The 57,671-nt window shown below is 37.8% G+C and carries 50 protein-coding genes (1 of these 50 running past the window's edge); 18 read left to right on the plus strand and 32 right to left on the minus strand.

What is annotated here, in order from left to right; all coding sequences use genetic code 11:
• Positions 1-370: 370 nt before the first annotated feature.
• From tyrS to J3U50_RS06375, 3 genes are all read right to left on the minus strand, one after another.
• Positions 371-1,627 (minus strand): tyrosine--tRNA ligase, encoded by a 1,257-nt coding sequence (tyrS, locus tag J3U50_RS06365; protein ID WP_301945857.1) that lies wholly within the window; start codon positions 1,625-1,627, stop codon positions 371-373.
• Between the two features lie 303 nt (positions 1,628-1,930).
• Positions 1,931-2,695, minus strand: coding sequence for a DUF4811 domain-containing protein (locus J3U50_RS06370; protein WP_301945858.1), 765 nt, complete (start codon positions 2,693-2,695; stop codon positions 1,931-1,933).
• Positions 2,696-2,698: 3 nt separating this feature from the next.
• The gene (locus J3U50_RS06375; RefSeq protein WP_301945859.1) at positions 2,699-4,141 is read right to left on the minus strand and encodes an MDR family MFS transporter; all 1,443 of its coding nucleotides are present in this window, start codon (positions 4,139-4,141) and stop codon (positions 2,699-2,701) included.
• Positions 4,142-4,315: 174 nt separating this feature from the next.
• On the opposite strand from J3U50_RS06375, the gene J3U50_RS06380 reads away from it, so the two are divergent.
• From J3U50_RS06380 to J3U50_RS06395, 4 genes are all read left to right on the plus strand, one after another.
• Entirely contained in the window at positions 4,316-4,780 is a 465-nt protein-coding gene (locus tag J3U50_RS06380; RefSeq protein ID WP_301945860.1) for a MerR family transcriptional regulator, read from the plus strand.
• Between the two features lie 210 nt (positions 4,781-4,990).
• Positions 4,991-6,208: a glycosyltransferase gene (locus J3U50_RS06385; protein ID WP_301945861.1), complete on the plus strand. Its 1,218-nt coding sequence runs from the start codon at positions 4,991-4,993 to the stop codon at positions 6,206-6,208.
• A gap of 2 nt (positions 6,209-6,210) precedes the next feature.
• Positions 6,211-6,522, plus strand: coding sequence for a hypothetical protein (locus J3U50_RS06390; RefSeq protein WP_034532692.1), 312 nt, complete (start codon positions 6,211-6,213; stop codon positions 6,520-6,522).
• On the plus strand, positions 6,512-7,444 hold the full coding sequence (locus J3U50_RS06395) for a polysaccharide deacetylase family protein (protein WP_301945862.1): 933 nt from the start codon (positions 6,512-6,514) through the stop codon (positions 7,442-7,444). Before J3U50_RS06390 ends, J3U50_RS06395 begins: the two co-directional genes overlap by 11 nt.
• A 97-nt stretch (positions 7,445-7,541) precedes the next feature.
• Here the strand turns inward: J3U50_RS06395 and J3U50_RS06400 are convergent, their stop codons facing one another.
• Positions 7,542-8,234 (minus strand): 2,3-diphosphoglycerate-dependent phosphoglycerate mutase, encoded by a 693-nt coding sequence (locus J3U50_RS06400; protein WP_034532690.1) that lies wholly within the window; start codon positions 8,232-8,234, stop codon positions 7,542-7,544.
• 70 nt (positions 8,235-8,304) lie between these two features.
• Positions 8,305-9,351, minus strand: a complete 1,047-nt coding sequence (locus J3U50_RS06405) for an AI-2E family transporter (RefSeq protein ID WP_081034481.1) — start codon at positions 9,349-9,351, stop codon at positions 8,305-8,307.
• A gap of 148 nt (positions 9,352-9,499) precedes the next feature.
• On the opposite strand from J3U50_RS06405, the gene J3U50_RS06410 reads away from it, so the two are divergent.
• The 3 genes from J3U50_RS06410 (at position 9,500) to J3U50_RS06420 (ending at position 13,181) form a co-directional block, all read left to right on the plus strand.
• A complete protein-coding gene (locus tag J3U50_RS06410) occupies positions 9,500-10,678 on the plus strand; it encodes a cyclopropane-fatty-acyl-phospholipid synthase family protein (protein WP_301945863.1) in 1,179 nt (392 codons plus the stop codon).
• 207 nt (positions 10,679-10,885) lie between these two features.
• Complete coding sequence (locus tag J3U50_RS06415; RefSeq protein ID WP_301945978.1) at positions 10,886-11,977, plus strand: PTS transporter subunit IIC; 1,092 nt, start codon at positions 10,886-10,888, stop codon at positions 11,975-11,977.
• Positions 11,978-12,110: 133 nt separating this feature from the next.
• Positions 12,111-13,181 (plus strand): PTS transporter subunit IIC, encoded by a 1,071-nt coding sequence (locus J3U50_RS06420; protein WP_301945979.1) that lies wholly within the window; start codon positions 12,111-12,113, stop codon positions 13,179-13,181.
• A gap of 55 nt (positions 13,182-13,236) precedes the next feature.
• Here J3U50_RS06420 and J3U50_RS06425 read toward each other — a convergent pair whose 3' ends face one another.
• The 15 genes from J3U50_RS06425 to J3U50_RS06495 form a co-directional block, all read right to left on the minus strand.
• On the minus strand, positions 13,237-13,569 hold the full coding sequence (locus J3U50_RS06425) for an AzlD domain-containing protein (protein ID WP_034532687.1): 333 nt from the start codon (positions 13,567-13,569) through the stop codon (positions 13,237-13,239).
• 27 nt (positions 13,570-13,596) lie between these two features.
• A complete protein-coding gene (locus J3U50_RS06430; protein WP_301945980.1) occupies positions 13,597-14,340 on the minus strand; it encodes an AzlC family ABC transporter permease in 744 nt (247 codons plus the stop codon).
• A 288-nt stretch (positions 14,341-14,628) separates the two neighbouring features.
• Positions 14,629-16,020 (minus strand): D-alanyl-D-alanine carboxypeptidase family protein, encoded by a 1,392-nt coding sequence (locus J3U50_RS06435; RefSeq protein WP_301945864.1) that lies wholly within the window; start codon positions 16,018-16,020, stop codon positions 14,629-14,631.
• Positions 16,010-17,218 (minus strand): cell wall metabolism sensor histidine kinase WalK, encoded by a 1,209-nt coding sequence (locus tag J3U50_RS06440; protein WP_301945865.1) that lies wholly within the window; start codon positions 17,216-17,218, stop codon positions 16,010-16,012. Before J3U50_RS06440 ends, J3U50_RS06435 begins: the two co-directional genes overlap by 11 nt.
• Positions 17,208-17,897 (minus strand): response regulator transcription factor, encoded by a 690-nt coding sequence (locus tag J3U50_RS06445; RefSeq protein ID WP_034532684.1) that lies wholly within the window; start codon positions 17,895-17,897, stop codon positions 17,208-17,210. The genes J3U50_RS06440 and J3U50_RS06445 overlap by 11 nt, the downstream gene beginning before the upstream one ends.
• A 119-nt stretch (positions 17,898-18,016) precedes the next feature.
• Positions 18,017-19,153 (minus strand): IMP dehydrogenase, encoded by a 1,137-nt coding sequence (locus tag J3U50_RS06450; protein ID WP_301945866.1) that lies wholly within the window; start codon positions 19,151-19,153, stop codon positions 18,017-18,019.
• 91 nt (positions 19,154-19,244) lie between these two features.
• Entirely contained in the window at positions 19,245-19,973 is a 729-nt protein-coding gene (locus tag J3U50_RS06455; RefSeq protein WP_301945867.1) for a DUF1129 family protein, read from the minus strand.
• 18 nt (positions 19,974-19,991) lie between these two features.
• The gene (gene ychF / locus J3U50_RS06460; protein ID WP_034535011.1) at positions 19,992-21,092 is read right to left on the minus strand and encodes a redox-regulated ATPase YchF; all 1,101 of its coding nucleotides are present in this window, start codon (positions 21,090-21,092) and stop codon (positions 19,992-19,994) included.
• 27 nt (positions 21,093-21,119) lie between these two features.
• The gene (locus tag J3U50_RS06465; RefSeq protein ID WP_034532678.1) at positions 21,120-21,308 is read right to left on the minus strand and encodes a DUF951 domain-containing protein; all 189 of its coding nucleotides are present in this window, start codon (positions 21,306-21,308) and stop codon (positions 21,120-21,122) included.
• A gap of 14 nt (positions 21,309-21,322) precedes the next feature.
• Entirely contained in the window at positions 21,323-22,204 is an 882-nt protein-coding gene (locus J3U50_RS06470; protein WP_034532676.1) for a ParB/RepB/Spo0J family partition protein, read from the minus strand.
• Entirely contained in the window at positions 22,194-22,961 is a 768-nt protein-coding gene (locus J3U50_RS06475) for a ParA family protein (RefSeq protein WP_034535006.1), read from the minus strand. The genes J3U50_RS06470 and J3U50_RS06475 overlap by 11 nt, the downstream gene beginning before the upstream one ends.
• Positions 22,962-22,979: 18 nt before the next feature.
• Entirely contained in the window at positions 22,980-23,717 is a 738-nt protein-coding gene (rsmG, locus tag J3U50_RS06480) for a 16S rRNA (guanine(527)-N(7))-methyltransferase RsmG (RefSeq protein WP_301945868.1), read from the minus strand.
• A gap of 175 nt (positions 23,718-23,892) precedes the next feature.
• On the minus strand, positions 23,893-25,212 hold the full coding sequence (locus J3U50_RS06485) for an NCS2 family permease (protein ID WP_301945869.1): 1,320 nt from the start codon (positions 25,210-25,212) through the stop codon (positions 23,893-23,895).
• 43 nt (positions 25,213-25,255) lie between these two features.
• On the minus strand, positions 25,256-26,503 hold the full coding sequence (locus J3U50_RS06490) for a NupC/NupG family nucleoside CNT transporter (RefSeq protein ID WP_301945870.1): 1,248 nt from the start codon (positions 26,501-26,503) through the stop codon (positions 25,256-25,258).
• Between the two features lie 88 nt (positions 26,504-26,591).
• Complete coding sequence (locus tag J3U50_RS06495; protein WP_053791469.1) at positions 26,592-27,407, minus strand: hypothetical protein; 816 nt, start codon at positions 27,405-27,407, stop codon at positions 26,592-26,594.
• 223 nt (positions 27,408-27,630) lie between these two features.
• Here J3U50_RS06495 and J3U50_RS06500 point away from each other — a divergent pair, with 223 nt between their 5' ends.
• Together J3U50_RS06500 and J3U50_RS06505 are read left to right on the plus strand one after the other, a co-directional pair.
• On the plus strand, positions 27,631-28,230 hold the full coding sequence (locus J3U50_RS06500) for an SGNH/GDSL hydrolase family protein (RefSeq protein WP_054607891.1): 600 nt from the start codon (positions 27,631-27,633) through the stop codon (positions 28,228-28,230).
• Between the two features lie 87 nt (positions 28,231-28,317).
• Positions 28,318-29,040, plus strand: a complete 723-nt coding sequence (locus tag J3U50_RS06505; protein WP_054607890.1) for a hypothetical protein — start codon at positions 28,318-28,320, stop codon at positions 29,038-29,040.
• A gap of 3 nt (positions 29,041-29,043) precedes the next feature.
• On the opposite strand, the gene J3U50_RS06510 is transcribed toward J3U50_RS06505, so the two are convergent.
• The 4 genes from J3U50_RS06510 to J3U50_RS06525 all read right to left on the minus strand — a co-directional run bounded on the left by J3U50_RS06510 (position 29,044) and on the right by J3U50_RS06525 (position 35,041).
• Positions 29,044-30,846 carry a hypothetical protein gene (locus J3U50_RS06510; RefSeq protein ID WP_301945871.1) on the minus strand — a complete coding sequence of 601 codons (1,803 nt, stop codon included), beginning with the start codon at positions 30,844-30,846 and terminating at the stop codon, positions 29,044-29,046.
• A 63-nt stretch (positions 30,847-30,909) separates the two neighbouring features.
• A complete protein-coding gene (locus J3U50_RS06515) occupies positions 30,910-32,676 on the minus strand; it encodes a hypothetical protein (protein WP_301945872.1) in 1,767 nt (588 codons plus the stop codon).
• A 15-nt stretch (positions 32,677-32,691) separates the two neighbouring features.
• Positions 32,692-33,558, minus strand: a complete 867-nt coding sequence (locus tag J3U50_RS06520) for a DNA/RNA non-specific endonuclease (protein ID WP_237756970.1) — start codon at positions 33,556-33,558, stop codon at positions 32,692-32,694.
• A gap of 118 nt (positions 33,559-33,676) precedes the next feature.
• Entirely contained in the window at positions 33,677-35,041 is a 1,365-nt protein-coding gene (locus J3U50_RS06525) for a hypothetical protein (protein WP_301945873.1), read from the minus strand.
• Between the two features lie 173 nt (positions 35,042-35,214).
• Between J3U50_RS06525 and J3U50_RS06530 the strand changes: the two genes are divergently transcribed.
• The 3 genes from J3U50_RS06530 (at position 35,215) to J3U50_RS06540 (ending at position 36,902) form a co-directional block, all read left to right on the plus strand.
• The gene (locus tag J3U50_RS06530; protein WP_054607886.1) at positions 35,215-35,472 is read left to right on the plus strand and encodes a hypothetical protein; all 258 of its coding nucleotides are present in this window, start codon (positions 35,215-35,217) and stop codon (positions 35,470-35,472) included.
• A 73-nt stretch (positions 35,473-35,545) separates the two neighbouring features.
• A complete protein-coding gene (locus J3U50_RS06535) occupies positions 35,546-35,851 on the plus strand; it encodes a hypothetical protein (RefSeq protein WP_054607885.1) in 306 nt (101 codons plus the stop codon).
• A gap of 157 nt (positions 35,852-36,008) precedes the next feature.
• Entirely contained in the window at positions 36,009-36,902 is an 894-nt protein-coding gene (locus J3U50_RS06540; RefSeq protein ID WP_034531417.1) for a LysR family transcriptional regulator, read from the plus strand.
• Between the two features lie 36 nt (positions 36,903-36,938).
• On the opposite strand, the gene J3U50_RS06545 is transcribed toward J3U50_RS06540, so the two are convergent.
• The 3 genes from J3U50_RS06545 to J3U50_RS06555 form a co-directional block, all read right to left on the minus strand.
• Positions 36,939-37,184, minus strand: a complete 246-nt coding sequence (locus J3U50_RS06545; RefSeq protein ID WP_054607884.1) for a DUF2922 domain-containing protein — start codon at positions 37,182-37,184, stop codon at positions 36,939-36,941.
• A 21-nt stretch (positions 37,185-37,205) separates the two neighbouring features.
• Positions 37,206-37,406 carry a hypothetical protein gene (locus tag J3U50_RS06550; protein ID WP_054607883.1) on the minus strand — a complete coding sequence of 67 codons (201 nt, stop codon included), beginning with the start codon at positions 37,404-37,406 and terminating at the stop codon, positions 37,206-37,208.
• An 83-nt stretch (positions 37,407-37,489) separates the two neighbouring features.
• Positions 37,490-37,993 (minus strand): sigma-70 family RNA polymerase sigma factor, encoded by a 504-nt coding sequence (locus tag J3U50_RS06555; protein ID WP_301945874.1) that lies wholly within the window; start codon positions 37,991-37,993, stop codon positions 37,490-37,492.
• A 166-nt stretch (positions 37,994-38,159) separates the two neighbouring features.
• Here J3U50_RS06555 and J3U50_RS06560 point away from each other — a divergent pair, with 166 nt between their 5' ends.
• On the plus strand, positions 38,160-38,594 hold the full coding sequence (locus J3U50_RS06560) for a GNAT family N-acetyltransferase (RefSeq protein ID WP_301945875.1): 435 nt from the start codon (positions 38,160-38,162) through the stop codon (positions 38,592-38,594).
• Between the two features lie 38 nt (positions 38,595-38,632).
• Here J3U50_RS06560 and J3U50_RS06565 read toward each other — a convergent pair whose 3' ends face one another.
• Positions 38,633-39,196, minus strand: coding sequence for a hypothetical protein (locus J3U50_RS06565; RefSeq protein WP_301945876.1), 564 nt, complete (start codon positions 39,194-39,196; stop codon positions 38,633-38,635).
• Between the two features lie 148 nt (positions 39,197-39,344).
• On the opposite strand from J3U50_RS06565, the gene J3U50_RS06570 reads away from it, so the two are divergent.
• Positions 39,345-39,851 carry a hypothetical protein gene (locus J3U50_RS06570; protein WP_054607880.1) on the plus strand — a complete coding sequence of 169 codons (507 nt, stop codon included), beginning with the start codon at positions 39,345-39,347 and terminating at the stop codon, positions 39,849-39,851.
• Positions 39,852-39,887: 36 nt separating this feature from the next.
• Here the strand turns inward: J3U50_RS06570 and J3U50_RS06575 are convergent, their stop codons facing one another.
• Positions 39,888-41,774: a hypothetical protein gene (locus J3U50_RS06575; protein ID WP_301945877.1), complete on the minus strand. Its 1,887-nt coding sequence runs from the start codon at positions 41,772-41,774 to the stop codon at positions 39,888-39,890.
• Positions 41,775-41,936: 162 nt separating this feature from the next.
• On the opposite strand from J3U50_RS06575, the gene rlmD reads away from it, so the two are divergent.
• Positions 41,937-43,340, plus strand: coding sequence for a 23S rRNA (uracil(1939)-C(5))-methyltransferase RlmD (gene rlmD / locus J3U50_RS06580; protein ID WP_155451835.1), 1,404 nt, complete (start codon positions 41,937-41,939; stop codon positions 43,338-43,340).
• Positions 43,341-43,362: 22 nt separating this feature from the next.
• Positions 43,363-43,800 (plus strand): hypothetical protein, encoded by a 438-nt coding sequence (locus J3U50_RS06585; RefSeq protein ID WP_054607877.1) that lies wholly within the window; start codon positions 43,363-43,365, stop codon positions 43,798-43,800.
• A 56-nt stretch (positions 43,801-43,856) separates the two neighbouring features.
• Here the strand turns inward: J3U50_RS06585 and J3U50_RS06590 are convergent, their stop codons facing one another.
• Complete coding sequence (locus tag J3U50_RS06590; protein ID WP_301945878.1) at positions 43,857-44,087, minus strand: hypothetical protein; 231 nt, start codon at positions 44,085-44,087, stop codon at positions 43,857-43,859.
• A 155-nt stretch (positions 44,088-44,242) separates the two neighbouring features.
• On the opposite strand from J3U50_RS06590, the gene J3U50_RS06595 reads away from it, so the two are divergent.
• The gene (locus J3U50_RS06595; RefSeq protein ID WP_301945879.1) at positions 44,243-45,877 is read left to right on the plus strand and encodes a glycosyltransferase; all 1,635 of its coding nucleotides are present in this window, start codon (positions 44,243-44,245) and stop codon (positions 45,875-45,877) included.
• Positions 45,878-45,879: 2 nt separating this feature from the next.
• Positions 45,880-47,394 (plus strand): glycosyltransferase, encoded by a 1,515-nt coding sequence (locus J3U50_RS06600; RefSeq protein WP_301945880.1) that lies wholly within the window; start codon positions 45,880-45,882, stop codon positions 47,392-47,394.
• 44 nt (positions 47,395-47,438) lie between these two features.
• Here the strand turns inward: J3U50_RS06600 and J3U50_RS06605 are convergent, their stop codons facing one another.
• On the minus strand, positions 47,439-56,861 hold the full coding sequence (locus J3U50_RS06605) for a DUF5776 domain-containing protein (protein ID WP_301945881.1): 9,423 nt from the start codon (positions 56,859-56,861) through the stop codon (positions 47,439-47,441).
• Between the two features lie 249 nt (positions 56,862-57,110).
• On the minus strand, positions 57,111-57,671 hold the end of the coding sequence (locus J3U50_RS06610) for a DUF5776 domain-containing protein (RefSeq protein ID WP_301945882.1). It continues 16,407 nt past the right edge of the window; the window shows 561 of its 16,968 coding nt (coding positions 16,408-16,968); its start codon lies off the right edge, out of view — the gene reads right to left on this strand; its stop codon occupies positions 57,111-57,113.

Genomic DNA, 57,671 nt, shown 5'->3' on the forward strand with positions numbered 1-57,671 from the left:
CAAGTTGTAAGTTCCTTACACATCATCGATTATCAATCTTGTTCAGTTTTCAAAGATCTACCTTTTATTAACTTGCTGTCTCAATTGACAACTTATTAATCATATCATCTTACCAAAGCCGTGTCAACAACTTTTTTTAATGACGTTTGCGTCATATCAATAACGCAACTCATTTATAATATCAAATTAATGACATCGTGTCAACATGTTTTGAAAAATTAATCGTTGTTGATTTGTAATCATTTTTGATTACCTCTCTCAACAACAAATAATATTATGCCAGGTAAACCTTATAAAGTCAACACTTCTCAGCAAATAAATTAAAAAAAGTAGATTGAATTAATCAATCTACTTTTAAACGATCATATTACTATTTAATTCTAGCTAAGAAGTACTTCTTCTTACCTCTTCTAACAACGACGAACTTACCGTCAAATGAAGTACTTGGGTCGATTTCAAAATCAACATCGTCAACCTTTTCTCCATTGATACGGATAGCTCCGTTGCTTACATCTTCTCTAGCTTGTCTTCTTGATGGTTCGATTGAAGTATCGTCTGCTAACCATTCAACAATGTTCTTCTTGTCTGAACTAACTTCAACAGAAGGCATGTTCTTGAATCCGGTTTCTACTTCATCAGTAGTTAGGTCTTGAACGTTTCCTGAGAATAATGCTTCAGTAATGTTTTGTGCTTCTACCACAGCATCCTTACCATGAACGAATTCAGTTACTTCTTCAGCTAAACGACGTTGAGCAACTCTCTTCCATGGTTCGTTCTTCACTTGTTCTTCTAGTTCTTCGATTTCTTCCTTATTTAGGAAAGTGAAGTACTTCAAGTATTTGATTACATCCCTATCATCTGTGTTAATCCAGAATTGGTAGAATTCGTAAGGTGTAGTCTTTTCTGGATCTAACCATACAGCTCCACCCTCAGTCTTACCAAACTTGGTACCATCTGCCTTAAGCATTAATGGAATAGTTAAACCAAAGGCCTTAGCATCTGCACCTTGGGTCTTATGGATTAGTTCGATACCACCAGTGATGTTACCCCATTGATCAGCACCACCGATTTGTAGTTCAACACCATTGTTTTTGTATAGGTGTTCGAAGTCCATTGCTTGTAGAATTTGGTAAGTAAATTCAGTGTATGAGATACCAGTTTCTAGACGGCTTGAAACGATTTCCTTGTTTAACATAGTGTTAACGTTGAAACGTTTACCGTAAATACGAAGGAAGTCTAATAGTGATAGTTTTGAAGTCCAGTCGTAGTTGTTAACAATTTGGAACTTACCATCTTCACCAAACAAACTCTTCATTTGGTTAGTTAGGCATTCTTCATTGTGCTTAACTTGTTCCATACTTTGTAGCTTTCTTTCAGCCTTCTTACCTGATGGGTCACCGATTGAACCAGTAGCTCCACCAATTAGAATAACTGGCTTGTATCCAGCTAGTTGGAATCTCTTCAAAATCATGAATGGAATTAAGTGTCCAACGTGCATACTGTCACCAGTTGGGTCAATTCCTGCGTATAGACCAATTTTCTTTTCGTTTACTTCTTTCTTTAGGCCTTCAGCATCAGTTTGTTGATTAATGGCGCCACGCCATTGTAAATCATCGATAATGTCCATGTTTCTTCCTCCTAATAAAAAAGTCCCTGACAAATAAATTGTCAGGGACGAAATGTTTTTTTGTTAATCCGCGTTACCACCCAAGTTATCGTACTAATGTACGATCTCTTTCAATCATTTATAACGAAATGACTCGTCCAATAATGGAAAGCTCCGTAGGTGTAATTCTTCAACGCGTTTGCCTAGTTCGCATTCCCACTAGGTTTCTGAATACACAAATCGCATTAAATACTGGTAACTACTTCTTAGCTTTATATTTAATAGATACTATCATAATAATCAGCAAAGAAATAAAAGTCAACACTATTTAACTTGGCTTAGCTTTTGCTTGATTTCAGGCATCATCTTTTGAAGTGCTTCAGCTTGTGCTTTCTTAGTGAATTCAGCAGTTGCTTTCTTAACTAGTGCTTTTTGTTGTGCACCTGTCATCTTAGGGTTCTTCATCATTGCTGCCTTCACTTGAGCTTGAACGTATTGTTCAGCCGCCATCTTCATTTGGGCTTGAGCAGCAGTGTTTGATCCACTAATTTCTTTGATAATTGTTGGCAATTGTTTTGCTTGGTTAACTGTTAAAGTCATCCAGCTCTTTGGAACATAGAAGTAATTGATTGTTTTTACTCTAGTTGGCTTTTGTGCCAAACCAAACCATAGGCGATTAGCACTTGAGTTGTATTCATATTTAACAGTCTTAGTTACTAACTTAGCCTTATCACTATTAATAGTAATAATCTTGTTTTCTACCTTATCAGTACCAGTGTGTGATGGCTTAGTTGCCTTTTCATCAGTACGGTAAATAACGACTTTGTCTTTACCTGAAGTACCGATTGGTTGGTAAAGTAACATGTTCATGCCCTTGTCAGAACTTGAAACTAACTTAGTTGAAGTTTCGTGGCTAACTTTATGCATCCCATAGTGATCATGGAAGTTAATAGTAATGAAGAAAGTTGAAAGGATAAATAGAACAGCAAATACAATAGAAGTAATTGCGTGCAATACCTTGTTGCTAGTTAATAGGTTAAAACAAATAAAGAATAGGAATGCAGAAATGCATAGTACAAATAAAATCATTATTTATTTACCCCCTTTTTTGTTGTCATGTAGCCAGAAGCTAGCGATGAATCCAACTACGATGAAGAATGCAGCTACCCAGAATGCAGCGTGGTAACCACTTAAAGTAGCGTTAATTGCTGAATCCTTGTAAGCCAATGGATCTAGTTTTAATAGTGACTTAGCAGGCATGTTGCTTGTAGTTACGTTTGATAAAATTGAAACCAATACGGCTGTGGCAATGGCAGCCCCAACTTGTCTTACAGTATTGTTAACAGCAGTACCGTGGTTGATCTTGTCATCAGGCAATGCGTTCATACCGTAAGTAGTTGAAGGCATCATTACAAGAGCCATACCGAATGTTCTAACTGCATATAAAATAATAATGTAGGCAATCCCAGTGTTTTCAGTAATGTATGCGAATGGCAATGTACCGAAGAACAATAGAATTAGACCAGTGGTAATTAGCTTCTTAGCTCCGTGCTTATCAAAGATAGCACCGGCGAATGGAGAAACAACCCCCATCATTAAAGCACCAAGTAATAGACTTAGTCCTGAATGGAAAGCGTTCATACCACGAACAATTTGTAGGTATAAAGGTAGAACCATTTCAAAACCAACTAAAGCCATCATAGTAATTGATGATAGGATAGTTGCAATTGAGAACTTAGCTGACTTGAATACCTTAACGTCTAGGAATGGTTTTTCCATTACTAATTGACGCCATACAAATAATACGATGAAGATTGCACCGATAATTAATGTAGAGATAACAGTTGCGCTACCCCATCCATCAGTACCAACTTCTGAGAAACCGTATAGTGCACTACCAAAACCAATAGTTGAAAGAATTAATGACAATACATCAATCTTTTCCTTATTAGTAGGTAGAATTGGACGCATGTAGTATAGACCTAATAGAATCACAATAGCGACGATTGGAATAATGATTCCAAATAAATCACGCCATGAGTAGTTAATTAAAATCCAACCTGATAATGTAGGTCCAATCGCAGGAGCTAATCCGATAACAACACCGGATAGTCCCATGGCAGCACCACGTTTTTCAGGTGGGAAGATTCTAAGCATGATAGTTTGTAGCAATGGCATTGTAACACCAACACCAAGAGCTTGAATTAAACGAGCTGCTAACAAAGTACCAAAGTTAGGAGCAAAGAAAGCAATAACAGTACCTGCTTCAAAAATTGACATTGCTCCTAAGTATAACCATTTAGTATTAACACGGTTTGATAACCATGCACTAACTGGGATTGCAATCCCGTTTACTAACATAAATCCGGAAGTTAACCATTGAACAGTTGAAGTGTTAATGTCAAAATCCTTCATTAATGTAGGAAACGCAGTTGCTAAAATTGTTTGATTTAAAATAGTACAGAAAGTACCAACCAATAAAATCACAACAAGCATGATCTTGTTGTATGATTTACCGTTTGCATCTACATTCATAATCTAACCCCTTTTCATTAATATTTTGTTTTCTCTATAAATTTCGACAATAACTAATATACATCTGGCATTTTTCTTTGTCAACAAATTTGACAAAGATATTAAAAAATATATAATAATTATTGATTATGTAACATCACTTAAGAAAATTTAAGAAGAAAAGGATGTGACACAGTGGAAGAAAAATATACTAAGGAAGACATTGAAGACTACTCCAGTCGTATTCATAAGTTAATGCAAGATCTTGACTTGTCAATCGGCATTGGTGGATTGTCTAGAACCTGCAATGTGCCACAAAGCAAGATTAGATATTGGGAACAAAAAGGATACATTCACTGTCAAAAATGTGATAAAAACAAGAGTCATCGTTACCCTTATTCATCAATTATTAAGGTAGAGCTAATTAAATCATTTTTGAACTCAGGATATACCCTTGCTAAGGCAGCAGAGAAAGCTAAAGTTTTTGATAGAACAGGAAGTCTATTACACAGAATCGCAAAACAGCGTTTTAACTGCATTGACATGATTGATGAGCGTCCCGCAATCGACATGGGACCACTAAAAGATGACCCAGAAAAACACATCTACTTTGTCGACTATGACGGTGATTTAGAAGCCCAAATTATTAAGAAAAACTAAAAATGAATTCCAAGTATGGAATTCATTTTTTATTTGTAATAATATTGAAACAATTGAGGCTCATAGCTTTGATATATTAGGAATTTTAATTTATAATTAAGGTATGATAAATATATGGTTTTTACAGTCATACATATGAACAAACGCTAAAATATCTTATTGTATTCTAATATCTTATTTAGTGGTCCTTAAAGGAGGAATTCATTTATAATGTGGTTTTTAGATATTATTAACGATTTCATTATCGGGTATCCAATTGTTGTGTCAGCAATTTGGATTGTCGGGGCGCTATATTGTAACATCTACCACCGCTCTGAAAAATTCGCTAAAGTGGATGGATCTGAACTAGTTTCAATTCTAGTTCCCGCTCATAACGAAAGTGATACGTTAAACGAAGCGATTTCAGCAATTTCAAACATTGACTACAAGAACTTCGAAGTCGTGTTAATTGATGACAAAAGTGACGACGATACATTAGATATTATGTACAAGTTACAAAAGCAATACGCTAATCAATTCAAAATCAAAGTCGTTCCAATTGCCGTCAACCAAGGTAAGGCTAACGCAATGAACGAAGGTTTTAAGGTTGCGGAAGGAAAATACATTGTTGGTATTGATTCAGACTCCCTACTAGCAAGAAACTCAGTAACTGAACTAGTTAAAACACTTAAGACTAATCCAAAACTTGGTGCCGTTGCTGGTAAGCCAGTTGTTAGAAATAGAACTACTGTTTTAGGTCGTTTACAACTTCTTGAATACATCGGTGTTATCGATATTATCAAGAAAGCTCAATCATACCTATACGGACGTATCAATACTGTTTCTGGTGTTATCGTTGGTTTCAGACGCGAAGCACTAGAAGACGTAGGTGGATGGCACACTGATGTTATTACCGAAGATATTGATATTACCTGGAGAATGTACCGTAAGGGCTGGAGCGTTAGCTACCAACCTTCTGCAATTTGTTGGATTCTAGTTCCAGAAAACACTAGAAACTTAATCAAACAACGTCGTCGTTGGGCTCGTGGTGGTATGGAAGTTATCGCTAAGAACAAGGATCTTCTACTACACGGTTCAATTACTCAAAAAGCTTTAATGTATGAAACAATTATTAGTAGTACTTGGGCTGTTTTAACCGCATTAAGTACTATCTCTTATTTCTTCAACCTATTATTAATCCATGAAGTTCAATTAGATGGTGACGTCTTATTAGTACTTATCATCGTCAGTATCTTACAATTCTTCATCGGTTTCTACGGTTCACACGAAACCGCCCTACTAAGCTTCGTCGATTTACTATTGATTCCTGCTTACATTGTTTACTACTGGATGGTCAACTTAATTTCATGTATCTTGGCTTTAGTTTCATTCTTCCTAGATCCTGAAAATGTAGGTACCTGGAGTAGTCCAGACCGGGGGGTAAAATAATTATGAAGAAAGATTTGAGAAAAGATTACGAAACATTCGTAATTAGAAAGCGCATTAGTCCATTAAGACGTTTAGTTCACTTTATTCTATTCACTGCTTTATGGATTTATGTTGCCTTTGTTTTAGTCGTAAACTTCGCGTTTCTATTTGGTTTTTACAGTGATGATTTCGTTAGTTTCTACCTATTATTAAACCTAAACTACGATTTATACATCAAACTATTAATTGCAATTGCTGGATTAATCATTATCACTGCAATATACTCAACGTTTAGATTAGTTTACTTACGGAGGTTAAACAAAGATGTCAAATAAGAATAAAAAAATGACAAGAAAACAACGTAAGATTATTGTTATTATTCTAGCAATCATTTTGTTCGTCATTATGTCATTTACTATTCACAGATCTGTTGAATACGATAAAGGTAGTAGTGAATACTACGGATTAACTAAGCAAGAAGAAAAAGCTAAAAACGGTATCTTGGTATTTTGTTACCATCGTATCCTAAAGAACAACCTAGGGGTTAACGTTTCAAGAACCCTATCAACAAACTCACAACTTCATGACTTTGATGTTCCTGCTAATGAATTCAAAGAACAAATGGAATTCCTACATAAGCACAATATCAAGGTTATCTCAGGTGATGAAATGGTTAAGATGACCAATTCAAAGAAGCCTATCAAAGGTAAGTACGCTGTACTAACATTTGATGATATCGATAGAACCACTATTGATAACGCGATTCCAATCATGAAGAAGTACAACTACCCATTCACAACCTTCATTATCACTGGTAACACCGGTAGATATCGTGAAGGTACTCAACTAGCAACATGGTCACAAATCCACTACGCTAGAAGAGAAGCTGGTAACCTAATGACAATTGGTGTTCACACTAACAACATGCATTACCTTACTTCAAACCTAATTCCGGTGTTTAACCTACCTAAGAACTACGATCGATTTACAAAAGACTTCGTTAAATCTAGAGAAGTGCTAAAAGCACACACTGGTATTTATGCCGATTCATTCGCCTACCCTTACGGTGGTGGTACTCCTAGAATTTCACAATTCTTGGCAAGACAACCTCACCTAGGATGGGTTGGTACACTAGATTCCGGTACTGTTTACAACCACGGTAACGGAGATCACACTGATCCAATCTACACACCAAGAATGATTATTAATACAAACAGTTGGCCAAGTATTAGAGAATGGTTCTTAAAGAAAAGCTAACTAAAACAAAAAGCCATACGAATTAATCGTATGGTTTTTTTAGCACTCTTTTTAAGAAAATAAAAAAGCCCTCAAGAGAGGACTTCTTTTTTAATTATTACTTGTCTAATTTAGTCTTGTTTTGAACTTCTAGTTTATCGTTGAATTCGTAAACTACAGGTTCACCAGTCTTCATTTCAAGATCCATGATGTCGTCATCAGAGATTCTTTCAATGTACTTGCTTAATGCACGTAGTGAGTTACCGTGTGCAGCGATGATAACGTTCTTGCCGTCTAATAGCTTAGGAGCAATTTCGTCAGCCCATAGAGGCATAACACGTTCTAGAGTAACCTTTAGGTTTTCACCACCAGGGATTAAGTTAGGATCTAAGTCCTTGTAACGACGGTCGTTTACAGCTGAACCTTCGTCATCTGCACTCAATAGTGGAGGTAGTGTGTCGTATGAACGACGCCAAATGTGAACTTGTTCGTCTCCGTACTTTTCAGCAGTTTCTTTCTTGTTTAGACCTTGTAGACGACCGTAATGACGTTCGTTTAGTCTCCAAGTCTTAGTTTCAGGTACCCATAGTTGGTCTGATTCTTCTAAGGCGTAGTGTAAAGTCTTGATAGCACGAGTTAGAACTGAAGTGTATGCGTAATCAAATTCTAGTCCTGCCTTCTTAACTAATTTACCAGCTTCTTTAGCTTCTTCTACACCCTTATCGCTTAAATCAACGTCTTCCCAACCAGTGAATTGGTTTGAAAGGTTCCATTGACTTTGTCCGTGACGGATTAATACAAGTTTTGACATAGGTCGAAAACCCCTTTCTATTTCTTAAATCAACAATACTATTTTACATCAAAAGTAGAAAATTTACATCCTATTTGACAATTCTCTTTATATTTATTGTCTTTTTGTTTTCACCCTTCACTCCTAAAATTTCTAGGAAGAAGGCTAAGATTGGTACCGAGACAATTAGTCCCCATGTTCCGAAGATTTCTTCACCAATTAGTAAGGCACAAAATGTATAGAAAATTGGCAACTCTGTTCTAGAAGACATTAACTTTGGATTCAAAATGTATGCTTCTAGGAAGTGAACTACAGCAATCATAATAATTAGGTAAATGATGTACTTCAATCCACCCACAGAATATCCCACAATTGATAAAGGTACCAATGAAATGATTACACCAGCAACTGGCACTAAACTTAGGAAGAAGATCATAATTGATAGAATAACCAATTGTGGAATTCCCATGAATGCCATAATTAAGGTGGTAAAGATGGTGTTAAATAGCGCAATCAAGAATTGTGCTTCTAACACTACCCCAAATGTCTTGGTAAATGTCTTAGCAAAGTAGTAGACGTCTTGAAAGAACCATGAAAATTCTGCATCCAAGAAGCGCTTACTAAACTCACCCATTGATTTTTCTTCTAATGTAAAGAAGAAACTCAAGATTAGAGATAAGAAGAATGTTACCCCCATTTGGCCTACGCTAGATACATATTGAAGAATAATTGAGAAGCTCCCCTTCACTTCACTTAAGAAGTTAGAACGGTGGATGAACTGAACAATCATGTCTTTAATCTGGGTAGTACCATGAAGGTTATTTGGATCTTCATAGAAATCAATAATGTGTTTTGATGCTGTAACAGCTTGGTCGTAAATTACCGGTGAGTAAATTGCAACCGCACTTACTACCCCAGCAATAAATAGTAGATAAGTCAAAATGACTAAGATAGGTGCTGGAATCTTGATGTATCTTCTAACGAAGCCAACCCACTTGGTGACTAGCAATGAGAAGATAAAGGTTAGTAGTAACATACTCATCATTGAGCGCATTAGATATAAAACAAAGATTATAAAAATCAATACACACCAGCGTCTTAATTTAACGTTGGCTAAAAATTTATCCCACAGTTTCATAATTCACCCCGCTATTTAGTTATGTTCTAATTATAACATTTTACACTATAAAAAATAATGAAATTAGTCGGTGTCTTTACTTACATAAAGTACCCTCATAAGAGTATAATGGTGTCGTGGTTTTATTAATAAAGAAAGGACTGTTCTCATGTTTGAAAAAACTTTTTTTAAAACATTTTTTAAACACGGATTTAATGAACCAATCCAAGTAAATTATTGGGACGGCAAATCTGAAAAATATGGTGAAGGCGAACCTAAGGCTACCATCACTATGAAAGAACCAATTCCGATCAAGGATATTAGAAAGAATGCTTCTATCGCATTGGGAGAAGCTTACATGGACGGAAAAATCGATGTTGACGGAAGTATTGAAGACTTAATCGTTTCTGCTTACCAAAAATCAACTAGTTTTATTCGTGACCATAAATACATTAATTTCCTACCTAAGCAAAATCATAACGAGTCCACTAGTAAGAAGGACATTCAAAGTCACTACGATATTGGTAATGACTTCTACAAGATTTGGTTAGATAAGACAATGACCTATTCATGTGCTTACTTTGAAAATCCTGACGATGACTTGTACGATGCTCAAATGCAAAAAGTACACCACATTATCAAGAAACTAAATCCTAAGCCAGGTCGTACCCTACTAGACATCGGTTGTGGTTGGGGTACATTAATGCTAACTGCTGCTAAAGAATACGGACTAAACGTAGTCGGTGTTACTTTAAGTCAAGAACAATGCGATTACGTAAACGCACAAATTGAAAAATTTGGTTTACAAGATCAAGCTGAAGTTCGCTTACAAGATTACCGTCAACTAGGTGATGAACATTTTGATTACATCACTTCAGTTGGTATGTTTGAACACGTTGGTAAAGAAAACTTAAACGAATACTTCTCATGCATCAACAAATACCTAAAGGAACATGGTGTTGCCTTAATTCACGGAATTACTAGACAACAAGGTGGAGCCTACAATGGTTGGATTAACAAGTACATCTTCCCTGGTGGATATGTTCCAGGTATGACTGAAAACCTAGATCACATCATCAACAATGGTCTTCAAATTTATGACTTAGAATCATTAAGAAGACACTACCAATACACATTGGAACACTGGGACAAGAACTTTAACGATCACATTGATGAAGTTAAAGAAGTTATGGGTGATGACGAACGCTTCTTAAGAATGTGGGACTTATACCTTAAGACATGTGCTGGTTCATTCAAGGCCGGTAACATTGATGTTATGCAATACTTAATCTCAAAGGGTCCTTCAGGACAAGTACTACCAATCACTAGAGATTACATGTATAAATAATTGAAAAAATCTATTAAAAAACATCGGTGAAAAAATTTCACCGATGTTTTTTCTTTTAATTGTCTTGACTTTTATTCCTGAATTATGGTTTAATTATAAAAATTTTAATTAGTTTCTAATCTAATTTTAATTTTTAAATACAAATACTTTTTTAAGTAAGGGAGTTGATTCAATATGATAAATGCAACAAAAGACGATTCACCTCAGATGAACGCCGCGAATCTTGCGCACGTTGAAGTAAAATCTGGGTTTAAGGATAGTGTATATTTAGTGTTCAATGGGGTGTCTAACGCGATTTTAGTCACACTAGGTGTTGGTTTATTATTAGGTGCTATTGCCAACTTTGTCCACTGGACAGCTTTAGCCGAAATTGGATTAATTTGCCAATACTTAATGGCCCCCGCCATCGGTGCTGCCGTTGCCTCACAATTAAAGACTAATACCTTGGTGTTATTTAGTTCAATGATTGCCGCTACGGTTGGTGCAAACAACGTATTCTTCACTTCTGCTGTGACGAATGCAGTTACTGCAACCGGACACGTATTACCTCAACCAGCAGGTTCTGCCGTCTTCATGATCGGTCAACCTGTTAGTGCATTAGGTGGCGCAGTTGTCGCCACAATTATTGGTAAATACTTAACCGGAAAAACACCTTTGGATATGTTCTTAGTACCATTTGCAGCTACATTTGTAGGATGTGTTGCGGCCTTAGGCTTTGCAACAGTCACTACCCCTGCACTTGTATGGTTATCAGGAGTAATTGCCAAGACAATGGTTATTAACCCATTCGTTGGTGGATTAGTAATTTCTGTCGTATGGGCAATGTTTCTAATGACCCCTGCTTCATCAGCTGCATTAGCAATTGCCGTTATGTTGGATCCATTATCATCAGGCGCTGCATTATTAGGAACAACAGCACAATTCGTATCATACACAGTGATGTCATATCGAGTAAACAAGCCAGGTGCAAATATTGCCCAAGGTTTGATTACTCCAAAGGTTCAATTTGGTAACATTACCAAAAATCCATACATCGCAATTCCTGGTATCGTCTCTGCTGCAGTTATCGGTCCAGTTGGAACATTAGTATTTCATTTCTCAGTATCATACAAGATTGCTGGATTAGGTTTGAACTCACTAATTGCTCCAATTACCCTTGCTTCTGAAAGTATGCCAAAACTAGCTGTCTACGTAGTCTTGGGTGTAGTTGTACCAGCTGTAATTTCAGTGGTACTTGTTAAAGTTCTAAAGGCTGCTCATAAAATCAAAAATGACGACATGAAAATCGACCTTGTCTAATCATTAAAAAAAGTACTGGCGGTTATCGCTAGTGCTTTTTAGTATATTTGCGGCCCGGTAGAACTTAGTTTTCTATATAAGGGAGTGGATTCAAATGATTGATGTAGCAAAAAAAGACGCCCCACAAATTGATATGGTAAAGCCTTTGTCTTCCGTCAAAGAAAATGTCTTTTTGGTAGTAAGTGGCGTCTCAAACGCAATTTTTGTTACGCTGGGTATCGGAATGTTGATAGTTGCCATCGCCAACTTAGTACACTGGTCCGCACTATACCAGATTGGTGTAATTGACCAGGTCCTAATGGCCCCCGCTATCGGTGCTGCCGTTGCTCATCAGCTAAAGACCAACACATTGGTTATGTTTAGCTCGATGATTGCCGCAACGGTTGGTGCCAACAACGTTTTCTTCACTGAAAAAACAATCAACGCCGTCACAGCGACAGGTCATTTGCTATCTCAGCCTACCGGGTCATCAGTATTTATGATTGGACAACCAATTAGTGCTTTAGGTGGTGCTATTATCGCTACACTTATCGGTAAGCACCTATCAGGGAAAACACCATTGGATATGTTCTTAGTACCCTTTTCTGCAACAATGCTGGGATCAATAATTGCGTTAGGATTAGCAGCAATCACAACCCCTGCTTTAGTATGGGTATCACAAGTAATTGCCAAAAGCATGATTGTAAATCCAATCGTCGGTTCAATTACCGTCGCTTTAGTCTGGTCAGTCTTCTTAATGACGCCAGCATCGTCAGCGGCATTAGCGATTGCGGTCATGTTAGATCCGCTATCTTCTGGATCGGCACTACTCGGGACTACCGCCCAATACGTTTCATACACGGTAATGTCATTTAGAGTAAACCGTCCTGGTGCAAACATTGCCCAAGGTTTAATTACCCCCAAGGTGCAATTCGGAAACATCACCAAGAATCCGTATATTCTGATTCCTGGAATGGTGTCATCGGCGATTGTCGCCCCAATTGGCACGTTATTATTCCATTTTTCCACAACATACAAATTAGCCGGTCTGGGGACCAATTCATTAATCGTTCCCCTAACCTTCGCTAGTCAAAGTCTATCTAAACTAGCAATCTATGTTGTATTAGGCATTGTGATGCCTTCAATTATCTCAATAACCATACTAAAGATATTAAAGGCGTGTCATAAGGTAAAAGACGATGATATGAAGATGCATATCGTATAAAACAAAACTAAAAAAGCACTGGTCAATCGACCAGTGCTTTTATTTTATTCTTAATTTAAATAAATACTGCTAATACTAACACAGCAGCTAATCCCAAAATAACTGATAGCGCCATTGATCTTGTCCAATAAGCAATAATAAACACGATTAAGGCAGCTACTAGTTCGGGTGCTTTTCCTGATACCGATAAGGTATATGATGATGTGATACATAAGTCCTTAACAACCAACGAGGTAAATAAGGCAATAGGTATGTAACCCATCCATTCGTTAAACCACTTAGGAATCTTTCTTGTTCTAAAGAAAGCTAGTGGGACGAATCTAGGGATAAAAGCAACCACAAAACATAATATAATCAACCAAAAATGTTGAGTTGAATTCCATTCCATAGAATATCTCCTAATCCGTTTTTAAAGTTATTCAGTCTCTTCTTCTTCTTCATCAAACTTATCTTCAGGGGTTCCCGCTGGGTTCTTAAATAAGCGAAGCAAGCGATTCTTCTTGTACTTTTCGTAATGGCTTCTAATCCATGATTCAACGAAGAATCCAATGAATGAAGCTAACAGAGTTGAAACGACTAATCCTAAAGTGGATTTCATCAATAACATGAATGCAATTGCCAATACAATTGTTAATAGAATAATTAACACTTTTAGTAATGACTTCATTTGCATAACGATCATATAAATAAATAATGCAGTTAGCGCAAAATGAACAACTGTTAGGTTAATTGAAAGTGACGAGCCAACTAAACTACCAATAATGGTACTAATTGTCCACACAACCAGAGCATAGTGTTCAATTTGCAATGCATCTTGAGCAGTAAACTTCTTATCAGTTGATAATTTCAAATAATTTACAGCGTATGTTTCATCATTTAATGAAACTGCAAATAACACAGTAAACCAAAATGACTTACCTTGTAAATATTTAGAAATACTGGATCCTAATAATGCATATCTCAACTCTAGGAAAAACATCATAATTACAATTGATAATAATGGTGAGTTAATGGTTAACATGGAAGCAATCAAGAATTGCGCACCACCAGAGAAAACCATCAATGATACTAAAGCTGTTAATAAAGTATTAAATCCAGCTGCATGAAGTAAAATACCACATGCAATTCCAATGGGAACGTAGCTAATATTCAAAGGCATTGCCGTCTTCAAGTTGGTTAGCCAACGCGGTTCATTTGGATTTGGTACTTGCTTTGTCAAATAATATTCCCCCGTTTAAAAACAATAGGTCTTAATTTTCAACGATTTATAAACAGTCAGATAAAAATCAAACTTTACCTATTATTATAACGCAAAATAGTTTATTTTATCTAACTTATTTACATAATTTTAATAAAACATCATCATTTTATTACTATAAACACAGTGAATATACTGTTTGTTCAATTTTCGCAATAAAAAAAGAGTTATCATTTTGATAACTCTTTTTTAGAATAAACTGGCAATCCATCTCCATGCTCTCCCGAAAATGTTAGGTTTATATCCATCATGATTAGCAATTAAATCAATGCGGTTGGATACACCCTTCATATATTTCACATTAGAAACTTTTGCAGTGGCAATTTTATCGCCCTTATCGAATCCGGCATCAACGCTGGATCCATCAGCATATTTACCAGTTGACTTAATATCTTTAATATTTAATTTTTGTTTCTTAGTTAACCAAACACCTTGCGTAGTTGAAACGGCTAAATCAACTGAGTCGTCCTTACCGTTTTCAACATTAATCTTACCGGTACTTCTACCGTTAGTGGCGTCCTTAACGGTTTGACCATGAGATAGCTTAACGTAGTGATACTTAGCATAGACGTACTTCATAAGCTTTCTGGTCTGAATGAAACGAGCTGGATCGTATTGTCCAGCGTTAGGAACTCCCATCACAACGGTGATGATACGATGACCGTTCTTAACCGCAGTACCTGTAAAGCAGGCCTTAGCGGTATCAGATGTTCCAGTCTTTAGACCATCAACCTTGATGTCAGGTAGCTCTTGGCTTCTCCCCTTAATCATCCAGTTCCAATTTAGCATCGTTTGTCCGTCAAACTTGGTGGTATTAGCTGAAGTTGTCTTTAAAATATCTGGGTAGTATTTCAAAATCTTCATTGCTAATAGCGCCATATCACGAGCTGATAGTTTGTTTTCTGCATCAGCTGAGACACCTTTAAAACCAAGCGAGCCAACTTCACCGTTGGTTAAACCACAGGCAGTATAAATCTTGGCATCGGTAATCCCAATCTTCTTAGCTTCCTTACGCATTAGTAAGGCAAACTTTTGTGTACTACCCGCGACACCGTATCCCAATGCCATGGTTGCGGCATTTTCTGAATAGATGGCGGTTTGGTAAAGTTGTCTGATTGTGTATGAATGACCCAAACGTAGTTTTACGTTGGCGTAGTTACGATTAACACTTAAATTATGGAGTGCCTTATTAATCTTTACTTTGTCATCCCAATGAATCTTACCTTCTTTAATGTACTTCAAAGTAACATATAAAGTTAGCAGCTTACTCATTGAAGCTGTTGGTAGTGATTCATTAATATTTTTAGCATACAACACTTGGCCAGTTTGGTAATCAATCGCAATTGCAGACTTAGCAGTCAGTGTTAGTGGTTGATTATTACTTAATAATTTATCGACCTGTTGGCCTAATTCCTTACTGCGTTCAATCGCAACAGCCTTTGAGGTGTTGGAATCAGCAGTAGTTGTAGTAGTGGCCTTGGTAGCCTTAGTTGTTTGAGCACTTGCTGTTAAAGGCATTGTAATGAATATAACTAATGCAATTAAAGCAATACTAAGCTTGGGAACAAGCTTACTTTGCATTATCGATAACCTCCTGTTGCCCTTCCTCATGTTTATTAGGTGTTAACTTATCACCATGTTTGATTGGTAGATGGAGAGTAAACGTTGTTAATTCATCATTAGATGCCACTGAACAGTAACCACCATGGATATTCACCACCTCGTATACGATTGCTAATCCAAGACCGGTTCCTCCAGTTGACTTGTTACGTGAGTTTTCGACACGATAAAAACGATCAAAAACGTGTTTAATTGATTCTTCAGGAATCTTTTCACCATCGTTAGAAACCTTGATTTCTAATTCCTTTTCATTGACACGGAAACCTTCAACATAAATGTTGTGACCGTCATGACCGTACTTCAAGGCGTTATTGATTAGATTATTAATAGCTCGAGCCAAGTCGGTTGGGCTACCATCGATCACTAACTTATCGAAGTTGGTCTTACTATGCATTTGCATATCCTTTTCGGCCATTTCTAAATCAAATCCAGCAGCGATTTGATCAATCATTGCCTTCATTTCAATCTTTCTAGTGTTTAGCTTACTGTAATCTTTATCAGTAATTTTTGTGTATTCAAATAAATCATCAGCTAAAGTCTTCATTTGTCTTGCCTTTGAATAGGCAATATGAACATACTTAGCCAAATCTTCTTCACTTGTGTATTGTTTGTTTTCAATCAAACCTAAGTAACCAATGATGGAAGTCAAAGGTGTTCTGATATCATGAGAAACGTTTGAGATTAACTCATCCTTTGATCTTTCAGTCTTTAGTTCTTCAGACATTGAGTGAATAACGTTATTAACTAATACATTAATACTTTCAACGATTCGTTGATCATCACCGATTAGCTTATATGGGATTGTGTAATCGAAATTACCATCCGCAATATAGTGCAAATCGTTAATAATATGTTGCTCTTGAATACGTTTATAATGCATGAACAAACGAATATACAACACAAACATATCCAATGCGGCAATCATAACTACAAATCCATTGCTCCAACTCCATAGTTGGATATGATTTCCTGCAATTAAAGAGTTACCAAAGCGGATTAACTGGTTACGCCAATCCGGATGGGTTGTGTAATACACCTCTGTTGCAAAGAAAACCAAGAAATTAACTAACAATATAAACAAACTAGTTAGAATAGCATCAGTAACTAATCCAATTCGTTCCTTATGTGTTAACTTAATTGATTTACTATTATTCTTCATTGATTCTGTATCCTACTCCCCAGACAGTTTCGATAATCTTCTTACCATCTGTAGCTTCCTCTAACTTATCGCGCAAGTGACTTACGTGAACCATAACGGTCTTAGCAGAAATAATACTTTCTTGACGCCATACTCGTTCAAAGATTTCATTGGCAGAGTATACACGACCAGGATGACTTGCTAATAAGTATAAAATACCAAATTCAATTGCAGTTAATTGAATGGACTTGCCATCACTAGTCTTAACTTCGTGTGATTCACGGTTAATAGTCAAAGTAGCGACGTTTAGTACTTCAGGTTCCCCGACGACAACCTTGTCAGTGTATCTTCTTAAAATTGAGTGCATTCGAGCCATTACTTCAAGTGGATTAAATGGTTTTGTTATGTAGTCATCAGCACCACCAACAAGTCCCTCAATCTTATCGATGTCTTCTGTCTTGGCAGATAGAATCATGATTGGTAAACTAATTTCTCTTCTTACTCGTTTTAATACTTCAAAACCAGACATTTTTGGCATCATAATGTCTAGAATCATAAGTCCAATATCACTATTTTTTCTTAATTCAGTTAGGGCGGCTTCCCCGTCATTTACAATGACTGTTTCGTATCCTTCGTTTCGTATGTAAATCTTTAATAATTCAGCAATTTCTTGATCATCGTCTACTACTAGAACTTTCATTGAGACGCCTTCTTTCTTTTCGTTTATATAGTCTAATATTAACACAATATAAAGATTTGTTATATAAATGTAAATAAAAAAGACGCTAAAAATTAGCATCTTTTAATATTTTTAACATTTTATTTATAATTTGGTGCATCCTTTGTGATTTGGACATCATGAGGATGTGATTCAATTAGCCCTGCACTAGTGATTTGGACGAATTGAGCGTCATCGTTCATTGCTTGAATATCCTTTGATCCAGTGTATCCCATGGCTGCTCTTAGACCACCAACCATTTGGAATACAACGTCTTTAGCTGAACCCTTGTATTCAACACGAGCTTCGATACCTTCTGGAACTAGCTTGTTAGCTTCGTTTACTTCACCTTGGAAGTAACGGTCAGCTGAACCATGTTGCATGGCTCCAACACTTCCCATTCCACGGTATGCTTTATACTTAATTCCATTTTCTTCGAAGATTTCACCAGGAGCTTCGTCAGTTCCTGATAACATACTTCCAAGCATTACAGCGTTACCACCGGCAGCGATTGCTTTAGCAGCATCACCAGAGTACTTGATACCACCATCGGCGATGATTGGCTTGCCCCATTTTCTAGCAACTTCAGCTGCATCGTATACAGCAGTTAGTTGAGGAACACCAACACCGGCGATAATTCTAGTGGTACAAATTGAACCAGGGCCAATACCAACTTTAACTACGTCAACACCGGCTTCGAATAAATCGTTAGTTGCTTGTCCTGTAGCAACGTTACCAGCGATGATAGTCTTTTCAGCATACTTGGCTTTGATTTCTTTTACTTTTCTGATAACTCCTGCAGAGTGACCATGAGCTGTATCAATAATAATAGCGTCAGCACCAGCGGCAAACAAAGCTTCCACACGTTTGAATGTATCTGATGTAACACCAACAGCGGCGGCACATAATAAATGGTTATTAGCATCAACTGCTGCGTTAGGGGTTTTGTCGGTCTTTTCTACTGCTTTGACCTTCTTAACTTCTGCGGCTTGATCATCGATAATCATGTTCTTGTGAATTACACCTAATCCACCAACTTCAGCCATGGCAATCGCCATATCTGAGGTTGTAACAGTATCCATACTTGCACTTAAAAATGGTACGTTTAGCTTAACATCATCTGATAAACGAACTGAAGTATCCACATCATTAGGTAAAACGTGACTTTCTGCTGGAATAAGCAATACGTCATCAAATGTTAATCCCTTTTTGGCAAACTTTGTGTTCCAATTATCCATAATCATAAAACCCCTATCTATTTATTTTTTAATGTCTAATATACAAAAAATGCCAGAGAAAATCAAATTTAATTTTCACTGACATTTATTTTTATCTTCGATTTGGTGTTCTAGGTGTCATCACATTAACTGTAATTTCGTAGTTTTTGTGAATCCAGAACGCTGTGAATGCTGAGATTGCAGCTAAAATAAAGTTAACAATTGGTGATACGGCAATGTTAATTCCTGCTTGTGGAATTGAAACAATTACCATGAACGCACCAATCCACACAATTACTGATAGGATTAGTAAACCAAAGCGCACTAGTCCACTGTATTTGTGCTTAACGTTTCCGTCCAATAATCTAGTCATAATTGGCATAAAGATACCAAATACTAGAGAAATCAATACAAGTGATAAGATTCCGACTGATTGTTTGTCCTTAGCGTTAGTTTGAATCATCAAAGTGATTCCGTATAGCAAGTTAAAGATAACGAAGAAGAACAATGCATTAAAGATTGCATTAGGCGCAAAGTTATCCATCATTGAAATCTTTTTCTTTGGTGGGTTCATAATGAAGTTGATACGTTCTTCAACAGTACCGTATAAATTACGCGCAGTTGCACCGTGTTTTTGTTCAACTAGCAATTCATCCTTCATTTGGTTAACAATTTCGACCTTACGTTCGTCTGATAACTTGGTCTTCTTTAACTCTTTGTTAAATCTAAACATGTAATCTGAATTACGTTTAGTCAAACCAATCCCATCAAATTGTTGACGAGTCTTTTGTTCTGCTTCATGTCTGTTTTGTTGTACATGAGCATTTCTCTTTTCAGTCATTGATGTCGTCCTTTCCGATTAAACGTTGAATCTGAAGTTTACAATGTCACCGTCTTGCATAACATAATCTTTACCTTCAACACGTAGCTTACCAGCTTCCTTAACGGCTTGTTCGCTACCTAGTTTGTCTAGGTCGTCAAAGGCCATAACTTCAGCTCTGATGAAACCACGTTCGAAGTCTGAGTGAATAATTCCGGCAGCTTGAGGAGCCTTGGTACCCTTTAGGTAAGTCCAAGCCTTAGTTTCCTTACCACCAGCAGTGAAGAATGTTTCTAAACCTAATAGGTTGTATGAAGCACGAATTAGCTTGTTTAGACCTGGTTCAGTAACACCTTCGGCTTCTAAGAAAGTCGCCTTGTCTTCGTCATCTAATTCAGCAATTTCTTCTTCAGTTTCCGCAGCAATACCGATTGCTTGAGCATTTTCCTTAGCAGCATATTCCTTAACTAGTTGGAAGTACTTTGAGCCTTCTGGATCAGCCATGTCATCTTCTGAGATGTTAGCAACGTATAGCACTGGTTTTGAAGTTAATAGGAATAATCCCTTAACAATCTTTTGTTCATCTTCATCAAAGTCGATTGAACGCACTGGTTTACCAGCTTCTAGGACTGGCTTAATCTTTTCTAGGACAGCTAATTCAGCAAGGGCATCTTCATCCTTACCCTTAGCAGCCTTTTGAACACGACCTAAACGCTTAGTAACTGCATCTAAATCAGAGATACCTAGTTCCAAGTTGATTGTTTCGATATCAGCGATTGGATCAACTTTACCAGTAACGTGGGTAATGTTGTCATCGTCAAAAGAACGAACAACGTGAACGATAGCGTCCACTTGTCTGATGTTTTCTAGGAACTTGTTACCAAGACCTTCACCCTTACTTGCACCCTTAACGATACCGGCAATATCGGTAAATTCGAAGGTAGTAGGTACAATCTTCTTAGCTGGAATTAGTTCTTGAATTCGATCAAGTCTGTCATCTGGTACTTCCACCATCCCTACGTTTGGGTCGATTGTGGCAAATGGGTAGTTAGCCATTTCCGCACCAGCTTTAGTAATCGCATTAAATAATGTAGATTTACCAACGTTTGGTAAACCAACAATTCCTGCTGTTAATGACATATTAATAATTCACTCTTTTCTTTAGATTTAATCTTCTTGTGTACTTTGAATTACTTTTTTCATTTTCTTTTCGAATTCGCGACGTGGAAGCATAACCACATGGCCGCACTTTTGACATTCAATCTTAATGTCTGCACCCATTCGAATAATCTTCCAACTATTCTCTCCACATGGGTGGGCTTTCTTCATCATGACAACATCATTTAATGAATACATATTGAGCACTCCTTTTAGTCTAAGTTAATATCTAAAATTTGCAAAATGCGGTTTAAATCATCATCTGATGCGTAACTGATTTCAATCTTACCTGTACCCTTCTTAGAACGGTTATTTGAGATTGAAACAGATGTTTGGAATTTGTCTTGTAGTTCATTTTCAGAAGCACGCAAGAATGGTGACTTCTTAGTTGAACGACGTGGCTTCTTTTTCTTCTTAGGTGATGAACTTAGGTTTTCAATTTCCTTTTCAAGTTGGCGAACAGTCATAGTTTGTTCGTATGCCTTCTTAGCTAATTTGATTAGTTCATCCTTCTTCTTAACAGATAGTAATGTTCTTGCTTGTCCCATTGAAAGTTGGTTCTTAGTTAGCATGTCCTTTACTTCAGTTGGTAGACCTAATAGACGTAAGTAGTTAGCAATGTATGGACGTGATTTACCTAAACGTTTTGATACTTCAGCTTGTGTAATGTCTAACTTAGTCATCAAGGTGTTGTAAGCTTCTGCTTCTTCGATTGGATTTAAATCCTCTCTTTGAAGGTTTTCCATCACTGCGATTTCCATCATTTGTTCATCAGAAGCATCGCGAACAATCGCTGGAATCTTTTCCTTACCTGCCATACGTGAGGCACGGTAACGTCTTTCACCAGCAAGAATTTCGTATTCGTCCTTGCTGCCGCTAGTCTTTCTTACAATGATTGGTTGGAATACCCCAGATTTTTCAATCGAACGGGTTAAATCTTTAAGTGCATTTGTATCGAAATGCGTTCTTGGTTGGAAAGGATTTGGAGATAACTTGGTTAGCTCTAATTCCAATACGTCTTCTGAGTTGGCGTCGATATCATTATCAGCAAACAATGCTTGAATGCCTCGACCTAGTCCTTTGTTATTCACCATGAGCAGCTAACACTTCCTTTGCAAATTGCATGTATAATTCTGAACCCTTTGAATTTGGATCATAATCAATGATTGGTAATCCGTAACTTGGGGCTTCTGATAAACGCACATTTCTAGTGATGATTGTGTCGTAAACCTTGTCACCAAAGTACTTACGAACTTCATCGTTAACTTGTTGACCTAACTTAGTTCGTGAGTCATACATGGTAAGTAGAACCCCTTCAACGTCTAGGTCTGGGTTAAAGTGCTTCTTAACTAATTGAACAGTGTTTAATAATTGACTTAGACCTTCTAGTGCATAGTATTCGGTTTGCACTGGAATTAAGATTGAATCACTGGCAGTAAATGCGTTCACAGTGATTAATCCTAATGAAGGTGGACAGTCAACTAGTACGTAATCGTATTGATCTGAGACTGATTTTAGGGCATTTAATAAACGTGTTTCTCTCGCCATTTGAGGAGTTAATTCAATGTCTGCCCCTGATAGTTGAATTGTTGCTGGTACAATGTCTAAACCTTCATGTTTTGAAGGAATAATGGCTTCTGAGATTGGTTCTTCATTAACCAAGATATCGTAAATATCTTTTTGGATGTCGGATTTTTGAATACCTACTCCTGAAGTTGCATTTCCTTGGGCATCAGCATCGATTAGTAATACCTTTTTACCCATTGTCGCAAGGTCTGCACCTAGGTTAACGGAAGTAGTAGTCTTACCAACTCCACCCTTTTGATTAGCTAATGATATAACGTGTCCCATTAAAACCCCTCCTCTAGTCTACTTATTACTTGAACCAATTGGTTTCTTGTTTGGTGTACCCGCTTTTCTTGGGTATTGTTTTGGTGTGTTCTTTACTTTTTCTAACACGACCATGTTACGTGGATCATTTGAGACCGGAAGATTGAATTCATCATCGGAAATCATCTTACCACCTAAAGTAGTAATCGCGCTTTTTCCGTCTGATAGTTCATCCTTAGCCTTTGATGCCTTTAGTGCAATCATTCGTCCGCCAACCTTAACTAGTGGCAAACAGAATTCTGCAAGCACACTCATTCGAGCAACTGCACGTGCGGTTGCGATATCAAATGATTCACGATATTGAGATTTTTTACCACCAAATTCTTCTGCTCGGGCATGGTGTAATTCAACATTGGTTAATCCTAATTTAGTAACTAGTTCGTCCAAGAAGTTGATTCGTTTGTTCAATGAATCAATGATGGTGACCCTTAAGTTAGGAAAAACAATTTTTAACGGAATGGATGGGAAACCAGCACCGGCTCCAACATCACATAGGGTTAATTCTTCGGTTCTCAAATCTTCTGCAAAGAATGCAGGAGTAATTGAATCAAAGAAATGCTTTAAATATACTTCATCCCTATCAACAATGGTTGTCAGATTAACGTGTTCGTTAGTGGATACTAACAACTCGTAGTAATCGGCAAATTGTTGCATTTGGTGGTCAGTCAATTCGATATTGTGTTTTGCTAATTGACTCTTGAATTCTTCTGGATTCATGCAAATCCTCCTATTGTGAAACATGATTGTTTCACATCTATCTATACTTTAACTGATATTAATCTTTTTTACAATCATGAAACATATACTTCTCCATTATAACCAAAATTAGACTAATTCGTCACTAGATTATCAAAAAAATACATATAAAAAGACGATCGTTCGATCGCCTTTTCTATAGCATTGCTGTCATTATCAAATTGATTAAAAACAACCCGCTTAAAATATAGTTAATTGTACTAATTGATTGAATTTGGCCGTTGAAGATTTTCACGATTGGATAAGCTACAAAACCAAACGCTAATCCAATTGAGATGCTCCCGGTCAATGGAATCAATACCACGATTAAAAACGCTGGGAACCATTCAGCAAAGTCATCCATGTTAATCGTCTTTAAGTTGGATAACATCAAAGCTCCTGTAATGATGATGACTGGGGCAATTGCTGCTTGTGGTACCAAGTCCAAAAAGCTAATGAAAAATGTTGAAAGTAAGAACATAATTCCAGCGGTAATTGACATGATTCCTGTTCTTGCCCCTAGTTGAAAACCAGCCACACTTTCGGCAGCTGATACGGTTGGACTAGTTCCTAAGATGCTGGAGATGATTCCAGTAATCGAGACACTTCTAAATGTCTTCTTGAACTTTCTCATGTCCGGTAAGATGCCGGCATTTAATCCCATCGATTCGAACACCAAAATCATCGTCATTGAAAATGATGCCATGATAAACGGTGTCGTCCAGACGTTTTCAAAACTAAAGTCAAACAATGACTTGTGGTATTGCAAGATATCAATCAAGTGGGTGGTCTTAACCCCACTATCATGAATGTGGAAGATGATGCCGACAATTGTAGTAATCACAATTCCAATGAAGAAATTTCCCTTCACGTCCTTAATGTATAGAACAATTGTTAGAATCAAACCAAAAATAGCTAGTAGCAACGATGGGTTCTTAAATGATCCAATCGTTAATAATGAATTCTTCCCTTGTTGAATCAAACCGGCCTTTTGCAGACCAATCTCAACTAAAAATAAACCAATGCCGGCGGTAATCGCTGACTTCAATGAATCAGGAATCCCACCCTGTAAGATGTCCGTAAATCGGCTAAATGCAATTAATGCAAATGCAATCGTCGATACCAATGAAACGGTCAATGCTTCTTGGTATGACAATCCCATGTTCAACACCATCGTGTAGGTGAAAAATGCATTGACACCCATCCCTGGCGTAATCACTACCGGGGAGTTCGCGTAGAATCCCATAATAAAACAACCGATAACAGAACTAATAATTGTCGCAAAGACGGTCTGGTGAACATCCATCCCCGCATCAGCTAATATCATTGGGTTAACCACCAAAATATAAGAGATTGCGAAGAATCCGGTGATGCCACCTAAGACCTCTGTCTTAAAAATTTCTTTGTCCCTTAAAACGTCTAAAAGAGACAGCGAGGCTGTCTCTTTTTTTGACGTTTTGTTCAACTTATTACTCATTAAACAAAATCCTTAATCTATATATATATATTATATTTCTATTTTACCATACAAATAGACCAACGATTCCTGCAGATAGTAGTGAAACTAAAATTCCTGATAGAATCATGTAACCTACACTCTTTGAAATAGCGTTGTTTACTTCACGGTTAACGATACCCTTGAATGCACCGATGATCATTCCTACTGTAGAAAGGTTAGCAAATGAAGTTAGGAAGACAGTTAATTGTGCACGGTAGTGAGGAGCGTATGAACCGATGTGTGATGATACTTTACCCATAACAACAAATTCGTTAGTTACCAGCTTAGTACCCATGTTTTGTGCAAAATCAAAAGCAGTATGCACGTCTGAACCCATTAACCAAGCGAATGGGAACATGATGATTCCTAAGATGTGTTCTAGGGATAAACTAGGATTGATTGCACCTAAGATCTTATCGATTAATGCAGCTAAAGCAACGAATGCGATAACGTTTGCAGTAATGATTAAGATTAATTTACCAGCACCTAGGATTGAGTCACCCAAGAATGAGAAGAATGGTTCTTTCTTAGCTTCTTCTGCGTTTTCAGGATGTTCACCAACGGCAACTTCAGCAGTTTGTGAAGAACTACCTAACTTAGCGATAGTATCTTCTTCTGGGCTAACTGAAGTTGGCATTAAAATACTAGTTACAATAACAGCATTTAAGATGTTCAATGGAACGGCAGTCAATACGTATTGACCTGGAACCATTTGAGTGTATGCGCCAAGAATTGAGGCAGTCACACATGACATTGACATCATGGCAATGACAACATTTCTTACTGCTGAGATTTGTTTTAATTGTAGAGTTGAAACAGCAAGTGCTTCAGTGTTACCTAAAAACATCATTTCAACAGCGAAGAATGATTCAAACTTAGGTTGGCCAGTTATGTATGCCAAACCTTTACCTACCCATTTGATGATCCAAGGTAGGATTCCAATGTAAGTTAAGATATCAAACACTGGAACGATTAATAAGATTGGTAGAAGTGCTGAAGTTACAAAGTCCATTGACTTAACGTGAACCCAACTAGGTAGAGCAAAAGCGATACCTTGGTAGGCCACTTCAACTAATGCTGAGAAACCATTGGCAGCGGCTTCAACAGCAGCACGACCCCATGAAAATTGTGTTAAACAGTAAGCGATTACCAGGTTTAACACTAAAACAGTAATTACTGAACGCCATTTAATTTCTTTCTTGTTCTTTGAAACAATAAATGCAATCCCTAGGAAAACAATAATTCCTAAAATATTAACTAACAAATACATAAAAATTCTAATCCTTTCTCTGCGACAAAAAAATATAGTGACAAATAGCTTATTTTAGTTGCGCAACACCCCTTTCAATATTGCTTAATTACATAACTTCGTTGATAAAGTTTGGTTTAGTAATTTCCCCATCATCTAAATCGAAGAACGCAACGATTGCGTTAGCAACCGCACCTAATGAACGCTTAATTCCTAATGACTTACCTTCATCCTTATTTGGATTGAAGACAATTAGTGGTAAGTATTCACGCGTAATTCGATTGTCTCTGGTTGGATCAATGGCATATGAGGATGTGATCAGTAGTAAATCATTATCCCTTAGTCGTTCTAAGACCTTACCGATTGTTTCATCCAACACATTTAATTGCTTAGCATACCCAACACTGTCGTCCATTCTGGCGAAGTGTCGTAGTTCTGGTAACTGGCAGTAAATTAACCCGCTCTTTTGGGTCCTCATTTTAGATGATAATTCAATAAAAGCTTTGCTATCATCAGGGACTTGGACCATAGAAATATCGTCCTGCTTTTCCCAGTAATAAGCAAAGCTTGAAATAATTGAAACACTATGTTGTTTTTCTGCCAACAAGTCCATTACAGAAGCTGTACGGACACCGGCAGTGTAGTCAAACATCTCACGAAATGAGGCACTACCCCTGTTGCTATCAACAGTGGTAACCATTTTCCCAAAGAAGCCACGAGGAGCGTCAACTTGTGGAATTGATTTAATCTCGTTGTCCCAGCGAACATTGCCAAGACCTAGGTTAATTAAATTAGAAACATTTAGCCCCTTATCAGCGATATGGCCTAATGTATCGGCACCAATAGAGTCAAAACGATTAGCATCGGGAGCTTCGCCTAAACCAAGTGAAGCAATATCCAAAACAATCATTCTTTTGTGTGTCATTGTGTGCCCTCCTAATTTTATTTATTAACAAATGAGTATATCATAAATGGCAATTGTGTCAATAAAAAAAGGGCGCGGATATCCGCGTCTTTTTTCGGCTTTTGTGCCCCTGCCAAGGACCTCCATTATACCAAAAAAAATTCCGAGTATATAAAATTAAATTTTTACTAAGTTTTTGATATTATATTAGTTAATATATACATATTCATCGGAGTTGATTAAATTGGATCTTACAAACAAAACAGTCGTGGCCTTAGGTGACTCAGTCACCCGCGGATTCGACGGAACCGTAAACCTACGCTACAACTATCCACGATACTTAGCCAAATACTATAATTGCCGTGTCTGCAACAACGGGATTAATGGTGCTACCATCTATGAAACACTAGAAAAAGAAATTGAAAAAATCAAAGATAAGAAATACGACGTCATCGTCTTGATGATTGGGACTAACGACTATGGTCATTTAGACGTTCCATTAGTCCGCATCATTTCCAAATTAACTAGATTGGTTCGCCAACTGATTAGTGAACACCACGAAGCAAAGATTTACGCCGTGCTGCCACTAACTCGTTTTGACGAAGATAAGAATGCTGCTGAAGTCGTTAGATATTCTAACTACACATTCAATGAACTACTAGATGGTTTGACTGAAGTCTATTCAGCATTCCAAATTCCGTTCATCGATTGGCGTGAATATCATTCAGAATTCATCACCGACTTTAACTACAAGGAAATGTACCAAGATCAACACGTCCACCCTAACGCCTATACTTATCGTAAACTTGCCTTTTACATAGGTGACTTCATCAAAAATAGTTAAGATTTTCTTAAATCGGCCGAAATAATTCGCCTAAGAGATCCTCTCGTGCTAGCTTGTTAAACGCAAAACACACGAGAGGATTTTTTTATGAATGAAACAAATTTAAAAAACGAAGCGATTGAAAGTAAGGATGGCACCACCTTTGTCGATGTAGATAAACTACCGATTAGTCTGGTCAACCACCGTTTTAATTTCAAACAAATCAACTGGCATAACCTATTGATGCTGGTGGATGTTTACGACCGCAGCAAACGTTATGCGACCATGGTAATTGAAAATGGTTTTAACTTTTACTTACTGAAATCATCGACGACCGCTTTAATCAATAAGAAGTTGCAAATGGAATGCATGTTGCATAAACACTTCAATCGAAGTATCTGTGAAGAACTGCATATCAAAAATAAGTTTCCAATTTTAACCACCGAGGCATCACTAATTCCATTGCCATCCAGTCATAAGACTCGGTCCTACTCCTGGTTTAACGCCAACCTATTGAGCTATTGCATCCCCTATTCCACTGATAAGTTCTCCTACCTGTACATGCATGGCAAAGAAACGCACCTCAAGATCAATGCCAGTGGCTACTATCTGCAAAACAAGTTCAAAGACCTGATGATGATTCATAACTTCATTATCTACTACACCCAAAAGAGTATTAGTTGTATCAACTTCGTCAAACAGAGTCGTTTTAACAATCCAAATTTGTCCTGTGCTAACTCGATCTTATTCGACGACCAAATATACCACAACATCTATTTAAAGACCGCTAAGTACATGTATGAGGATTATTTAGCAAATAAAAAAGAGTAACCATTACTGGTTACTCTTTTTGTTTTTAAATCTTCTGACAATGACATATCCGAAGACGCCGACCCAACTAAGTGTGGTAACTAGGAAGATAACATCCATTCCTAATCCAGTACGATAGGATACTGTTAACACATTTTTACCTGGTTTGGCCTTAACGGTGACAGCACCAACCTGACTGATGCGGGCTGGCTTAATCTTCTTACCGTTTAGAACTAACTTAGTGGCTGAGTACTTAACGACGGTTACTCTGAAGCGTCTAGTCTTTGAGTGATGGTTATACCATGTGACGGTCAATGATCCATCCTTGTTCACCTTCTTGGTGTAACCACCCTTAATTTTGAAGTTGTGTTTAATCAACTGACGGTGGTTATTTAGGTATGGATGCACATTAGCATAATTATCCTCATTGACTGCCTCAGTGGTTGGTAAGTAATCAGGCGTTGTCTTTAGGATATCGTTGATAAAGTATGATTTATTTGTACTTTCTAAATCTTGTAAGTAAGTACGATTATTTATCTTGTTGTAGCTAAAAGCATGGTTAACCGGGATTACAGAATCATTGTTTTGTTTCATCGCAATGGTTTGAGACACTCCTAGGTTAATTGCTTGGAAGTTTAATTCCATGTTTAATGCAAAAACAAAGAAGAGCATTGCATAAGTGAATGCGCGACTTGGGTAGTGCAATGGTTTTAACGTCAAGGCATGCTTGTCGTTAGTCAAAATCATCCCTAGTAATAAGAAGAATAGGATGAATGGAACCACTGCAAAACGCTTTGGAAATTGCACCAATGTGGTTAGCTTTGGAAATTCAACTTGTAAACGAGTCCAAGGAACGATATTCGTTGATAAAACCAAGAAAGCAAAACCAACTGAACCCAATGTTCTAACAACGTAGTTTAACTTCTTCCATCTCGTAATCACATAATAGATAACATACAAGAATATCAATAGTTCCATTGGCTTAACAACACTTTGGATTGATTCACCATGTAGCGAAACCGTGAATAGTTGCATGCTAGTTTCGGGGAATGTTGGAATCAAGAAATTATGTCTAAAGATTGAAATCATAACTCCCCAAACGTTAAAGGTTAATGCAAGTGTTAACACAATTGCGATTAACCCATCCTTAATCATCTTCCACTTTTCCTTGGTTAGTACTAAAGAAACGATGATGATTGGAAGCGCAGCACCAAAGGCAATCAAACTGGAAACCACGTGGGTTTGAATTAGGACTGCCATTCCCACGGATACCCCTAGTACTGGAATCCTTAATTTTTGTAACATTAAAGTAATTCCAATGAAAAACAATGGCATTACCGCAGCTCCAACTCCGGTAAATTGTTGAGTGGTTACCCATAGAAACACTGATGATCCAACCATGTAAAGTGAACCCATCAAAATGGAGTAATCACGACTAACGCCGTTAACCTTACATAACCAATACATTGAAAATGCAGCGATTAACATCACTAGCATTGAGCTTACAATTTCAAATACAATCCAGTTGTAACTTAGCAACAGGACAAAGCCACCAATGTAGGCCACTACCGGTCCATACAAGGCATTGACAATTCTTCCTGTTTGTAAGAAACCGTAGTTCATTTGGAAGTAATTATAACTTCCATTTCTGATTTGCTCAGCAGTGTCATAAAAGCGGTTAAAGTGAAAAATCGTATCGTAGCTCAAAATTAACGTATTATTTAAAATCAAACCGCTAAGAGCAATCAACCCCAATAATCCAAACACGAGCAGCGGGAAAAAGCGGCTTTCATGAACTTTTTTAGCCGCATTTCTCAGTTGTTCCAAAACTATCCCTCCAGTAATCGGAAATTATTCATTTCCTCTAAAGCAACAAAAGGCCCATTCGGCCTACTTGTTGCGTCTAATTTTTGTTAATGCAAAAATTCCAAACAAAATCCAACTAATCCATGTTAGTACCATCATCAAACGAGTAGTAAATGAAGTTACATACTTGATGTTTACTCTATTATTACCCTTCTTGGCTGAGACGATTATTGCTCCTAGTTTAGTTGTCTTCACATTCTTGACGGTTCCATTAACCGTTACTTGTGTTTGGGCATACTTAACCAATGGAACTTGAATTTCTTGTGCTTTCTTTAGTTTAAACTTAATACTTAGTGATCCATCTTTTCTTACAATGTGTTTGAAATGAACCTTCTTATCATGGTTTCTTGCAATGTAATCATTGTAATACAATCTGTACGGATCTAGATTACTGTATTCAATATGTCCCGTAATTTGTTTATAAGAAGGAACATAGTCAGGAGTCGCCTTAATAATATCTTCTAGCAAGTATGAAAGATTGTGGCTTTGGGTGTCCTTTTGAATTGTTCTATGGTGTTTTCTTACATAGTAATAAAGTGAGTTGTCGTTCTTATTATTTTTGTGACGCTTAGTATTTAGCTTCACATAGTTAATACTACGTTGGTGGATGGCATAAAAGTCCAATCCGGTACTACCAAGAATCAATAATAAGATTGTTGCTACGACAACATAGTTACTCTTATGAGTATTATTTCTAATTTCATAGGTTAAAATTCGACCGAAAGTTACTAATAGGCATACAAACGCAATTACCAAGAAACGTTTTGGAAATTGAAGTGTGTATGATAACTGTGGAATAAGATATTGAAGAACTCCCCATGGGAAGTGACTCCAAGCCATAAATAAGAAGCAAAATCCAGTTAGTGCAGTTGTCTTAGTTAAGATATCGACTTGTTTGAATCTTCTAATAACAAAGTATAATACAAAAACGAATAAAATAAACTCGGTCGGTTTCATAATGTTCACTAATGATTGAACATTAAAGTTATATCCATAGGTACGAACGTGGGTTACAGGGTAGACTGAAAGTAAATGGTTGGTTGATGAAATGTAGATTAAGTTGTACCAAACATTAATCGTTAAAACCATTGTAATCAACGCCGCATAAATGGTATGTAGTAGCATACGCACACGTTGTTTTTTATCTACTGCGTTAATCATCCCTACAACAAAGAATGGAATAATGCCAAGTGAGGCAATCATTGCACTCATCAAGTGGGTTTCAATCAATAAACTCATTACGAATGCGAATCCGAAGAATGAGACGTCATTTTTTCTCACCATTTGGGTAGCATAAATCATGACAAATGGCACAAACATGGCCCCTACTCCGGTAAATTGTTGGGCAGTAACCCATTGCATTACCAATGAAGAGTACATGTAAATAAAGCCCATGAAAATAGCTGGGTACTTATCAACGTTGTTAACACGACATAGCTTGTACATTCCAAGAGCTGAAACAATTAACACAATTAAATCGGTTAAAATTTCGAACTTAAACCAGGTTCCAGCTAATAATAGTAGAAAACCACCTACATAGGCTGCGACTGGTCCATACAAGGTACTTAGCATTCTACCTGTACCTAAGAAACCATAATTAGTTTGGAAATAACTAATCTTATGGTTCTTTAATTGCATTGCGGCATCGTAGAAACGGTTAAAGTGAAATAGTGAATCTGATCCCAAGAATGTTTGCTTCTTAACTAGTGGAATCGCAACGACTAATAACGCTAAAACTAAAAAGATAATAAATGGTGTTAACCATTTTAAAAACTGCTTTAATTTTTCCATCATTAATTCTCCTCATTATTCAGCTACGCTAGTTCCATTTGCGTAGTTCAGTTTGAATCCCTCTTGAATATTTTTAATGTAAACATTAAACGAAATTGCGTTACTCCCAACCGATTGGGCACGCATAATCACACCAGACGCTAAGAGGTTGTTCTTCTTAAACACCGGTTTAATTTGATATCTAACGTAGTGATGGTGATTACTGCGTAGATAGTATGCAACCTTATTTTCAAACGTACTCATCGCAGGATCATTTAATGAACGCGTTCCTGTCATCAGATTACGTAAGTTATTATTTTGACCTGTAAACTGATAGCCGATTAGATGACTTCTATTATATAACCATGTTCCGCCATCTCTTTTGTTATGCCAACCCGTAGGATCAACATATAAAGGTTCTCTTTTAACCTTTGGCATCAATGAATAGTTTAACATTGCATTCGCAGTGGTTGAACGATTGAGCTTATCCAAGCTACCGTATCTTGCCCATGCACCATGCTTTAGTGACATGTCGGACTTACTAAAGGCAGGATTATTACCATTTAGAATCACAATTTGATTGTTAGCAATCTTAGTCTTGCCACTATGACTAACTGCTTGTTTATGTATCTTTCTAGCCTTTTTGGCTGTTACCTTAGTAACGACAGTACGATTGGTGCTTTCGTCCTTGGCCAAAGTAAGACCACGTGACTGAGCCTGACTTAAGGTCACACGATAAACTTGGTGCGCCCGTTTTAAGCCCCAATCATTTCGATTATAGTAGTATCTTTTACCAGTTCTTGTAACATATACGTAGGTTTGTGCATTGACAGCTTGTCCAGAAACTGAAAAAAACATTAAAAGTACAGTTATCAATGACAAGAAAACTAAGAACTTTTTCAAATTTTATCACTCCGTTTTAATCTTATACATTAATAATAATAATACATATTAGTATAATATTCACTGAAAATTAAATAAAAGTAAAAAAGCCCCCCTTTTTGGGAAGCTTTTTTATCTCTTATTTGTAGTAAAGAGTAACTGTTGGGTTACTTGCATCAATTGCGGTTGTGTCTACACCTACGAATTGAAGTGAACCGGCACCACTAGTTGATAGCTTTGATTGATCAATGCTTAGTAAGTTACGGTTAGTTAAGATTGACTTAACGGCATCGGAATTAATACTTTGACCATTTAGTACTAGTTTTTGGTTCAATAAGTCTTGACCAGCTTCGTTTAGAGTAGTTACTAAATCAGATGAAGGCGTCAAAAGTACACCAGTATCTTTTTGTTTGATGGCAATTGTTAAACGAGTTGCTGGAACGGCATTTAGGTTGATGATGGCAGTTCCACCATTAACGATTGGTCCATCAGTATTGATAGCATTAGAATCAGTAGTGATTTGGTAGTTACTTGGGATAAACTTAGCGATTGAATCAGGAGTTACGACAGGAGTGCCGTTTACTGATAGATCTGATAAGTTAACAATCTTTGTGCTTACAAAGTTACCATTGTATTTAAATACTAGGTTATAAGTACTTGGTGTTGGTGTTGTGGTAGTTGGGGTAGTTTGTGTTTGCTTGTTATCAGTTGGTGTCTTAGCAGAAGTCTTCTTGTTAGAAGTCTTCTTAGTATCCTTCTTAGCATTAGGAGCAGTAGTGCTACCGCTGTAAATCCAACCATTAACACTCTTCTTCTTGGTGTCTTGAACGTAGTAGTATAACCAACCACGGGTGTTGTATACGGCTGATTCAACAACGAAATCATCGTTGATATATGAAGCCTTCTTATGGCTAACTACACGCGCGTTGTAACGACTGAACTTAGGATAAGTCCATAGATTGTCTAGAATTTTAACGTTTACGTTGCTTGGGTTTGCACCGTATTTTAATGTTTTTGTAGCTGAAATTCCAGTGTTTTTAGTAATGCTATCTAGGTTGTATTGGAAGTCATTTCTACCAACGTAGATCCAACCACGGTACTTGCCACCTAAAGTGACAACGTGAGCGTAGTATAGACCGGTGTTAGTCTTAGCCATTCCATATACATAGAATACGTTTTCAGGTAGTTTCGATTTTGCTAAACGACGCATTGTTGCTTTATCGGCAATAACCTTAGCATTACCCAGTTTACCGGGTTTGTTCATGATACTAACGACCCCGTTTGATTTAGCATATGCAGCATTTTCTGCGAAATGAACTTTGTAGTATGTGACAGTTACTTTAGTTTGTTTTTTTGTGTGCTTCCCTGTTTTTACCTTTTTGGCAACACGTTTAGTAGTGACGTGTTTCTTGGCATTAGCAGTGGTTGTGTTAACTGCTGCTAATGAACCTAATGCAAAAAGAGTTAGTCCAGCATAGACTGTCTTCTTTAAAAATGATTGCATTTTGATTCCTCCAATAATTTTATAATCTAGATTATAACACATTTTAACTTTTTAACTATTTCATTAATAAATTGTCGTATTTTATTAAATAATTTTAAAATCAGTGCCATACTTTAGACATTTAATCCAAAAAATATTAAAGTAAGGTAAAAAGATTAGTGGAGGTATTGCCAATGACAGAAACCTTTAGTTCGAACAATCCAAGTACACACCTTTTGGCACAACTTAGATTACGGAACTATTTTGCTAGTTATCTAAAGCAAATTATCGCTAAAAAATTCGGCGACGATGAAAAATACCCACAGTTTGAACAACTTCTTAGTAAACAAAATAACTTCGAGGTTGTTAACTACCTACTAATCCTAACTGATAAATATCGTAATAATTCAGACCTATTAAACGTATTGATTGATATCATGCAAAGAGACTGATATCGTCTCCTTCGCTATTTGAGCTACGAACTCTTCTACTATCTTATATAGATATTTGAAGGGAGGGATTTATTTGCGTCAGTTATATAGAGGACTAAAATTGGATGCCAAGTTCGAGCAGGCCAATCAGCATCTCCGTCGCAAGCTACGTCAAAAAATCCAAAATAAGCTTATCAAATATGTCGGAGATAAACATTATTACCCCTGCAATAAGGCACTAGATAAAATCTACTGTGCCAATGATATGCACTACATGCTAGCAATCATTACCAGTTCACGGCCGAAGCCGCTGGAATATATTATCAAATGCGTAAATAACATGGATGCTCGCAGATATCATCGTTGGTCACAAGAAGCGTTTGGTTTTTGGTATCCATAATAAAAAAGACGCTATCATTTTGATAGCGTCTTTTATTCTATTCGAATTTATTTCGATAGTTTACATAATTTTTTTCAAATGGTTGTTACATATTTTGACAAAAACATATATAATCTAAAACAATAAGTTTTTTATTGTAGACGAGAGGATGATGTACATGATTTCTTTTTCATACCAAGCTTTTGTAACCGTAGTTAGCGAAGAGAGTTTTCACCACGCAGCTCAAAAGTTAGAAGTTACACCTTCTGCAATTTCTCATTCAATCGATAAACTAGAAAAACAACTTGGTTTCTCACTACTTATCCGTGATAGATCAGGAGTTAAGTTAACCGAAGATGGTAAGGATGTTCTTCCAATTATTCAAGATATCTTAAATAATGAAGAACGTCTTCAACAAGAAGCCAATAAAATCAAAGGACTAACTTCTGGAACAGTTAGACTAGGTGCTTTTAGTAGTGTCTGCATCAACTGGTTGCCAACGATTATACATAACTTTCATAGTCAATTTCCCAACGTCAAAGTTGAGCTGATTCAAAGTGACTTTAACGACATCACCCTCCAGGCGCGCCAAGGTAAAATCGACCTTGGTTTCACATGTCAGCCAATCAATGAAAGATTAGTAAAGGCCCTATTGGTAAAGGACAAGATTTACTGCATTACCCCTAAGGACTTCGTTCCAGCTAATGGTAAGTCAATTACCAAAAAGGATGTTGAAAACCAACACTTCATTCTACAAAAATCAGATTACGATGGTGATACCAAAGCAGTGTTAGATCAATACAACGTTGCTCCTAACTCAATTCAATTCAGTATCGATGACCAATCAATCATTGCAATGGTTGAATCAGGTCTTGGTATGGGAATTCTACCTAAGTTAGCGTTCCAAAGAATTAACGGTGACGTTTCACTATACCCATTTGATGATGATTTCTACCGTTCAATCTTTATGGTAATGAACTCAGTTCAAATGAAGACGCCTGCTGCACAAAAGATGGTGTCATGCATTCGTGAATTTATCGAATCAAATTATCCAGATGGATACCTAAAATAAAAAGCCGTGTTGCATAATGCAACACGACTTTTTTTATTACTTAGCAGAATTGTCAGTCTTGATTCGTTTGTCGAATAAAACTTGATTTGTGGTATCAATGATTTTAGCTGCTACTGGTTCTTGGTATAAGCTACCGTCCTTGTCACGGAATAGGTTTAATTCTGATAGGCGTTGCATGGCTGGCATTACCTTATCAGCACTTAGATCACCTTCTACATAGTTAAAACCTAAGTTCTTGTTCTTACCGTTTTCGCTCTTAAATGTTAATTCTAGTTTTTTCATTAATTTGTCCTCCAATTAAAATTAGCCCAAGTAGTTACTTTCTTGTACTAGTGTTACTCCATCGACTTTACCACCGGTTAATTCGGCAACAATTGCGGTTAGTTGAGCCATTTGTTCAGGTGATACTTCTTGGATTGCGTTGGCAATGTTACGTTTTCTCATAACCTTGTCGCTTCCTAAAGTATTAACTGTAATCTTTGACTTGTTCCATTTCTTTTCCATTGTGATTTACCTCTTTTTCCAATTTTCATAAGTGATTAGCGCCAACCCTTACACTATTAATAACGTGCCGACCTAAAAAAGTGTTACCCCAATTTGTAAAATTCTTCTTGGACGCCCTTCTTCCATTGATAGACCGTCTTTCGACTAACGTGATACTTTCTGGCAATATCGGTAACGGTCATCGATTCGTTATAGGCACAGCATAAAAACTTTCTTTGGTTAGTGGTACAGTGCAGCCAAAGTTGGTTCAACAAATCAATGCCGTCAATCTCATCATGTGGTGAAAAGCCATCACCATCTACTTCAGATTCGACATTAATAACGTGATCGTTGGTACGTTGCTGCTTTCTTAAAATATCTAGCAGGTGCCAATAGACCGCCTGAAATAGGTAGCCGCAAACCCGATCGTCATCTAGTTCGTCATTATATTGACTGTATTTTGTTGCCAGGTGGATAAAGCCCTCCTGCTTTAGGTCATCAAATTGTGGGTTATCAACTCTAATGTTTAATCGTTTTAACACTCCATAGACAATGCCAACATGGTTTTCTTTCATTAAGAAATCAAAACCGGCATCTAAATTATTCATCTTAATCAATCCTTTTGCGTATTGATCAAGGGCCCTTGAACGATTAAAAAAATAGCATCGATTCGCAAAAATAACACCGCGCCTTTTTTGGCATAAAACTGCAAAATCTTACACTTTCAATATAAAAAATAGTAGAATGAAAATAATCAATCTAGGAGGTTGTGTCATGGAATGGATAGTAAAAACATTTGATGAAATCACACGTGATGAACTATGGGCCATCTACTTTGCTCGTGTTCAAACCTTTGTGGTGGAACAAAAACGTCCTTACCAAGAAGTCGATGATGTCGACAAAAAAGCACTACATATCTGGGCTGAAGAAGATGGGCAACTACTAGCCTATGCCAGGGTCTTTCATGGGGAAGACCACACTTCATTTGGCAGAGTACTTACCACCCCTGCCGCTCGTGGCAAAGGATTGGGCAAGCAATTAATTGAACGCGTATTAAAGGAAATCGACGAACACTTCGATCATCCAAGAGTTGAAATCGATTCACAAGATGATAAAGAAGGCTTTTATGCCAAGTTTGGTTTCAAATCAGTTGGTGATGTATACGAGTTCCACCAAACTCCACACATTAAAATGATTTTGAACAAATAAAAAAATGCATGCAGATAATTTTTATCTACATGCATTTTTTAGTGCATAAATTCCTTAATTTTATTCATATCGATTACGCTAGATTCTTCTAGCTTCTTCAAGTTAAACTCAACCGGATTCAAATGGACCCTCGGATCGTTAACCATAAATTCGAATCCCAGTTGGAAATCCTTTTTTGAGATATCGTTGTGGGAAATGTCATCGTGTTCGTGTTTGGCAATCGAGAAGGCCTCGGCAATGATACGGTTCAATTGTTCGTCATCACTGCTACGTTTGATTGAAATTGTAACGATATAGTCGTTGGAAATCGGACGCCACCTCGTTAATCCTTCCCTAAACAAATCCAAGTTCACACTGTGAGCCAACTCCTCACCATGTAGTGTCATATAGATGCGGTTTAACTTAATAAAGCCACTAGTGTTTAACTTTTCATCCAAGAAGTAGATGAAGACTCCCTGACCATTAACGGATGAACGATCGACTCTGATTCTCATTGCGGGCTGGCGGCGATTCAAATACAACGCAATGTATGCGGTGATAAATGTTCCAATCGCACTTGCTAGCTCGAAGATGTCGTTCCAACTTAGTGGTTCTAAATGCATTCAAGCATCCCCTTTCCTTCATGAATTTAGCGCATAAAAATCATTTAGATTAATTAATCAAATCATAACATTTTTATTTATGATTGTATTGATTAAGAAATCCTTTGTATTATAATTATCAAAAATAAGTCAACGAGGAGCAAGTTTAATGAATAACCAAGCATTCAAAAAGAGCATTCTAATTTACGGTGGCGTAATTTTGGTCCTTTTCACATTCTTTAACACTTACATATTTCCAATCCTATTAGACGAAAGAATATCATTTAACCTAGCGTCTCTTTACCACGGTCTACTACCAATCGTTATGTTCTTTCTCTACTACACCATCGCTTCACTGTTTACAAATAAAATCGTGACCATCATTGTCTACACTTTTTATTTACTATCCGCATCTACTCATTTAGCTTCAACAATTCTAGGAGTATTAGCTGGACTATACTGGTCCGCTTCTCTTAACCTATTAGTCGGCTTGCTATATATCTGGTTAGCATTTGAATTCACAATGGTAGTCAACAATATCATTAATCACATTGATCGAAACAATTATTTCCAATCATGGTTATCGGGAATTTCCAAATTCTTCTTTACCAACAAACCACTAATCATCGGTATCATCATCTTCTACGTAATTAATATTCTTACTAATAATCCATAATAAAAAAGCAGCCACATTGTGTGGTTGCTTTTTTTATTAATCGATTGGTGTGGTTGACTTCAATACTTCGGATCTCCAAAGTACGACTAGATAACCGTAACCACTGCTATCGAATGATAGACTTTCGAATTCACGGTTGGTACCAAAGGTAGTGTAGTGAACATCTTGTGGTTGGATGTTATCATTTCTGACTTCATCTACCGGAATGGAAATAATCATATCGTTTGATAGTAGGTATAGACGATTGTTGTTGCGGTTGTAGGTGACCTGTTGGTTAAAGCTTCCTGGCCACTTGATTAATCCTTTGACCGGAGTGAATTGAATACCATTTTCGTTCATTGTTCCATGGAATAATGTGTAGGTACCCTTCATCTTCTTAGGACCACCACGAACACCAAAGTATGCATTACCATCGTTATCGAATGTCAAAGTATGGACAGCGTAGTAATGACCCTTGTTGTTTAGTTTGAAACGGTAAACGTGAACTGGGTTCATGGTTTCTGCATCCATTTCAGTTACTTGGTTGTAGAAGTCATCTCCAACGACCCCTAATTTATCATCTTGGGCCAAGTAAACGTGGTTGTTACTTGGGTTGTATGACAATGTTTGACCGTGACCAATATTGGTAACTGGACTGATTGTTAGTAGCTTGGATAAGTCAAAGTACTTGCTAAACAAGTCATTACGTTGACTAATGCTATCAATTTCACGGTTGTTATGATCAATCTTGGCGTTGAAAGCATCAATCTCCTTATTATCTCTATCGATTAATTTCCCTTGAGCTTGCTTAACACTGTTGTAAGTCTTAAATGCCTTTGGCGTAAGCTTTTGCATATTATTCTTTTGCGCATTTAACTTCTTGTATGCATTGTTAAGTTTAGTATTTTGCTTGTTAAGTTTAGTAATCGATTTGTTAATTTTAGCAATTTGCTTCTTAAGCTTTTTAATTATCTTAGCTTTTGTATGTCTCTTTTTTAAAGCCTTTTTTAGACTCTTATTTAGTTTCTTTGCTGCCTTACGGTTAACCTTAATTGCCTTACGATTAGATTTAACCGTCTTACGATTAGCCTTAACTGTTTTAGTTAACTGGTTCTTAGCTAGTTTAGTAGCGTTGTTAAAGGTCTGTTGATTATTCTTAATATTCAAGTTAGCAGCAGCAATTTCATTTTTCATGTCGGTAATCTTTTGTTGAATATTATCGTTATCTTTTCTGTAGCCATCAGTATCAACGATGAAGTCAGACAAATTCTTGCTGTGGTCGCTGCCGTAAACAGAGTTTCTGTTAAAGAAGTTAAAGACCTTGGCTAAGATGTTTTGTTGGGTACTATCATCAATCCCTAGCTTATCTAAGGAATCTAGGCCAATCTTTACAATTGCACCCTTGTTAGTGTTGGTTCCGGCAGATTCTACAAAGTAGATACTGTTGTTAGCAATGATTCCACCTTGGTAGTTTCCGTGTTCTTCTGGACTAACGTGGAATCCTTCAGGTAGGAACCACTTAGTCTTAAAGGTTGTTGAACCGGTGTTAATTGAATCAATGGATGTGTAATTACTTGGCACATCCATGTCACGAACACGGGTGTAGTTACCCCATGTTGGCGTAATATTAGGTAGCTTAGTATCGATAATATGGTATTTAGTGTTGTTATCGACATAAGCATTATCGCTGGTGGTAGTTGCAATTCCATCGGTGTTGATAGAATCACTGATGGTCTTGTTATCGTTGAACTGATCACCAGACTTTTGTGTCCCCTCGTTTGGCTTTGTTGCATCACCATCGATAGCTTCTGGATCCTTATCATCGATGATGTTGGAACTACTATTGGCATCTGCGGATACCTTAATTCCAAAGTCAATTGAAGGTAACGAAACTAACATTGCAATGATTGTCAAAAGTAAGAACAGATTTCTTAGCTTTTTCATGTCAAAAGTCGCCCCTCTCAAATTTAATTACTGTATCTATTTAAACGCTTTGGACACCGTTTTGCAATAAAATAATCGCTAAATGATACACTGATAATTTAAAAACATTTTTAACATGATATAATGTAAATTAATATTGTATAAATGAAAAGGACGTTTTTAATGGCATACCAAAATCGCAATAATCGTTCCAACTATAACGACGTTGAAGTCGAAGTTGGCCAACAATTTAAAATGACCATCAAAAGAATGGGCATTAACGGTGAAGGAATTGGATTTTACGAACACAAGCTTGTGTTTGTTACCGGTGCCTTTACCGATGAAAAAGTCGTCGCTGAAGTAACTAAGGTCTACCCTAATTACATCAAGGCAAAAGCCGTCAAGATTAACCGTGTATCCGAAGACCGTGTTGAACCTCGTGATAGTTATGCCGGCAGTGTTGGTGGATTCGAACTTGAATCACTATCATATCCCGCACAACTTCGTTTCAAACGTGATCTAATCAAACAAGCACTGGAAAAGTTCCAACCACAAGGTTACAAGAACTTCAAAATCCGTTCTACTATGGGAATGGAAGATCCATACGAATACCGTAATAAGGCTCAATTCCCAGTTCGTATGAAGGATGGCAAGGTCATCGCCGGACTATTCAAAGAAGGAACTCACGACTTAGTCGACCTTCCAGAATGTTCAGTTCAATACCCTGCTACCATGAAGGTAATGAGAAAGATTGTCGAATTCATCCAAGAACTAGAAATTCCTGTTTTTGACGAATCAAACAATTCTGGAATCGTAAAGACTGTCATCGTCCGTGCCGCATTAAACACCGACGACGTTCAAGTGGTCTTTGTTACCAACACTCCTAAGTTCGTTAAAAAAGGTTTCATGCTAAAGAAGATCATGATGGAATTACCAGAAGTAACTTCCGTTATGCAAAACATCAATCCTGGTGACTCCCCTCTTATCTGGGGTGACAAGACAGTGCACTTAGCTGGTAAGGATACCATTGTTGAAAAGATTAAGGGACTAAGCTTCGAACTTTCAGCTCGTGCTTTCCTACAGTTGAATTCAATCATGCTTCCTCGTCTATACGAAGTTGCCATCTCAGCACTTGAACTTACCGGAAACGAAAAAATCGTTGATGCTTACTCCGGTGTTGGTACCATCGGTTTACCTTTAGCTAAACACGCTGAAGAAATTCGTGGAATGGATATCATTCCAGAAGCCGTTGAAGATGCTAACCACAACGCCATCATTAACAAGATTAGAAACGCATACTATGAAGTTGGTAAGGCTGAAGACCTCCTTCCTGAATGGTTAGAAGAAGGTTTCAAACCGGACGCCATCATCGTTGATCCGCCACGTACTGGTCTAGACGATAAATTAATTGACGCTATTTTAAAGAGTGCACCAGAAAAATTCGTATATGTATCATGTAACCCTTCAACCATGGCTGCTGATTTAGTCCAACTAACTCGTAAGTACAAGGTGGACTTCATTCAACCAATCGACATGATGCCACAAACACCACGTTGTGAAGCGGTCGTTAAATTTACTAGAAAATAATCGATAGAAAGTAGGTATTCAAATGGATAACTTCCCTAAACCACCAGATTTCAAGCAAAACTTCGTCTTCATGATTAAGCGCGATGATCGCATCAAGTTTGGTCGTTTTGGATTTTCAATTCTATCATTCTTGTTACATTGGATTCCTTCCATCTTGCGTTCTGACTACTACAACACTGCATGTATCGTCGGTGTTGATGCTTGTATCTACATGGCGACTCACATGTTCTTACAACTAGTATTAAACGTTGACCCAAGTAATGCCGCAAACATTACCTACTTTGTAGGTGCTGTTATCTGGGGATTGGGTTACAACACTATGTACATCAAACGCCTAGTGAACAAAGGATTCAAACCAATTGATGTTGATTCTCAAAATGTTTTAAAACAACATCGCATTGACTGTGAACTAACTGACATGACCCCTGATGAAATCAATCATCAAGGACCAACACTTTAAAAGAAAAGACTCAAGATAATATCTTGAGTCTTTTTATTTTAGATTTGTTATTAGTATTATTTGCTAATCTTTAAGTCTAAATCGTCACCAATGTGTTCGGTGTAATTAAAGCCAGCTTCTTTGAAGTATTTCTTTAATTCATCATTCACATTCTTTAGTGGACGGCGATCTTTTTTTTGTTGGAACGCCTTAATGTCGTAAGCGGAATTATCTGAGTCAACGTTGACGAAATTGTATTCCACATCCACTGTGTTTAGAATTTGTTGAATTAATTGTCTTTCTGTCATAATTATCCTCCCAATAATACTTCATTATTTATTGTAAAACTAATTTAGACTTTTGTTAAAAAATCATGTAAAAATCTTTCTTAAGATTTTCTTTACTCCAATTTAACTCTCACTGCGTTATAATAATTGTAACTACATAAAAAGGAGTATCCGATATGAATTTTTTCTTAAATTCTAGCTTTAATGCAAAAAACTCCGGGATTGAACACGCCCAGTTAAAACGCGCAAAACTATTCGAAAAATTCGGCGAAGACTACCGCCTAGTCTTTCGTGAATGGAACCCACTACTACACTTCCATTTAAACAATAACGGAATTGCGGATAAATATATCCTAAGCATTTTCGATTATTTCCAAAAAGCTACCGACGTACAAAAAAAGACAATCCGTCCAAAAGACATTAATTTTGGTGTCTCTAATCTAAGATACGAAGACGAAAAAGATCACAATCGAGTGATTGTCTACAGCAAGAACCAAATCGTCGCTCGTATCAACCTATTTGATAAGGAAGTTACCAACGATAAAATCGTTAAGTCTGTCGAACTATTCGATGGATTTGCCAACCTTTACCGTGTTGATTTCTACGACTACCGCGGTTTTCTATCAATGGCTCAATGGTATACTCCTGACAACAAGATTGCGACTGAAACTTGGTACACTCCTGAAGGTCGTCCAGCTATCGAAGACTACTTCAGATTAAACGCCCAAGGTAAAATGGAAAAATCTGGTTTTAAGACCATCGATGAAAATGGCACTGTTCGTACTCACAACAACATTGTGGGATTACTTCAAGAATTCTTAGAAGAAGTCAACGTTGAATTCATGGACCAAGACCATCCAAACATCTACGTAATGGATCGTTCTGATTACTTCGAAGAAATCCTAGAAAACTTGAGTTCTCCTACCTACACCGTCTTGCATCTACATAACTCACATGCCGGTGACGCTCAAGAACCAGATACTTCAATCATGAACAACAACTACGAATACTCACTAACCGATGCTAACAGATACGACGCAATTGTTTCTGCTACCGAAAAACAAACTAAAGACGTTAAACGTCGTTTCGACCCAGCAGTTGATATGTTCACCATCCCCGTTGGTGTGATTAAAAACGAAGACCTACAAGGTCAACGCATTCCAATGAAGGATCGTAAGAAACACAGTATCGTCGTAACTGCCAGAGTTGCTCCTGAAAAACAAATCAACAAGATTATCGACGCTATGGGAATGGCCAAAAACGAAGTTCCTGACATCAACATGGATGTCTACGGATATGTTGACCACTCCAACGACGATATCGCAATGAAGCGCATTAACGCCTCATTAGACGAATACGATTTAAAGGATGCTGTTCATCTACACAGCTACACCAATGACGTTACCGGTGTGCAAAGAAACGCTCAACTATACGCCCTAGCCTCTGTCATGGAAGGTTTCAACCTTGCTCTAATGGAAGCTCAAGCTCAAGGTGATGTTGGTGTAACCTTTGATACCAATTACGGTCCAAACGAATTAATCGTCGATAACGAAAATGGTTACGTCGTTGATTACGACGACACCAAGGCCCTATCCGATAGAATGGTCAAACTGTTTACAGACGACGAATTATTACAAAAGATGTCAGATCAAGCTTATGAATTATCAAACCGTTTCTCAGAAGACAGCGTTTGGGCAGATTGGAAACAACTAATCGATTCTGCTAAGAAGACTTGGCAAGACAAACTAAAGACATACCACTTCGACATCAAAAAGGGTCTAAGTGATATGGAACACACTGAGGAGGCATAATCATGAGCAAGAAATTTTTATTCGTGAATGAAAACATTTTTACATTCAATTCGGGAACTGAATTTTCAGCCATGAACCGAATCAAACTGTTTAAACAAAATAACGTTGATGCCAAGATTGTTACCAGAAATTACAACCCTTCGTTGCATCAAGAAATTCAAAAATACGGTATCGCAGATGACGATATCATTAACATGTATGACTACTTCCAAGGTGAAATGGGTCCTAAGAAGCACCATGAGTACCTAAGATACTCTAACCTAGTCGACAAGCATGAATACAAGATTAACGGTGTCGACAACAACAAGTCATACATTGAAAAATTAGGTCAACGCGTGGCCAAGGTTTCCATCTTCCCACTTACTGTTGGTGAAATTGGAAACGTCGATTACTACGATAACTTCGGTAATGTCTCCAGTCGAGACGTCTTTGACTACCGTGGTTTCAAATCAAAGACCATCTACATGCATCCAGATGGCAACATCGGACACGAACTAGTCTTAAACAAGGCTGGGGATCCGGTCATGGAAATCACCCACATGAACATTGGTGAACAACTAATGCCTACAATGTACAAGCTGTTAAACTACAAGGGTAAGACTCTTCGTTTCAACACCGAAGATGAACTATACACATTTTTCATAAACGAAATCTCAGATAAGGACACTGTCATTATCAATGACCGTCCTTCATTGACTGTTGCCGTGGGTGAAGTAAAAGCTACCAAGCATAAGTACCAAATCATGCATAACGAACATACCGAAGATCCATCACAAGCTGGTAATCCTAAGGCAAAGCTGTTCGACAATTTAACCCCACTATTTGATAAATACCAAAACACTTACGAGGGCGTCATCACCCCTACTGAAGCACAAAAGAAGGACTTAGAAAAACGCTATCCAAAGATGAACTTTTACAACATCTTTGATACTGCCATCTTTGAAATGCACAAGCCTACTTCAGACGTAACCAATCATGAAATCACCTACATGGGTCGTGTATTTAGAGACAAGAACGTTGCCGAATTAATCTCTATCATCCCTGCCGTTAAGCAAACCATCCCAGATGTCCACTTAACCATGATGGGATACTTCGAATCCGCTCAATTCAAGAATGAATTAGACGAAATCATCAAACAACTAGACGTTGCCGACAACGTTTCAATGATCGATTACAAGACCGGTCAAGATAAGCAAAACGTCTTAGAAAAGACCCGTGTCCTAGTCCAATCATCCAAGGGTGAAGGATTAAGCATGGCACTTATCGAAGGTTTATCTTACGGAATTCCTGAAGTTGCCTACGACGTTAACTATGGTCCAAATGAAATTATCGACAACGATAAGAACGGAGCACTAGTTGAATCAGGTGACCTAGGTAAGTTTGCTAGCAAAGTCATCGATATCCTAGATAACGATGAAAAGCACAAGCAACAAAGTGAACACGCCATTGAAAAAGCTGATAAGTTCAGCGCTGACAATGTCATGAAACAATGGAATCAATTATTTGAAATCATCTAAGCCAAATAAAAAAAGCCCCTATCTACTCGATAGGAGCTTTTTTATTATTCTTTGTTAACCCAGGTCTTGTTAGCAGTAATGTATCTACCTTTACCAATGTATAGTCTGGTGATGCCCTTGTAATGAACAACTTTTTCGACCTTTATTCTGCTGTTAGAACTAATCTTTCCAACGGCATGCTTCTTGGCAAAAACTGGACTGTTGTAAATAACAATTCCTTGGTGTCTAATTACGCGATAGTATCTGTCGTTGTTTTGTGGTTCAACGGCGTAATAACCATCTGTGTAATCGGAACTATCCACGAAGTGGCCATGGATCTTCAATTGTAAACGACCGTGTACATATCTGTATCCTGAGACCTTGCGAACAGAAGAATGTTTTCTATCTTCGCTTAGATTGTAAACATACTTAGGAACGTTATCGAAATCATTTCTTAGCGCAACGTACTTCTTGTTGGAAGTGACGTATTCACCATTACCTAGATATAGTCTAGTGATTCCATTGTATTCAACTACCTTTTCAACCTTGAATTCGGAACCATAGCGCATGAAACGTTTGCGTTCGTGCTTACCGAATTCTGTACTACCGTATACCCAAACACCCTTGTGAGCGGATACGATGTATTCGTTTGAAGGTTCGTTAGTTGAGTAGTACTTACTGTTGTTGGCCTTCACATCATTCAATTGAGCATTTAGTTGATCAATTTGTGCTTTGTATTGATTAATCAACGCTTCGTTACCTGCATTCTTATCATTTAATGACTTGGTTACTTCTGCCAATTGAGCTTGATATTGGGCATTCAATGAAGCAGCTTGGCTGCTTAGTTTTGATTCTTCATTATTCATGGCAGCAATAGACATTGCTTCTTGTTGCGCCTTGATAATGCTAATTGCATTTTCATACTTGTTGGCAATTGAATCTCTAATTACTTGAGCTTGTGAGTCAGCTTGACTAGCTGCAACGCTTTGTGCGCTACTCATTGCTTCTTGGTTGGCTTTAGCTTGAGAGCTTAATTCGGCATCTCTTTGTGCGTTCAATGAAGCAACTGCACTTGAGTATTCAGCTCTCTTTTCTGCCATCATACTGTCTGCTTGTGAGTTAGCTTGAGCGATTGCTGATTGCTTATCGCTTTCCACTTGTGAACTCAATGATGCCATTTGACTAGCAAATGTTGAGTTAGCTGCATTTGATGAAGCGTAGTATTGACTTTCCAATGATGCCTTTTGGGCGTTCATGTCATTGTCAGCAATGCTCTTGGCAACGCTGGCTGCACTTGATGCAGCACTGTCGATTGCTGATTGAGCCTTACTACGTTCATTTTCAACTAGGCTATCGTAGTGGCTCTTGATAGCTTGTTGAGCTGAGACATTTGATTGAGCCAAACTATCTAGTTGAGCTTGTGCTGAACTGTTCATAGTGTTTCTCACATCTTCAATTGCTTGACTAGCAGCTGATGATTGAGATGAAGTTTGATCATTCAATGATTGCACTTGTTTTGCATATGAGTCAGCGTAGGAATCAGCGATTGACTTCGCAACGCTAGCAGCATGACTTGAAGCTGAGTTAATTGTTGAATCCATTACGGATTGAGCAACTGATGAAGCGGCTTCACTGTCTGCCTTAGCCTTTGAGTTAGCACTTGATAGTGCTAGTGAGTTCGCAATTGAAGTAGCTGTTGATTGTGAACTAGCTAGACTTTCGGCAGCTGATTTTGCTGCTGAAACTGCTGAACTACGAATTGAATCGGCATTATTTGAAGCGTAAACGCTGTCGTTGTATGCCTTTTGTTGGGCATCGCTCAATGCTTGTGAGTTGGCAGTATTCAATGAAGCAATGTTTGAGTTAGCAATGCTTTCTGCCAATGATTTGGCTGCTGAAATAGCATCTTGAGCACTGTTAGATGCTGCGATACTGTCAGCTACTGACTTAGCATTAGCTGAACTTAGCGCTTGTGAGTTGGCAGCATTGATTGAATCAATTGTTACTTGAGCTTGTGATGAAGTTAGACTCTTCGCAGCAGAAACGGCGTCAGCGATATCGCTTTCTGCCTTCTTTTGAGCTGCGATACTGTTAGCAGTTGATTGTTGTCTTGCTGAGCTCAATTCATCTTCATACTTAGCTTGTAGTGAAGCAATTTGTGATGCAGCGATACTTCTTTGTGCCTCACGAGCAGCATCGATAGCACTTTGGGCACTTTCTAGCGCAGCCAAGCTATCTTGTTGCGCCTTTTGTTGAGCGGCTGAGATAACAGCTTGGTTAGCACTGTTTAGTGAAGAAACCAAAGAGTTGGCTGAATCTTGTGCTGATTGTCTAGCTGAATCCAATGCTGAATTCTTAACGGATTCGGCACGGCTTGATGCAGCTGAACTGTCGTCAATTGCCTTTTGTTGAGCAGAACTCAATGCTACTGAGTTAGCAGCTGATTGACTGTTCAATGCTGCTGTAATTGATTGTTGAGCAGCAATACTAGCAGCACTTAGCTTGATGTTGTATAGACTATCAGCCATCAAACTATCTTGTTTAGCCTTGCTTTGGGCATCAACCAATGCTTGTGAGTTCTCAGCAGCGACCGCAATTGATTGTTGTTCTGCAATACTTCTAGCAACTGATTGAGCTGATGATACCGCACTTTCTCTTTCTGAAACAGCTGCTTGACTAGCTTCAGATAGGCTTTCTTGGTATTGATCAGCTTGTTCGTTTAGCATCTTTGCGTATGAGTCTTCAATTTGCTTAATTTGCGCATCGGTGACCAATTTGGCAGCTGATTGGGCTGAAGCGATTGCTTGACTCATCAATGAATCAGCATAGTTTGAAGCTGCAATACTGTCTGCTGCGGCCTTTGATTTGGCATCAGACAATGATTGTGAGTTAGCTGATGATTGGTTAGCAAAAACTGAGTTGGCTGAATCTTGCACAGATTTTTGAGCTGAAGCGATTGCTGAATCCATGATGGACTTAGCAAGTGATGATGCTTGTAAACTATCAGCATTAGCCTTTGAGATTGCTGCAGATAATGCTTGTGAGTTCGCAGTTGATGTTGCACTAGATTGTGCAGCAGCTACGGATTGGGCTTGGGCAATTGCATCGTCGACAGCCTTTTGAATAGCCGCTTGGGCTGATGATGCAGCGTTTTGACTATCAGTGGTTGCTTTGCTTCTAGCAGCATCCAAAGCTTGTGAGTTCGCAATTGAAGCAGCTGTTGATTGTTGCGCTGCTAAACTATTAGCGGCATCGACAGCTTTCTTAACTGCGTCTGCTTGCGCTGCTTCATATGATTGAGCCAGTTGATTTTGCTTAGTAGCATAAGAACTGTTCAATGAACTAATTGAGTTGGCATTAGCAGAAGATAAGCTGCTAGCGTAACTTTGAAGCGCACTGATGCTGGTTGCAGCATTTTGAGAATCTTGTGCGTACTTGGTATTTAGATCAGTTACTTCTTTTGCATATGAACTAGCAATACTGTCAGCCTTATCATTGGCTTCGGTAATCGCTAAACTATTCTTAAGTGCAGCAGCCAAACTGTCAGCCATCAAGCTAGTAATCTTGCTTGAGTAGCTGTTCATTTGAGAGGTAGCACTATCAATCTTAGCTTGCGCTGCGGAAGAACTAGCTTGTGATTCCTTTTGTAGGGTACTGATGTAATCACTGTATGAGTTGGCAATTCTTTGTCTTTCAGCAATTGCTGAACTTCTAGCGTTATCAGCAGCAACACTTTGTTCATATGAGTTCTTTGATTGCTGTGCGGCAATTGAAGCAGCTGTTGAAGCGGCATCTGAAATTGCAGCTGAAGATTGTCTTGCGGCTTCTTCGGCAGCACTTTGTGCTAATGAGATGGTTGTATTGAAATCATTTTGCATGCTGCTTAGTTGTTGTTGGTACTTAGTTACCTCGTTAGAAGCAGTGTTCTTATCAGCTTCTAGACTGTTAATGACAGCTTCATATGAGGCAACAACTGATCCATAGGAACTAGCCGCAACAGAACTATCGTAAGTAGCTTGACTAGAAGCAGCTGAACTAGCTGAAGATAGACTGGTGATTGCTGATGAATTCAAACTATTTTGCGCGCTTGCACTTGATTCCAAGTTAGCAAGTGATTGGTTAGCCTTGCTAATTTCATTTCGCAATTCATTAATAATCTTGTCATAGTCAGTGTTCAAAGTATTAATTTGAGCTTGGTATGAATCATTTAGAACTTGTTGTGCTGATGATACGGCACTGTTCTTGTCATTTTCAGCATTTACTGAGGCAGCTGAAGAATCAGATTGTGACTTAGCAATCAAATCGTCGATTGCCTTGGAGTTGGCAATTGAAGTCGCAGTTGATTGTGCAGCTGCAATTGATTCAGCTTGGCTCTTAGCTTGTGATACAGCAGCGTTCACAGTTGAGTTCATTAGTGAAACGGCAGCATTTGAATCATCAATTGCCTTTTGGTTCAATGAACTAATTGCTTTAGCGTTTGAATCGGCAATTGATTGAATTTGTTGAGCAGCTTGTTGAGATGCAATGTCTTGAGCTGACTTAACCGCACTGGAAATTGCTGCTTGCGCACTGTCGGCTGCACTTGATAGGTCTTGTTCTTTCTTCTTGTTTAAGTCATCAATAGCAACAGAGTTGGCACTACTTTGAGCAGAGAATTCTGTTGAAGCTTGACTAGATGCTTCACTTGATGCCTTTGAAACAGCGTCACTAATTGCAGTGGTTGCACTGCTTTGGGCTTGATTCAATTCGTGACTCTTTTGAGCGTTGATGGCATCAATTGCCTTACTATTTTCAGCAGATAATGAAGCAATCTTTGAATCAGCATCATTTTGCGCTGATGAAATCGCTGAGGCAACAGCAGAATTCATGTCGTCTTGAGCCTTTTGAGCTGCGGCCTTTGAGTCAGCAATTGATTTGTTTGTTAGATCTTCAATTGCTTTAGCGTTAGCTGAAGATAGTTGTGTGGCTTCATTACTTGCTGAGTCTTGGGCTGACTTGATAGCACTTCTCATTGCGCTATTTGCTTGTTGTGAAGCGTTGTTTAGGTCGTCTTGGGCCTTGCTTTGTAAATCAACAATGGCTTGTGAGTTCGCTAAAGAAACGGCCTTTGAATCTGCATCAGCCTTTGCTTGAGCATCGCTTTGGGCTTGTTGAACAGCTTGAGCGATTGCTGATTGAGCACTATTAGATGCATTAATTGAATCTTGTTTTGCCTTTGATTGTAAGCTATCGATTGCGTTTTGGTTTTGTTGTGCAACTGATTGTGCAAGTAAATTAGCTGAGTCTTGGGCTGACTTAACCGCACTGTTCATTGCTTCGGCAGCTGAATTTTGAGCTGATTGCATGCTGCTGTTGTATTGAGTTTGAAGATCGTTAATCTTTTGTGCATTAGCTAAAGAAACGGCTTTTGAATCTTCGACAGCCTTGCTTTCAGCTAATGATTTAGCGTTATCAGCAGCTTGTGAAATTGCTGCATCCGCGCTGTTAGATGCGTTAATTGCATCTTGCTTAGCCTTTGATTGTAGATTATTGATCTCATCTTGATTTTGTTGAGCAACAGATTGAGCTAAAGAGTTAGCTGAATCTTGGGCTGACTTAACCGCACTACTCATTGCTGATTGGGCATCGTTAGATGCTTGCATTGAGTCTGATTGGTACTTAGCCTTCAATTGATCAACTGCTTGTGAGTTGGCAATTGATGTTGCTGTTGATTTAGCGTTAGCATCATCAATTGCAGATTGAACTGCTCTGTTTATTGCTGCAGTTGCACTGTCAGCAGCTGCCTTTGAATCTGCTTCACTCTTTTGTTGAAGTGCGGCAATTGCTGCGTTGTTAGCATCAGTAATTGATTTAACTAAACTATCGGCATTTTGCTTTGCAGTCACACTAGCAGCAGACAATGCGTCAGCAAGATTTTGTGCTGCTTGTTGTGATGCTGCCTTTGAATCGGCAGTGCTCTTGTTTAGTAAACTTTGGACTGCTGAAGAGTTGTCCGCACTTTGTTTAGCAAAAGTATCATTAGCTGAACTAGTAACACTTGTAATTGCGTTGTTTAGTGCAGTTTGGGCAGCTTGTGAAGCGGCAGTTGAAGCTGCAAGGTATTGCGCTTGTTGTGCTGAACTACTTTGAGCGTATTGTGCTTGTAGTGAAGCAATTGTGCTAGTCAATACACCTTGTGCTGATGCACTCATTGAATTAGCAGCTGATGTAGCAGCACTGTTGATTGCATTGTTGGCAGAATCGCTCAATGTTTGTAGCGTGGTTTGGTAACTGGTGTTCAAGCTGTTAGTCAAGCTTTGGTTTTGACTAGTTAATTGAGTCATTACACCGGCAGCTGATTGTTGAACACTGGCAACAGCACTTGATCTTAATGAATCGGCAAGTGTTTTAGCAGCTTGTGAATCAGCGATGGACTTTTGAGCCAATCCGTTTAGCATTTGTTGAATTTGCGCGTTAATGTCGTTAATCTTTTGACGGTTAACAGCATTCATTGAATCGGTCGCTGATTGAACCGCATTACTCTTATCGATGACTGCTTGGTTGGATGCGGCAGCCAAACTGTTGTTGTATTGAGTTTGTAGTTGTGCCAACTGTTGGGCGTTTTGTGTGTTCAATGAAGCTTGGACTGATTGGGCTGATGATTGCACTGAAGTCAATGTTTGACTAATTGCGTTAGCCTTATCAATTGAAGCTGAACTACTCAAACTTTGTAATGCACTGTTAGCAGAAGCAATCAATGATTGAGCATAACTTGAAGCTTGTTGTGATGCTTGAGCTGCTTGTTGAGCAGCTTGTAATGATTGGTTTTGAATTGTTGTTAGTGAGTTTTGGTAGTTTGCACTAGCGATTGCAGAATTGGATGCTGCAATACTGTTAGCAATTGAATTTGCTTGGCTAGAAGCTGAATTAATTGCGTTTGTGATTGATTGGCTAAGTGCAGCCTGTGAGCTTTGAATGTAAGCAGCTGCAGAAGAACTGCTTGCAGCAGCCAATGAATCGGCCACTTGTGGTTTTGGAAGAACATAGATATATGCTGTTCCGTTCCACAATTGTGGTATTACATGACCTGTAGAGTTTTGATTGTTTAGGTAATAGTTATTATCCAAAGATGTAACTGAAGTTACAACAGGATTATTAGTATTACCGTTGTACACTGCAACTTGTCCTTGTCCACTTACATATCTACCACTTGAATCCATGAATTGGATTGGGTAGTAAACAACGTTTACTGTTGGAGTAACGTTGATTTGGTATTGACCATTATTGTTGATAATTTGACCGGTTGTCATGTAGTAGTTATTACTATCAAAAGTTCCATTATCAACCAATCTAGGTGTGTTATTTGCATTTAAAACGATGGATCCTTGACCATGGTTTCCACCATTGCTATCAACAAAGTATACCGGTAAAGTACTGCTGATTGAGTATGGGTTAACGACTACTTGGTATTGACCATTTACTGTAACCACTTGGCCGTTAACCATGTAGTAGTTATTACTGTCAAAAGTTCCAACACTGGCAATTTTTGGGTTATTGTTGGCATCAAACGCAACTAGCCCTGTACCATGAGCGTTTCCATTCGCATCAACGAATGTTAATGACGCTTGATTATTCACTACGTCAGGATTTACCAATACTTGGTATTGGCCATTAACGTTAGTAACTTGTCCATTTACGACGTAGTAGTTGTTGATATCTAAACTGCCGTTATCGATTAATTTAGGATTGTTATTAGCATCAAATGTAATTGTTCCTTGACCATGGGTACCACCATTACCATCAACAAAAGTTGCACTTGAGAAGTTGCTTAGTTTGTTTAAAACAACTTCCATAGTAAAGTTGTCATCGTTTGCGTCCTTAATCAATTGACCGTTAGGACTGATGTGGTAGTTACTGTTAGCTAGGTTTCCATAGTCAACTAATTGTGGAACGTTGTTTCCGTTAACGTTAACTTGACCTACCGCAGTGTTTCCACTGTTATCGACTACCGGTACACCCTTACTAGTGAATGTTACTGTTGATGTTCTAGCATTTTTTAGGACAGCAATTGAGTAAGTTCCATTACCGTTAGATACAGCTTTAGCATTTGGTGCTACGTGGTATCCACTACCATTAATGCTGGTAGTATCGTTGATGGTGGTTGATCCATCTGAGTTTAGGTAAACAGAACCAGTCAATTGATTATTGTTGCTGTCTGTTAGAACTTGATTGTTTGGAGTTACGAAGTTCAATGTTGCAGTTTGTTGGTTAACAATGACTGCGTATTGTCCGCTGTTGTTAGCATCTGCAGTGATGCTTGGAGTCGCAGCATTTGGTACATAGTAGTATTGAGTTGGTAAGTTCCCCAATGTGTATGTGTTAGTAATGCTACCGTCGTTATTAATGTTAACTGTACCGGTTGCGACCAATTGACCACTAGTGTTATAGAAGTTCAATGGCTTTGGTTTTGCAGCAGGTACCAATGTTACAACGTAGACGTAGTTTGAGTTCATGCTCAATTGTGATCCAACGTTTGCTACGTAGTTAGTACCGTTAAGATTGTAGTAACTAGTTACCTTTTGCAAAGCATTAGTTGAACTATTTAAAACGGCCATCCCAACAGCGTTATTACCATCTGTTCCTGTAATTGCATTTCCGTTGGCATCAACGAATGTTACTGGTGTTAGGAAAGTTGGGTTAGTCCCCTTAACTTCAACTGTTACAGTTGGTGTTCCTAAATAACTTATATTTAGTGGTGCATTGGCAGTTATAACATAAGTCGTACCTGGACTATTAATATTGTTAGCGTTATTTAATTGGTTAACGTTGTTTGCACTAGGTGTTGCTGAATTTAAAATTTGATAATTATTGGGATTGGTGTTGTTCGCCATAAAACCTCGGGATGCACCACCACCAAGTTGTTGCATTCCATTGGCATCATTGAAATAAACAGTTTGAGGTGTTGATCCAAAGTTATCACGATAGCTTAAGCCTTGCGCCAAGTTAGCACGATACACGGCAGCATTACTATCAATATCACTTTGTGCTGATGAAGCCATTTGGTCAATGATGGCTTGAGCTTCGGACAAACTAACCCCTGTTAGTGAATTATTAGAATCGCTACTTTGACTATTATTGGTACTAGTGTCTAAATTTGATTGCACATTTGAACTACTAACACTACTTACCGATGTGTTTACACTTGAAGCTGAACTACTAGCTTGAACGCTACTTGAACTGCTTTGTGAAGACGATGTTGAACTGGTGTTACTTGTTACTACTGGGCTCTTTGATTGATTGCTTGAATAAGTACTTTGATCCACAACTGCGGCTGCTTGACCTTTTGTCGTTTCATCAGCATTTGCACTAACTTGAGTTGTCATCAAAGTAAAACTAGCCGCACCAAAAAGCGCAAAAGAAGAAACGGATACTACAACCCAGTTTTTCTTTACTTTTTTCAACATTTTCTTGTCGTTTAGCTTTCTTATTTTTCTCTTATTGTATTTCAATGAAAAGGCACCTCCTCTTTAAATTTTCAGTGATAAACCTATAAAATCGCTTTTATACAACGAATATAATATCCTATTAATACCGCGATTTCTCGCTTAAAACATCGATTTTATAAAATCTTAAAAAAGTAAATAATTCCTTAATATTTCGCTGAGATTTTTTCTTATTTTTCTGGAGTGATGGTCCAAATTTAGACAAAAGTATAAAAAATACCCGTTAGGAAAAATCCTAACGGGTATTTTTAGATTCTATTTAATTCTGTTAACCCAGGTCTTATTAGCCGTGATGTATTCACCATGTCCAATGTAGAATCTGGTAATTCCGTAGAATCTTGCTACGCTTTGTACTCGGATCAATGCGTTCTTTCTGAAATGCTTAACTGCATTACGCTTAGTGAACTTCTTAGCATTGTGAACTAAGATGCCCCTATTTCTGATGACACGAATTAGCTTAGTACGACGAACGTAATATGCTGGAATTGTGCCCTTAGCATTGATGTAGCCCTTCTTAATGCGGTACTTAGTACCGTTCTTAGTCTTGACTATTCTCAATACCTTGTATGCGTTAGCTTTATTTCTTGGTCTCTTAGAGAAGTACTTAACGGCATTCTTGCGAGTGAAGTGAGTATTTACGTAAACTCCACGTTTGTTTGTCCAGTAAACGTAAAGTGGTGCTCTCTTCTTCTTAGCAAGCGCAACATAAGTCTTGTTAGAAGTTACATATTGGCCATTACCAATGTATAGACGAGTAATTCTGTAGTACTTAACAACCTTCTTAACGTGGATTAATGCTCCACGACGAAGTCTAAT

This window comes from Lactobacillus sp. B3795 (genome assembly GCF_026535805.1).
GTDB classification, from domain to species: Bacteria; Bacillota; Bacilli; order Lactobacillales; family Lactobacillaceae; genus Apilactobacillus; species Apilactobacillus kunkeei_C.

Coding starts and splice junctions, on each gene's coding strand:
- tyrS (WP_301945857.1), bottom strand. CDS start 1,627: ATGGACATTATCGATGATTTACAATGGCGTGGCGCCATTAATCAACAA.
- J3U50_RS06370 (WP_301945858.1), bottom strand. CDS start 2,695: ATGATTTTATTTGTACTATGCATTTCTGCATTCCTATTCTTTATTTGT.
- J3U50_RS06375 (WP_301945859.1), bottom strand. CDS start 4,141: ATGAATGTAGATGCAAACGGTAAATCATACAACAAGATCATGCTTGTT.
- J3U50_RS06385 (WP_301945861.1), top strand. CDS start 4,991: ATGTGGTTTTTAGATATTATTAACGATTTCATTATCGGGTATCCAATT.
- J3U50_RS06390 (WP_034532692.1), top strand. CDS start 6,211: ATGAAGAAAGATTTGAGAAAAGATTACGAAACATTCGTAATTAGAAAG.
- J3U50_RS06395 (WP_301945862.1), top strand. CDS start 6,512: ATGTCAAATAAGAATAAAAAAATGACAAGAAAACAACGTAAGATTATT.
- J3U50_RS06400 (WP_034532690.1), bottom strand. CDS start 8,234: ATGTCAAAACTTGTATTAATCCGTCACGGACAAAGTCAATGGAACCTT.
- J3U50_RS06405 (WP_081034481.1), bottom strand. CDS start 9,351: ATGAAACTGTGGGATAAATTTTTAGCCAACGTTAAATTAAGACGCTGG.
- J3U50_RS06410 (WP_301945863.1), top strand. CDS start 9,500: ATGTTTGAAAAAACTTTTTTTAAAACATTTTTTAAACACGGATTTAAT.
- J3U50_RS06415 (WP_301945978.1), top strand. CDS start 10,886: ATGAACGCCGCGAATCTTGCGCACGTTGAAGTAAAATCTGGGTTTAAG.
- J3U50_RS06420 (WP_301945979.1), top strand. CDS start 12,111: ATGGTAAAGCCTTTGTCTTCCGTCAAAGAAAATGTCTTTTTGGTAGTA.
- J3U50_RS06425 (WP_034532687.1), bottom strand. CDS start 13,569: ATGGAATGGAATTCAACTCAACATTTTTGGTTGATTATATTATGTTTT.
- J3U50_RS06430 (WP_301945980.1), bottom strand. CDS start 14,340: ATGCCTTTGAATATTAGCTACGTTCCCATTGGAATTGCATGTGGTATT.
- J3U50_RS06435 (WP_301945864.1), bottom strand. CDS start 16,020: ATGCAAAGTAAGCTTGTTCCCAAGCTTAGTATTGCTTTAATTGCATTA.
- J3U50_RS06440 (WP_301945865.1), bottom strand. CDS start 17,218: ATGAAGAATAATAGTAAATCAATTAAGTTAACACATAAGGAACGAATT.
- J3U50_RS06445 (WP_034532684.1), bottom strand. CDS start 17,897: ATGAAAGTTCTAGTAGTAGACGATGATCAAGAAATTGCTGAATTATTA.
- J3U50_RS06450 (WP_301945866.1), bottom strand. CDS start 19,153: ATGGATAATTGGAACACAAAGTTTGCCAAAAAGGGATTAACATTTGAT.
- J3U50_RS06455 (WP_301945867.1), bottom strand. CDS start 19,973: ATGACTGAAAAGAGAAATGCTCATGTACAACAAAACAGACATGAAGCA.
- ychF (WP_034535011.1), bottom strand. CDS start 21,092: ATGTCATTAACAGCAGGAATTGTTGGTTTACCAAACGTTGGTAAATCT.
- J3U50_RS06465 (WP_034532678.1), bottom strand. CDS start 21,308: ATGTATTCATTAAATGATGTTGTCATGATGAAGAAAGCCCACCCATGT.
- J3U50_RS06470 (WP_034532676.1), bottom strand. CDS start 22,204: ATGGTGAATAACAAAGGACTAGGTCGAGGCATTCAAGCATTGTTTGCT.
- J3U50_RS06475 (WP_034535006.1), bottom strand. CDS start 22,961: ATGGGACACGTTATATCATTAGCTAATCAAAAGGGTGGAGTTGGTAAG.
- rsmG (WP_301945868.1), bottom strand. CDS start 23,717: ATGAATCCAGAAGAATTCAAGAGTCAATTAGCAAAACACAATATCGAA.
- J3U50_RS06485 (WP_301945869.1), bottom strand. CDS start 25,212: ATGAGTAATAAGTTGAACAAAACGTCAAAAAAAGAGACAGCCTCGCTG.
- J3U50_RS06490 (WP_301945870.1), bottom strand. CDS start 26,503: ATGTATTTGTTAGTTAATATTTTAGGAATTATTGTTTTCCTAGGGATT.
- J3U50_RS06495 (WP_053791469.1), bottom strand. CDS start 27,407: ATGACACACAAAAGAATGATTGTTTTGGATATTGCTTCACTTGGTTTA.
- J3U50_RS06505 (WP_054607890.1), top strand. CDS start 28,318: ATGAATGAAACAAATTTAAAAAACGAAGCGATTGAAAGTAAGGATGGC.
- J3U50_RS06515 (WP_301945872.1), bottom strand. CDS start 32,676: ATGGAAAAATTAAAGCAGTTTTTAAAATGGTTAACACCATTTATTATC.
- J3U50_RS06525 (WP_301945873.1), bottom strand. CDS start 35,041: ATGCAATCATTTTTAAAGAAGACAGTCTATGCTGGACTAACTCTTTTT.
- J3U50_RS06530 (WP_054607886.1), top strand. CDS start 35,215: ATGACAGAAACCTTTAGTTCGAACAATCCAAGTACACACCTTTTGGCA.
- J3U50_RS06540 (WP_034531417.1), top strand. CDS start 36,009: ATGATTTCTTTTTCATACCAAGCTTTTGTAACCGTAGTTAGCGAAGAG.
- J3U50_RS06545 (WP_054607884.1), bottom strand. CDS start 37,184: ATGAAAAAACTAGAATTAACATTTAAGAGCGAAAACGGTAAGAACAAG.
- J3U50_RS06550 (WP_054607883.1), bottom strand. CDS start 37,406: ATGGAAAAGAAATGGAACAAGTCAAAGATTACAGTTAATACTTTAGGA.
- J3U50_RS06555 (WP_301945874.1), bottom strand. CDS start 37,993: ATGAATAATTTAGATGCCGGTTTTGATTTCTTAATGAAAGAAAACCAT.
- J3U50_RS06560 (WP_301945875.1), top strand. CDS start 38,160: ATGGAATGGATAGTAAAAACATTTGATGAAATCACACGTGATGAACTA.
- J3U50_RS06565 (WP_301945876.1), bottom strand. CDS start 39,196: ATGCATTTAGAACCACTAAGTTGGAACGACATCTTCGAGCTAGCAAGT.
- J3U50_RS06570 (WP_054607880.1), top strand. CDS start 39,345: ATGAATAACCAAGCATTCAAAAAGAGCATTCTAATTTACGGTGGCGTA.
- J3U50_RS06575 (WP_301945877.1), bottom strand. CDS start 41,774: ATGAAAAAGCTAAGAAATCTGTTCTTACTTTTGACAATCATTGCAATG.
- rlmD (WP_155451835.1), top strand. CDS start 41,937: ATGGCATACCAAAATCGCAATAATCGTTCCAACTATAACGACGTTGAA.
- J3U50_RS06585 (WP_054607877.1), top strand. CDS start 43,363: ATGGATAACTTCCCTAAACCACCAGATTTCAAGCAAAACTTCGTCTTC.
- J3U50_RS06590 (WP_301945878.1), bottom strand. CDS start 44,087: ATGACAGAAAGACAATTAATTCAACAAATTCTAAACACAGTGGATGTG.
- J3U50_RS06595 (WP_301945879.1), top strand. CDS start 44,243: ATGAATTTTTTCTTAAATTCTAGCTTTAATGCAAAAAACTCCGGGATT.
- J3U50_RS06600 (WP_301945880.1), top strand. CDS start 45,880: ATGAGCAAGAAATTTTTATTCGTGAATGAAAACATTTTTACATTCAAT.